Source organism: Pseudomonas sp. GW821-FHT02C04 (assembly GCF_059421845.1).
In genome coordinates, this window is the sequence record NZ_JBWKVT010000009.1 from 1 (window position 1) to 57,546 (window position 57,546).

The following is a 57,546-nucleotide window of genomic DNA, read 5'->3' on the forward strand; positions in this document are numbered from 1 at the left end:
AAGGAGTTTTCCGTTTCGACTGCGCCGGAAGTGGGGCGAATTATAGGCCTCCAGAATCTGCCGTCAACCCCTAATTTGATTTTTCTATCAGTCGACTCAAAAAGCCCGCTTATATATAGACGCAACACCAGCGAATGCGCAGTATATTGCCCATCACTCAGTTAGTGCCTTCTACTGCCTTTACTATCGGACGATGCCGCGCAATGAACGACCAACCCCGCAGTCTTGTATCCATCCTGTTTCCGGTTGGTCTGATATTGATCGCCATGGCATCGATCCAGTCTGGCGCTTCTCTGGCCAAAAGCATGTTCCCCATCGTGGGCGCCCAAGGCACAACGACGCTACGTCTGATGTTCGCCAGCGTGATCATGCTGCTATTGCTGAGACCCTGGAGGGCAAAGCTGACGGCCAAATCGCTGCGCACCGTGATCGTGTACGGGATGGCGTTGGGTGGCATGAATTTCCTCTTCTATATGTCCTTGCGCACCGTGCCGCTCGGCATTGCGGTTGCCCTGGAATTCACCGGGCCGCTGGCCGTTGCCATCTACGCTTCCCGTCGTGCAATCGACTTCCTATGGATTGCCCTCGCTGCCGTCGGATTGCTGCTATTGATACCAACAGGTGCAGCGACAGCGGGTCTCGACCTTACCGGGGTGGCTTATGCGCTTGGCGCTGGTGTTTGCTGGGCGCTTTACATTCTTTTCGGCCAGAAGGCTGGCGCTGACAACGGCGTGACGACCGCAGCTCTGGGAGTGATGATCGCAGCCCTGTTCGTTGCGCCTATCGGGATCGTCCACGCCGGCGCCGCATTGCTGACGCCGTCATTGATCCCGATAGCCATTGGTGTCGCCATTCTTTCCACAGCCCTGCCCTATACCCTGGAAATGGTCGCACTCACCCGCATGCCCGCTCGTACTTTCGGTACGCTGATGAGCATTGAGCCGGCATTTGGTGCACTATCGGGGTTGCTGTTCCTGCAGGAATATCTCTCCTTGTCACAATGGATGGCCATCCTGTGCATTATTTTGGCTTCCGTCGGTGCAACGATGACCATGGGCAGCCATGCCAAGCCCGTGATTGCGGCGGATTGAAAGCTGTTGTAACGAAGGTCTGGCATTTGCCGCTCATTTAGGCCATGTTTAGCTTCGCAACTCAGTGCCAGATATGGATTTTTTCGGATAGGGACATCGAAACGCGTCAAGCGAGAGCGAATGCAGGCAGACCCGAGCGCCAGACTCGAGGCCGCCATAAGGACGGTAATGAAACGAATTTTGATACTGATCGCCGTACTCGCCATTTCGGGATGCGCGGCGACCTCCAAGGCTCAGGTAAAGCACGGCAAAAAAGGGCTGCACATCAACTGCTCAGGACTCTCCTCCTCCTGGGACAAGTGCTACACCAGTGCTGCCAACTCCTGCGCGCCGAAGGGTTATAAAGTCATCGCCAAGTCCGGGGATGCGGTGGAAGAGCCGGGTGATTATCCCTTCGGTCTCAACCCCGCCGGCTATACCAGCCGAAGCATGATCGTCATCTGCAAATAAACCGCCGCCGCTATTGTGCTCGCTGAACGGCGAGCTGGCGGCCGATCTCTTCGTGACTGGATTCCAGCACCCGCTGCTGAATCTGTGGGGACGCCAGCATACGCGCCACCACCAACGCCCCGACACATTGCGACAGGATGGCCCAGGCCAGACTGTCGCTCTCCAGAATCTGCGCCCAACTTTCCTGAAGCCGACAAATCCACAGTTCGGCCTGTTCCCGCACGACGACATCCGACCGAGCAATCTCAGCGCCCAGCGCAGGTAACGCGCACCCCAGCTCAGGTTGCTCGACATGAGCCATGTTCAGATACAGTTTGAGGCATCGCTCCAACCGTTCACGATCCTGCTCACCCCGCCCGCCCAGCCGCTCCAGGCTCTGACACAACTCGCGCTCGACGATAGCGGCGAACAAAGCGTCCTTGGACGAGAAATGACTGTAGAACGCTGCGCCACTCAGACCGATCGTCTTCATCAGGCCATCGACACCCATCGTTGAAAATCCGCTTTTTTTCGCAGACAGCGAGCTGCTTTGCAGCAGCTTTTCTTTGGTTTCAAGCTTGTGACCGGCGGAGTACCGCATGCATTCATCCTCGCAATTGACTGCCTTGACGCTGAGCAAATCCTAGCATAACGTTCGTTCACTTAACGATCGTTTACTAAAGGGATCCACCCATGAATAACAAGAAGGTCGTATTGGTTGTCGGTGCAGGTGATGCCACAGGTGGCGCCATCGCCAGGCGGTTCGCCAAGGAAGGTTTCATCGCTTGCGTCACACGGCGCAGCGCCGACAAATTGCAGCCATTGGTGGAAACCATCCAGGCAGACGGCGGCGAAGCCCATGGTTTTGCCTGCGATGCGCGCAAGGAAGAGGACGTTATTGCGCTGATCGAAGATATCGAAACCCGTCTCGGGCCGATCGAAGCGTTCGTTTTCAACATCGGCGCCAACGTGCCTTGCAGCATTCTCGAAGAAACCGCACGCAAGTACTTCAAGATCTGGGAAATGGCCTGCTTCTCAGGGTTTCTCAATGCCCGGGAAGTCGCCAAGCGCATGGTCACCCGCAAGCGCGGCACCATTCTGTTCACGGGTGCTACCGCCGGACTACGTGGTGCCTCCGGTTTTGCTGCGTTCGCCGGGGCCAAGCACGGCATCCGCGCACTGGCGCAAAGCATGGCCAGGGAACTCGGCCCGATGAACATTCACGTTGCCCATATCGTGGTCGACGGCGCCATCGATACCGACTTCATCCGCAGCAATTTCCCCGACAAATACGCAACCAAGGATCAGGACGGTATTCTCAATCCCGAGCACATCGCCGAGAACTATTGGTACCTGCACAGCCAGCCAAGGGACGCCTGGACCTTCGAGCTTGATCTGCGCCCCTGGAACGAACGCTGGTAATCCCTTCCAATAACAACAACGAGTGCAGCGACCATGAGCAAAACCGTGGAGTTCTACTTCGACCTCGGCAGCCCCGCCACCTATCTGGCGTATACCCAACTGCCAGGAATCTGCGCCAAGACCGGCAGCCAGCTGATCTATATCCCGATGTTGCTGGGCGGCGTGTTCAAAGCCACCGGCAATGCTTCACCGGCGATGATCCCGGCCAAGGGCCGCTACATGTTTCAGGATCTGGACCGCTACGCCCAACGCTACGGCGTGCCCCTTAAATTCAATCCGCACTTCCCGATCAATACCCTGATGTTGATGCGCGCTGTGACCGGCATTCAATTGCGGCACCCGGAGCGTTTCCTGGCGTTCATCGACTGCCTGTTCAAAGCGCTGTGGGTCGAGGGTCGCAGCCTCGATGAACCGGCAACGGTCGCAGCCGTGCTGACCGAACATGGTTTCAATCCTGAGCAGGTACTGGCACTGACCAATGATGAAGCGGTGAAGGGTGCACTCAAGGACAACACCGAGACAGCCGTGAAGCGTGGCGTCTTCGGTGCGCCGAGCATGTTCATCGGCAATCAGTTGTTCTTCGGTCAGGATCGACTCGACTTCGTTGAAGAGGCCCTGCGCTAGATCTCGACCACCAGACGTCCCTGGGCTGCTTTCGATGAAAGCAGTTCATGGGCCTCGCCAGCTGACTCAAGCGTGAACCGACGCGCATCGAGCAGTGGCTTCACCTCTCCAGCTTCGATCAACAAGGCAACCTGGCGCAGGATCTCGCCATGGTGCTCGCCACTCTTTCCAGTCAGCAGCGGCAATAAGGTAAACACGCCAGAGTAGGTCGCCCCCCGAAAGGACAGCGGCGCCAGACTATGCTGCCCCCAACCCAGGCAACTCAAGACATGGCCGTGATAGATCCGCGCAGCCTTGAAGGACGCATCCAGCGTTTCACCACCCACCGTGTCATAAACGATATCGAACCCCTCCCCCGCCGTGTATTGGCTGACATAGTCCTCGACCGACATCTCGCGGTAATCAATGAACGTCGCACCATAACCTTCAATAATTCCGCGCTGCCCCGCAGACCCGGTCGCAAAAACCTCGGCACCGAACGCGCGGGCAATTTGCACCGCCACATGCCCAACGCCACCCGCACCACCGTGTATCAACACCTTTTGCCCAGCCCTCACCCGAGCACGATCCACCAGACCTTCCCAGGCAGTAATCAGCACCAGCGGTAAACCTGCGGCCTCGCGCATGCTCAGGTTGGCCGGTTTACGCGCCAAAAGCCGCGCATCAACCACTGCAAATTCAGCCAGCGAACCCTGCACGCCGCCAATGCCGGTCGCCAACGCATAAACCTCGTCACCCGGCGCCCAGCCCGGCACACCCTCACCCACTGCTTCGACCACGCCCGCCAGATCCAGCCCCAACACCGCCGGCAACGGTTGTCGCGCATGAGCGGCCTGCCCCGCACGGATTTTCAGGTCCAGCGGATTCACACCGCTGGCCTTGATCCGCACCAATACCTGTCCGGCACCCGCCACGGGACGTTCAAGGGAAACCAAGCGTAGCGGATCGTTAGCGGTGTCCACCATCAGCGCGCGCATCTGCAGTGAGTCAGTCATTTCGGTCATTCCTGTGGGAGAAAGTGAAGCCATGTTCTCCCAACCTACTCATGCCGATAAGACGCCGAATGACTATAGTGATCATGCCAAACCGGCATGAATGAGGCGCTCCGTGGACAAGCTCAACGCAATGGCAATCTTCGTCCGGGTAGTCGAGCGCGGCAGCTTTTCCGCCGTGGCCCGGGAGCTGCAAACCAGCCAACCCACCATCAGCAAAGTTCTGCGCGCCCTTGAAACCCAACTGGGCGGGAAGCTGATCGCCCGCAGCACGCGCAAGTTGTCGCTGACCGATGAAGGCCAGCGGTACTACAACGAATGCCGAAATATCCTCGCGGCCGTGGATACTGCCGAGCACAGCTTCCAGTCCGGCAGGGAAACGGTTGCCGGATCGCTGCGAATTGGCTCCTCAGTGAGTTTCGGTCGGCTACAGATCGCCTCGCGTCTGCCCGGCTTTCTTGAGCGCTACCCGCAAGTGCAGATTGACCTGCATCTGAACGATCAGAACCTGGATCTGGTCAGCGAAGGCCTGGACGTCAGCCTGCGCATCGGCGAGTTGAACGACAGCGGCATGATCGCCCGTCGAATCGGCACCACCCATCGCGTCACTGTTGCGACGCCTGCTTACCTGCAACGCCATGAACATCCGCAATCGCCCCAGGATCTTGCACAGCACAACTGCCTGCAATTCAACCTGCTCGAATCGCAGAACCTGTGGACTTACGGAAAGGACGGACAACACTACGACGTACGCATCAAAGGCAATGCACAGAGCAACAACTCCGAGGCAATCCGTGAAATGGTCTTGGGAGGATTGGGGGTTTCGCTGTCACCGGTCTGGCTGTTCAGCGAGGATTTGAAGGCCGGTCGAGTGGTCGCCCTGTTGCAGGACTACCAGACTCGATCACTGCCGATACACGCGGTGTCCCCGGCGAACCGTCGCCAGTCCGCCAGGGTCAACGCGTTTGTCGATTACATGATCCAGGCGCTGGCAGCAGCGCCCGAGCTTCAACCGTTTAAATAGCAGCGGTGCGGGTGTTCAGCCATTCCAGTGCCGCGCCATCGAGCAACGGGCTCAAACGCTCGCGCACTTCAGCGTGATAGGCGTTGAACCACTGCTTCTCTTCCTGCGTCAGCAAGGACGGCTCCAGGCAACGGGTATCGATCGGGCACAGGGTCAGGGTTTCGAACTTGAGGAACTCGCCGAACTCGCTGCTTCCAGCCAATACGTTCATCGCCAGGTTCTCGATCCGCACACCCCAGCGGCCTGGGCGGTAAGTGCCCGGTTCGATGGACGTGATCATGCCCGCTTGCATGGCGGTTTGCGGCGCTGGCGCAGCCTGATAGGCGATCACCTGCGGACCTTCGTGCACATTGAGGAAATAACCCACGCCGTGACCGGTGCCATGACCGTAATCGACGTTTTCAGCCCAGATCGGCGCACGGGCAATCGCATCCAGTAGCGGCGACAGAATGCCTTTCGGGAAGTGCGCACGGGACAACGCAATAACGCCCTTCAACACTCGGGTGCAATCGCGTTTCTGCTCTGCGCTCGGTGTGCCGACGGCCACCATGCGCGTGATGTCAGTGGTTCCGCCCAGGTATTGGCCACCAGAGTCGATCAGCAGCAAGCCATCACCCTCGATCACCGCGTGTTCTTCCGGGGTGGCGTGGTAGTGCGGCATCGCACCGTTGGCGTTGTAGGCGGCAATGGTGTTGAAACTCAGCGATACATAATCCGGACGACGCTCACGGGCCGCCGTGAGTTTCTCGTCAATGGTCAGCTCGGTAATGCGCTCGCGACCCCAGGCCGATTCCAGCCAGGTGAAGAACTCGCACAACGCCGCGCCGTCCTGCTCCATCGCCTGACGGATGTGCTCGGCATCTGCCGGGCTTTTTTGTGATTTGGCCAAAGTGGTCGGATTCAGGCCTTCGACCAGTTTCACGCCACTGTCGAGGTTGCCCAGCAGTCCGCTGGTCACCCGCGCCGGGTCCACCAGCAGGCTCGCGCCGTTCGGGATCGCACGCAAGGCGTCAGCAATTTCACTGTAGTCGCGCAGGGTCACGCCGTCCTTTTCCAGGACTGCGCGCAGATCAGTGTCGACCTTGCTCAAGGCCACAAACAGCGTGGCTTGTTGCTGACCGATCAAGGCGAAAGAAACGAACACCGGGTTGAACGACACATCGCCGCCACGCAGGTTGAACAGCCAGGCGATGTCGTCGAGGGTGGCGATGAAGTGCCAATCGGCGCCGCGTTCCTGCAGGGTTTCACGCAGTTGGGCGAGTTTCTCGCCACGGCTGACGGTCGCCTGCGGCGGCAAGTGTTGATAGATCGGCGCGGTTGGCAGGCCCGGACGGTCGCTCCAGACTTCCTTCAACAGGTCGAGGTCGGTACGCAGGCTGGCGCCACGCGCTTCGAGCTTGCTACCCAGGGTCCGCGCCGACGCCACGGCCATTACCGCGCCATCGACCGCGACCACGCCACCTTCCGGCGTCTGCTCGGCCAGCCAGTCCAGCGGGCTCGGCTGGCCCGGTTGCAACTTGACCAGTTCGATGCCGCTGCCCTTGAGCTCCTTGGTCGCCTGTTCCCAGTAACGACTGTCGGCCCAGACCCCGGCGAAATCAGTGGTGACAATCAATGTCCCCACCGAGCCATGGAAACCCGACAACCACTGCCGCCCCTGCCAGTAGCCAGGCAGGTATTCCGACAGGTGCGGGTCGGCGGACGGCACCAACAGTGCGTGGATGCCTTCGCGACGCATCAGTTCGCGGGTGTGCGCCAGGCGCTGGGGAACCGTTCCTTCGGTCAAAGTCTGGGTACTCATCGTGTCTCCTGCCAATCACTTCATCGTTATTGTTCGGTGCCGTTCGAAGTCGGCTCGTTAAAGCCCTGTCGCCCAGAATGCCGGAGCACTGGCGCAGGCGGTCTTGATCAGATCTACAGCCTTGTCGATGTCCTCGGCGGTGGTGAAACGACCGAGGCTCAGACGAATGGTACGGCCGGCCAGATGCGCATCGTGCCCCAATGCCAGCAGCACGTGGGACGGTGTGTTGCTGGCGGAGTTGCAGGCCGAAGTCGCAGAGAACGCGATCGAATGGCTCAGCGCCGCCGGGTTGAACTCGCCTTCGCTGAAGGTCAGGCTCAGGGTATGCGGGATACGTTGGCTGGCGCTGCCGTTGAGGCGTACGCCGGGCAGGCTCAACAGTTGTTCGAGCAGGCGCTCGCGCAACGCGACGATGGTTTTTTTCTCGTCATCAAAAGCCGCAGCAGCCAGGGCAAAGGCCGAGCCCATGGCGGCGATCTGGTGAGTGGCCAGCGTACCGGAACGCAATCCGCCCTCGTGGCCGCCACCGTGAATCTGCGCCTGCAAGCGCTGTTGCGCACGCGGGCCGACGTACAGCGCGCCAATGCCTTTGGGGCCGTAGAGCTTGTGTGCCGAAAACGACATCAGGTCCACCGGCCATTGCGCCAGATCGATCGCGACCTTGCCGGCGCCCTGGGCCGCATCGACGTGGAACAACGCCCCGCGCCCGCGCACCACATCACCGATGGCCGGGATGTCGTTGACGGTGCCGAGTTCGTTGTTGACCAGCATCAGCGACACCAGAAAGGTGTCATCGCGCATCGCTTCGCTGACCGCTTGCGCAGTAATCAGACCTTCCGCGTCCGGCACCAGATAGGTCACGGCGACACCGGCGTCCTGCAATTGCCGGGCAGTGTCGAGGATGGCCTTGTGTTCGATCTGACTGGTGATGATGTGGCCGCCGGACACGCCACGTGCCTGGGCCACGCCTTTGAGGGCGAGGTTGTTGGATTCGGTCGCACCGGAAGTCCAGACAATCTGTTGCGCCTGGGCGCCGACCAGTTCGGCCACTTGCTGACGGGCATTCTCGACCGTTTTTCGGGCCTGTTGGCCGAAGGCATGGGAACTGGAAGCCGGGTTGCCGAAGTTACCGTTGAAACCCAGACACTCGACCATCACCTGGATGACCCGCTCGTCCACCGGGGTGGTGGCGGCGTAATCGAAATACAGCGGACGTTCATTCATAAAAAGACTCGCAGAGCGTGTTCCGGGATCAGGAAGCTCGTGTCTACAAACGGCACAGCGCAGCCTTGTGAGCTGCGCCCGGGTTCGAGAGCGTCATCAATACCTGATCGGATGCCGTTAAAGAAGTAGGGCTTCATTAAAAGTGCGTAGGAACGCTCCTGAACGCGACTTTAACAGGCATCGGGCCGGCGGTTGTAGCACTGCGTCAGCTAAAGCTTTCAAGGAGTAACGGATACAGCGAAATCACCAGCAGCGCCGCCATGCCCCAGTTGAACACCCGCAACCAGCGGCGATCCTTCAGTACGTTACGCAGCAGAGTCCCGCACGCCGCCCAGACACCGACGCTCGGCAGGTTGATGATGGCAAACACCGCAGCAATCACGATCACATTGGTGAAATAACCCTGCATCGGCGTGTAGGTGCTGATGGCACCGATGGCCATGATCCACGCCTTGGGATTGACCCACTGGAAAGCCGCCGCGCCGAGGTAGCTGATCGGTTTCGCATCACCTGACTCACTTTCGCCGACCGGGCCGGAGTGAGCGATTTTCCACGCAAGGTACAGCAAGTAAGCCGCGCCGACGTAACGCAGAACCGTATAGAGAAGAGGATAAGTCTGGAACACCGCGCCCAAACCAAAACCCACCGCCACCACCAGCACAAAGAAGCCGCAGGTAATGCCGAGCATATGGGGGATGGTGCGGTTAAAGCCGAAATTCACGCCCGATGCCAGCAACATGGTGTTGTTCGGCCCCGGTGTGATCGAGGTGACAAGGGCAAACAGGGCAAAGCCCAGCAACAGGTCGAGCGAGAGGGTCATGGCAGGCAGTCCGTCAGGGTCATTCAGGTGTTGACCCTATCCCACGGCGCCGCGCAAACCCACGGACAGTTGGGTAAAACTTCGAGCAGTACAGTTGCGGATCAGCTAGGACGACCGTGCAGCTGTATGGTCCGCTCCGCGCTCATTTCACCCTTGTTATCAAACCCGAAAGTCTTCTGTGGCTGGCCAAGCAGTTGGGCTTTCTTCGCATGGTATTCCTCGAACGACAAGCCGCTGCGGTTCAGGGTCTCCAGCGCCAGTTCGCGGGTTTCTTCCGCCGTGTAAGGACGCAGTTCCGGGGAAACGTGGCTCGCGCAACCGGCGAGAACAGAAACAGCGAGCATCAGGGAAACAGTCAGTAAACGATTCATGGGAGCGTCCTGGCGAGCAGTGTGGGTCGATGGAGAAAGGCTACGCCCGGGCACGCTCCAGCAGAAATCAACGCTCTCAATAGTGGCTATCAGGATTCGGGCAAGATTCACCCTGCATATTCTCAAAAGACCTATCAATATCAATTAACAGTCTTTTACGGAATAACAATCAGCCTTTATAAAACCTTCAACACGTTCGGCACTGTTGCTCCAGCAACTGTTTCCCAGGCAACAGCGGTTCAACAAACCGGCCTGAAAGTCACACGAGCACAACCACCGACAACGCTCAAAGCCCCGGAATACGGGCCTTACAGGAATTGGTACAGCGCTTGCTCTGCTCCGGTGACTACTCACTGCTCGCCGAGCAACTGTTGAAAAAGGAACTGACCATGTCGCGTCCACTGAAAGTCGTCGCCCTGTCCGGCGGAACCTGGCGTCCGTCCCGCACCCTGGTGCTGACCCAGGCCTTGCTGGCCGAATTGTCCGGGCACCTGCCGGTCGAAAGTCACCTGATCGAACTCGGCGACATCGCCCGTCCATTGGGCGCCGCGCTGTCCCGTCAGGAGTTGCCGGCCGAGATCGAAGCCGAGCTGCAAGCCATCGAACAGGCTGACCTGTTGATCGTCGCCGCGCCGGTGTATCGCGGCTCCTATCCGGGGCTGCTCAAGCACTTGTTCGACCTGATCGATCTCAATGCGCTGATCGACACCCCTGTGCTGCTCGCCGCCACCGGTGGCAGCGAACGTCATGCGCTGGTCCTCGATCATCAGTTGCGCCCGCTGTTCAGTTTCTTCCAGGCCGTGACCCTGCCGATCGGCGTGTACGCCACCGAGGCCGATTTCGCCGATTACCAGATCACCAGCGAGCAACTAAAAGCGCGCATCCGACTTGCCGCCGAACGCGCCGCGCCGCTGTTTGGTGCTCACCTCAAACCGTTGCTGAAAATCGCTTAAGGAGCTGTTCATGGATGTTTTCTGGTTCCTGCCGACTCACGGCGACGGTCACTATCTGGGCACCACTCAAGGCGCGCGCCCGGTGACCCTCAATTACCTGAAACAAGTGGCGCAAGCCGCCGACAGCCTCGGTTACCACGGCGTGCTGATTCCTACCGGGCGTTCCTGCGAAGATTCGTGGGTGATCGCCTCGGCGCTGGTGCCGCTGACCGAACGCCTGCGTTATCTGGTGGCGATCCGTCCGGGGATCATTTCACCGACGGTCTCGGCGCGCATGGCCGCGACGCTGGATCGACTGTCCAACGGTCGCTTGCTGATCAACGTCGTGACCGGCGGTGACCCCGACGAAAACCGTGGCGACGGCAGTTTCCTCAGCCACAGCGAACGCTACGAAGTCACCGACGAATTCCTCAAGATCTGGCGTCGCGTGTTGCAAGGCGAGGCGGTGGATTTCGAAGGCAAGCATCTGAAAGTGCAGAACGCCAAAGCCTTGTATCCGCCGGTACAGAAGCCCTATCCGCCACTGTACTTCGGCGGCTCCTCCGACGCGGCCCATGATCTGGCCGCCGAGCAAGTCGACGTGTACCTGACCTGGGGCGAACCGCCGGCCGCCGTCGCCGAAAAACTCGCCGACGTGCGTGAACGCGCCGCCCGTCACGGACGCAAGGTGAAGTTCGGCATCCGCCTGCACGTGATCGTGCGCGAGACCGCCGAAGAAGCCTGGAACGCCGCCGACAAACTGATCGAGCACATCAGCGACGAAACCATCGAGGCCGCGCAGAAATCCTTTTCGCGCTTCGACTCCGAAGGCCAGCGGCGCATGGCTGCTTTGCACGACGGGCGCCGCGACAACCTGGAAATCGCCCCCAACCTGTGGGCCGGCGTCGGCCTGGTGCGCGGCGGTGCCGGCACCGCACTGGTCGGCGATCCGCAACAAGTGGCGGCGCGAATCAAGGAATACGCGGACCTGGGCATCGAGAGCTTCATCTTCTCCGGCTACCCGCATCTCGAAGAGGCCTACCGTTTTGCCGAGCTGGTGTTCCCGCTGTTGCCCGAGCCGTATGCGAGCCTCGCCGGACGCGGTGTCACCAACCTCACCGGGCCGTTTGGCGAAATGATCGCCAACGATGTACTGCCCGCCAAAGCCAACGCCTGAGGAAGACCGAGTGACTGCCAAACCGCAAAGCACCCTGCTCTCCCCGTTGCAGACCGCCCGACAACTGGCCGCCGAATTCGCCCTGACCGCTGTCGAGCGCGACGAACGCGGCGGCACACCAAAAGCCGAACGCGATGCCCTGCGCGACAGCGGGCTGCTGGCCCTGAGCATTCCCACCCGTTACGGCGGCCTCGGCGCGCGCTGGAGCGAAACCCTGGAGGTCGTGCGCGAATTCGCCAAGGTCGACAGCTCGATCGCCCACGTCTTCGGTTTTCATCATTTGATGCTCGCCACCGTGCGCCTGTTTTCCCGACCCGAACAATGGCAGCCATGGTTCGAACAGACCGCGCGGCAGAACTGGTTCTGGGGCAACGCGCTCAATCCGCTGGACACCCGCACCGTGGTCAAGGACCTCGGTGGCTGGCGCGAGTTTTCCGGCAAGAAGAGCTTCTGCTCCGGCGCCAGCGATTCACAAATGCTGATCGCCTCGGCGGTGGACGAAAGCAACGGCGGCAAACTGCTGATCGCGGCAATTCCCAGCGGGCGCAGCGGCATCACCTTGCACAACGACTGGAACAACATCGGCCAGCGCCAGACCGACAGCGGCAGCGCCACGTTCGAACGGGTGCGGGTCGAAGAGTCGGAACTGCTGCTGGATCCGGGCCCGTTGAGTACCCCGTTCGCCTGTTTGCGCCCATTGATCGCACAACTGACGTTCACGCATATGTTTCTCGGTATCGCCGAAGGGGCCTTTGAAGAAGCGCGGCAATACACCCTCAGCGAAACCCGCGTCTGGCACAAATCCTCGGTGCGCGAGGTGCGCGAAGATCCTTATGTACTGGCCCATTACGGCGAGTTCTGGGTCGCCCTCGAAGGCATCCGTCTGCTGGTGGAGCGCGCGGCCACGTTGCTCGACGAGGCGTGGGCCAAAGGCCCGAACCTGAGCGCCGAAGAGCGTGGTCACCTGGCCACGGCCATTGCCACGGCCAAGGTCGCCGCCAGTCGTCAGGGCCTGGAGATTTGCAGCCGACTGTTCGAAGTCACCGGTGCCCGTTCGACCCACGCATCGCTGCGCCTCGACCGACACTGGCGCAACCTGCGCACGCAAACCCTGCACGACCCGCTGGATTACAAACTCCACGAGCTGGGCGACTGGGCGCTGAACCAGTCCCTGCCGGTGCCGACGTTCTATTCCTGATTTCCTTTCGTGGAGCGAGACCCATGCAACTGCTGACCCTACCGCCCTCACCCGCGCTGGCCACGTCGATCCGCGCCACCGCCCAGGTCTTCGAAGACCCGAAATCCCAGGCCCTGCTCGCGCATCTGCAACAAGTCGCACCGAGCGAAGCCAGCGTGCTGATCATCGGCGAAACCGGCACCGGCAAGGAGTTGGTGGCGCGGCACATCCACAACCTGAGCAACCGGCGCAACCGGCCGTTCATTGCGGTGAACTGCGGGGCGTTTTCCGAATCGCTGGTGGAAGCCGAACTGTTCGGCCATGAAAAAGGCGCCTTCACCGGCGCTCTCAGCGCCAAGGCCGGGTGGTTCGAAGAGGCGGATGGCGGCACCTTGTTCCTCGATGAGATTGGCGATTTGCCGATGGCGATCCAGGTCAAATTGCTGCGGGTGTTGCAGGAACGTGAAGTGGTGCGACTGGGTTCGCGCAAGAGCATTCCCATCGATGTACGGGTGCTGGCGGCGACCAACGTGCAACTGGAGAAAGCCATCAACGCCGGGCATTTCCGCGAGGATCTGTATTATCGGTTGAACGTGGTCAATCTGGAGCTGAGCCCGTTGCGCGACCGACCCGGCGACATCCTGCCGCTGACCCGGCATTTCATCGAGGCTTACAGTCAGCGTCTGGGTTACGGACGCATCACCATCAGCCCCGGCGCCGAGCACAAGCTGCGCGGCTACAGTTGGCCGGGCAACATCCGCGAACTGGAAAACGTCATCCACCACACGCTGCTGATCTGCCGCAACGGCGTGATCGAGCGCGACGATCTGCGCCTGTCGAACCTGCGCATAGATCGCCCGGACGACCAGCATGCGAACGTCGACGATTCACCGGAAGCGCTACTGGAACGCGCCTTCCAGAAGCTCTTCGAACAACAGGCCGGCGCGCTGCATGAGAAGGTCGAGGACGCGTTGCTGCGTTCGGCCTATCGCTTCTGCCACTACAACCAGGTGCACACCGCCGCGCTGCTCGGCCTGAGCCGCAACGTGACCCGCACGCGGCTGATCAAGATCGGCGAACTGGCAGTCAACAAGCGACGACCCACGGAAAACCTGCAAGGCGAACGCTTGATCCAGCTGTCGATCTAGCCCACCAACTGGCAGTGCAAACCATCGTCGTGACTGCGGGCGATGCTGCTCAGCACCTGGAATGAACCGAAGGTCACGGTTCGCGCCTGATGGGTGCGGATCAACTGCCAGAAGTCCTGCTCACCGGTTTCGAAACTCTGGAACGCCGCCTCCCCCGCCTCGCGGGATTGCCATTGCAGGAAACCCAGCACCCGCCGGCCATCGTCACTGGCCTGGACGCTGGCGCTGACGAAGCCGGCGTAACGCTGGGCCAGACGTTCGGTCTGCACGGTCAGCGCCGAGACCAGCGCCGGTTGCTGGCCGGGCTCGATTTCAAATTCGATCAATTGGGTAAAGCTGCGGTTTTTCGCTGGTGCTTGCATGACATCCCCACTCTGTCAGACGAATCTTGCGATTCGAAGGTGTGCAGGGTAAAACCTCGACTTAACTAGAGGTCAAGGGGCAATTTGCAAATGATCACTGCGGAAAATGTGCACAAGCAACTGACCGTCGGCGAAGTCGCGGCCCGCAGCGGCGTGGCGGTCACCGCCCTGCACTTTTATGAATCCAAGGGTTTGATCAAGAGCCAGCGCAATGCCGGCAACCAGCGGCGTTACCCACGGGAAGTGTTGCGGCGGGTGGCGTTGATCAAGGTGGCGCAACGGCTGGGCATTCCGCTGGCGGAAATCGGCGAGGCGTTGAAACAGTTACCGGACAACCGCGCGCCAACGGCGGCGGACTGGAAAGTGTTGTCGGAGCAATGGCGACGGGAGCTGGATGAACGGATCAATCAGTTGATGCTGCTGCGTGACCGACTGACAGGTTGCATCGGTTGCGGATGCCTGTCGATGGAGGCCTGCCCGCTGCGCAATCAGGGCGACGTGCTGGGCGAACAGGGACCGGGAGCGCACTTTCTCGACGTTCCCAATTGAGGGCTCCCATACCATGGGAACCCTCGGTTCGATCAATCAGAAACCCGGCGCAATCTGCCCTTTGTAGCGAGTCAGAATGAACTGACGCACTTCATCGGAATTCAGCGCCTTGGCCAGTTTCTGCAAGCCCGGGTCGTTGATGTTGTCGGGACGCGCCACGAGAAACTCGATGTACAGACTCTTGCCCTTCTCGACGATCAGCGCACTGTTGGTGTCGATCCCGGCTTCCAGCGCGTAGTTGGCGAACACGAATGCCAGATCCACCTGACTCACCGAACGAGCGAGCAACGCGCCCTCCAGCTCGCGGATTTTCAGGTGTTTGGGGTTCTCGACGATGTCGCGCTGGGTCGCCAGGGTGTTGCTCGGATCCTTGAGTTTGATCAGCCCCGCTTCGTGTAACAGCACCAATGCGCGACCAGTGTTCACCGGGTCGTTGGGGATCGACACGCTCGCGCCGTCCTTCAGCTCCGAGATGTTTTTGATCTTGGTCGAGTAGGCGCCGAACGGTTCGATGTGCACGCCGACTACCGGCACCAGATCGGTGTGGCGAGTCTTGTTGAAATCATCGAGAAACGGCCGGTACTGGTAATAGTTGGCGTCGAGGTTTTTCAGCACCAGTTGCTGGTTGGGCTGGATGAAGTCGGTGAAGACCTTGATGTCCAGATCCACGCCTTCCTTGGCCAGGGTCGGTTTGACGAATTCGAGGATTTCCGCGTGCGGCACCGGGGTGGCACCGACGATCAGTTTTTCGTTGGCGTGAGCGCCGAACGACAGCACGGCAGCCAGAACGGCCAGGGTCTTTTTCATGTTGTGCTCCAAGGCAGATTTGAATGGCCGTCGTGGGGTGAACGTGGGGCCTTTATGGGTTGAAATTGTTGTGTCAGCGTCGGCTGTAGTGCGCCACCAGTCGGTCGCCGGTCATTTGCAGGGCCTGCACCAGAATCAGCAGCAACACCACGGTGACCACCATCACGTCGGTCTGAAAGCGCTGATAGCCGTAACGGATCGCCAGATCACCGAGCCCGCCGCCACCGATCACACCGGCCATCGCCGTGTAATCCACCAGCACGATGGCGGTGACGGTTACCGCCGCCAGCAACCCGCCGCGGGCCTCCGGCAACAGCGTGTGGCGGATGATCTGCCAGGTGTTGGCGCCCATGGCCTGGGTCGCCTCGACCACGCCGCGATCGACTTCGCGCAACGCGGTTTCCACCAGTCGCGCAAAGAACGGCGTGCAGCCGACCACCAATGGCGGAATGGTGCCCGGCACGCCCAGCGAAGTGCCCACCAGCAGTGTGGTCAGCGGAATCAGCACGATCAGCAAAATGATGAACGGCAGCGAACGCAGCATGTTCACGATCACCGACAGCACCCGATACACGCCGACCGTTTCATGCAACTGGCGCTTGCCGGTGAGAAACAGCAGCAGCCCCAGCGGCAAACCCAGCAACACCGTGAACAGCAGCGCCGCGCCGAGCATGCTCAGGGTGTCGAGACAGGCCTGGGCAATGTCGGCCCAGTAAATGTGTTTGAACCACTCGGCCATGATCAGGACCAATCGTGGCGCGGTGGCTTGACGCCGTTGAGCAGCCAGTTGCCGACCACGTGGTACTTCCAGCGCACCGGGTCATGCAGGGTATGAACCCGAGCGTTTCGCCAGTGGCGGTCGAAGTTGTGCTTCTTCAGGGTCGAACGGGTGCCACCGAGTTCGAACAGCTTGTTGCTGGCCTCGATGGCGATTTCCGTGGTCAGCACTTTGGCCTTGGCCACGGCCAGCGACGCCAGCGCGACGTTGTCTTCATCGGGCGCCGGGCGCGCGGCGTCGAGCGCCCAACCGGCCCGTTCGAGCAGGGCTTCGGCGGCTTCCAGGCGGATTTCCAACGCGCCGATCTGAATGATCGTCAGCGGATCTTCGCTGGCCTTTTCCACACCCGCATCAATCCATGGCCGGGCAAACTGACGGACGAATTCCACAGTATCGCGCAACGCTGCCCGGGGAATGCCGGCGTCGATGGCAGCGGTGGTCAACTGGGCGAACGGCCCGGCCAGGGTCGGGCTTTCGTAGGAGCGATAAGTCGGGAACAGATTGAACGGCGCCACCTGCAGATCTTCTGCCAGCACCGTGCCGCTGGACGTGGTGCGCTGGCCGATGCTGTCCCAGTCATCGACGATCACCAGCCCTTTCGTGCCGCGCTCGACAAAGGCCAATTGGCCCTTCTGTTCTTCATCCAGCGCCAGCACCGCCAGCCAGTGGGCGTAGAGCGAACCGGTGCAGTAACCCTTGCGGCCGTTGATCACATAACCGTCGCCATAACGACGGATGGTTGCCTGAATGTCCTGCACGTTCTTGCCGCCGGTTTCCGACAGCGCGTTGGCGAAACGGTGACCTTGCAGCGCCAGCTCAAAGAAATGCGCTTGTTGCGCCGGGGTGCCTTGCAGGCGGATGTCTTCGAGCAGGCAGTAATGGTTTTGCGGGATCTGTCCGAGGGACGGATCGGCAGCGGAAATGATCGCGATCACTTGGGCCAGCACCGCGTAGGACACCTGGGCGCCGCCGTATTCCTTCGGAACGGTGATGCCCCACAGGCCACTGTTGGAATACAGGTCGACGATTTCAGCGGGCACTTCACGGCTGCGGTCGCGCTCGGCGGCGTGTTCCTGCAGGACGGCGGCGACCTGTGCGGCCACGCGCAAGGCTTCGGTGTCATCGGCGATACGGTGGGCAGCCGGCGGGTTGATCGGATAAACGGCAGATTCAGACATGGATGACTCTCGGTATCGGTGTTGTACCGGGTCATTGCAGCTTCTGTGCCTGACTGACAGGCCTTGTTTTTCGCGGCTTTCAGCGGACTTTCGCAAAATAGAACGATGAAAACCCGCGCATTCTGTTGCTTCACTGTCGATGGCTGAACACTGCTCGTCGGGTACTCGGTCGGGCCGGCGACACACGCCTATAGTTGAGCGACCGGTCACTCCGGCGAAGGCACACCTTCACCCCCCCCATAAAAACAGGGCGACAAAAACAAGGAGTACGCCATGAGCGTTCAACCTATTCCCGAGGGGTATCACAGCATTACCCCGTATCTCGGCATCCATAAGGCCGCCGAGGCCATCGATTTCTATAAAAAGGCGTTCGGTGCCACCGAAGTCATGCGCCTGGCCATGCCCGACGGCGGTATCGGCCACGCTGAACTGCGCATCGGTGACAGCGCGATCATGCTCGGCTCGCCGTGCGATCAAGGTCCGTTGAGCAATCCGGACAAAGCCGTATCCGTCGGTTTGCATCTGTACGTGACCGATGTCGACAAGTCGTTCCAGCGCGCACTGGATGCCGGGGCGACCGCCGTGTCCGAGGTCAAGGATCAGTTCTACGGCGACCGCAGCGGTACATTGAAAGATCCGTACGGGCATCTGTGGTTTCTGGCCACGCGCAAGGAGGACCTGACTCAGGAGCAGATCGAGCAGCGGGCGAAAGAGCTGTTCCAGCAGGGTTAGCAACAACAAGTGCCCATTCCCGCGCAACGCGCGGGGATGGGCGAACACGATTCATGAACCGTCGAACCACGCTTCACGCCTTGTCATGAACGCCCGGCGATTTCAGGATGCAGGCCAACCGCCTGAATAAAGGATCACCCCGATGTTTGCCGGATTCGTCAAAGACCAGCGCCATGTCAACGGCGTGGACATCACCTACCGCATCAAAGGCAGCGGACCGGGCCTGCTGTTGTTGCACGGGCACCCGCAGACCCACGTCATCTGGCACAAAGTCGCCGAGCAACTGGCGGAACACTTCACTGTAATTGCCGCCGACCTGCGCGGTTACGGCGACAGCAGCCGACCGCCAGCCGATGAGCGGCACGCCAACTATTCCAAACGCGAAATGGCCCGCGACGGCGTGGAACTGATGCAAGCGCTGGGCTTTACGCAGTTTTCGATCCTCGCCCACGACCGTGGAGCCCGGGTCGCCCATCGCCTGGCCCTCGATCATCCCGACGCCGTGCAACGCATGGTGTTGCTGGACATAGCGCCGACCCTGGCGATGTACAGCCAGACCAACGAGGCCTTCGCCCGGGCCTACTGGCACTGGTTTTTCCTGATTCGCCCGGCACCGCTGCCGGAAACCCTGATCGAGGCCGATCCCGAAGGCTATCTGCGCAGCGTCATGGGCAGCCGCAGCGCCGGGCTCAGGCCGTTCACTGACGAGGCGTTTGCTGAATACCTGCGTTGCCTGAGCCTGCCCGGCAGCGCCCGTGGGATCTGCGAGGACTACCGGGCCAGTGCCGACATCGATCTGGAACATGACCGCAACGATCTCGAGGCCGGCCATCATCTGAGCTTGCCGCTGCTGGTGCTGTGGGGCGCCGAAGGTACGGTCGGTCGTTGCTTCGACCCGCTCAGGGAATGGCAACAAGTGGCCACCGATGTGCGCGGCAAGCCCCTGCCCGCTGGCCACTACCTCGCCGAAGAAGTCCCAGAACTGTTGCTCGCCGAAGCACTGACGTTCCTGCGCTGAGCCATCCCTTCCTCCCGCTCACCACAACGTCGACCGGCGTCGTGGTGAGATTGCGGTCGCGAAACATTTACTTTCACATCCTTCATCGGGATTTGCTTCGGTCATCCGTCTTATAAAGATGCGGGCCAGTCGCGTAGGCAAAAGCCACGACCGGCCCATCAGGGACTCCCGCGCTGCGAAGCCCGTAGTGGCCGAGTCCTCTCACCGAATCAAGATCCGTCATCATGTCAAAGAAATCCCGCTCGAAACTGTGGTTCCTGGTACACAGCTGGCTGGCGTTGCCGATCTGGTTTTTTGTTCTGATTGTCTGCGTCACCGGCACCCTGGCAGTGGTCAGCCAGGAAATCGTCTGGCTGGTGAACCCGCAAATGCGCGCCACCCAACCCTCTGACGATGCCCCGCTGCTGGGCTACGACCAGGTCATCGCCGCGATCAAGACTGCCGAACCGCAGTTGCTGGTCGAACGCATCAGTCGCCCCGACGAAGCGCATTTCGCGCTTGAGGTGAACGTCAGTCAGCCTGACGGGCGTTCGGTGACGGTCTACGTCAATCCGTACACCGGTGTGATTCAGGGCACCGCGCCAGACTTCAATTTCCGAGCCTTCACCCGAGCCTTGCACGGCTGGTGGCTGGTGCCGTTCACCAACGGTTACAGCTGGGGCTGGTATCTGGTGTCGTTTCTGGCACTGCCGATGCTGGCTTCACTGGTGACCGGGCTGGTGGTCTACAAGCGCTTCTGGAAGGGCTTTTTCAGCCCGACCCTGCGCCTGCGTCACGGTGCGCGGATTTTCTGGGGCGATTTCCACCGCCTCAGTGGCATCTGGTCGATCTGGTTCATCGCGGTGATCTCCGTCACCGCCGTGTGGTTCCTGATCGAAGCCATTCTTTCCGACAATCATATTTCCATCTCCAGCGAGCCGATCATCGCGGCCATGTCCCGTGAAGGCGTGCCGTTGTCCGCTGATGGTTCGCCTCCGCCACGGGTCAGCCTGGACCACGCCATCGAAATCGCCCAGCAACGGATTCCCGGGTTCGAAGCCAGCACCATCAATCTGCCCGGCAACGCTTACAGCCACCTCGATATCCGGGGTCGCGGCTGGTATCCGTTGATGTTCCAGTCCGCCACGCTCAACCCCTACAGCGGTGAAGTGGCCGCCTCGCGCCTGCTCTCCGACCGGACCTCCCTGGAGTTCGTCACCGAGTCCATGCGTCCGCTGCACACCGGCGACTTCGGTGGGCTGTGGATCAAGCTGATCTGGTTCTTCTTCGGGCTGGTGCTGAGCATGATGGTCCTCAGCGGGCTGTTGATCTGGACCAAGCGCACCGCGCTGGCGACCGCCAACGCCCTCAAGCGCGAGAACAAGAAACAGCGCGTTCAGGCACAACCGGCCCTGCACCGTGAACCGTCGGAGGCCAACCTGTGAGCAAGTCCACTCCCATGGCTCAGCCCTCACGGCTGAGCGTGATCTGGCATAAATGGCGCTTCCACATCAACGTGCTGCTGTTGCTGATTCCGCTGGGATTCATGCCCAGGTACTTCGCCGATCAGGCGTTGTTTCGCGGTGACAGCGGGCTGGGTGAGCGCGAGATCGGCGAAGTCCAGGTGGGTCCGTGGAGCCTGCGTCTGGCCGAGTTTCGCAACGAAGCGCCGCTTCCCGATGGCGCAGCCGGCTATCTGAAGGGTTTTAGCGCCGCGCTGTGCGAGGCCTGTGTCGAACAGGTCAAGGCCACCTACCTGCGCATCGGCAAGCCACGCAGCCTGCGCGCCGCCGGTTCGATCTTCTTCGGCACGCCTTACAGCATGGGCACGCAAATGCCCGTCCCGGACAAAACCAGAGCCGACGCCGAACTGTGGATCACCATGGAAGGCTGGGACGGCAGCATGCACCAAGCCTCGATTCCGCTGAGCCAGGCCTCCCCCGCCACTATTGCCTGGCTGAACAAACAAGGAGCCAAACCATGAGCCGCCCTTCCCGTCTGAGCATGAGCACCGCATTGCTGGTGCTGTGTGCCGGTTTCAGCGCCAGCGCCCTGGCCCACAACCCGATGTGCGAGTGCAAGGCCATCGATGCCGAGCAGATCAAATGCACCGGCGGTTTCTCCGACGGCAGCGGCGCACCGGGGGTGACCCTCGATGTGATCGGCTACGACGAAACCATCCTGGTGCCGGGCAAGCTCGGCGCCGATTCAACCCTGACCTTCAAGAAACCCGGCGCCGAGTTCTACGTGCTGTTCGACGCCGGCCCCGGCCATGTCGTCGAAATCGACCAAGCGGATATCGAAGCCCCATGACCACGCCGACCACCCAGGTTGTACGCCCGGCCGGTGCCGGCCATGAAACCCTCAATGTGCTGCTGATGTGCCTGCTGATCCTCGCGGTCGCCGGTTCCGTGGTGGCGTGGCGCGGGGTGTCCCACGAGCCGGAGCCGGTTTCCAGCCATCAGCTCGATGCCCGTCGCGACCTCGGCGCCAGCGAGCAAGGCATCTACGCCGACCTGCGAGTAACCCTCGACGAGATCCATCTGTTGCGTGAAGAACAGCAAGCGCTGCCGACCCCGCAGAACCTGGCGGATGAAGGTTTCGCACCGTTCGCCCAAGACGCCAGCTCCGTGAGCCGTGGCGGCCATGCCTGGCAATTGCTGGCCGACACCGCCTACTTCGGCCACAGCCAGGCACCCGCCGTGGCCGGCTCGTTTCTGATGCGCCTGAACGCTGCAGATGACGCCACGCCGGACATCTGGCTCAACCGCGCCACCGATCTGCAAGCGCCGACAGACCTGTCCGACGCGGCACTGACCGCTGCCGGATGGAAACAGATCGTCGCGCAATTCGATGCCGGGGTGACCCGCGAACATCGTCATTGAACCCTCGCCTTCATTCGAGAGAAGACCGCTTGCCCATGCCTAGTTCATCTCAACGCCGCCCCTTCCTGCGCCTGCTGCTGATCGGCCTGTGCGCCTGCCTGCTGAGCCCGCTGGCCAGCGCCGATCCGGCCAAGCGCCTGCGCATCGGCATCACCCTGCACCCTTATTACAGCTACGTGGCGAACATCGTCGGCGACAAGGCCGATGTCGTGCCGCTGATTCCCGCCGGCTTCAACCCGCACGCCTACGAGCCCCGCGCCGAAGACATCAAGCGCATCAGCGGACTGGACGTGATCGTGCTCAACGGTGTCGGCCATGACGACTTCGCCGACCGCATGATCGCCGCCAGTGAGACGCCGAACATCAAGACCATCGAAGCCAACGAAAACGTGCCGCTGCTGGCCGCGACCGGGGTCGCGGCGCGCGGTGCCGGCAAAGTGGTGAACCCGCACACGTTCCTGTCGATCAGCGCCTCGATCGCCCAGGTCAACAACATCGCCCGGGAACTCGGCAAACTCGACCCGGACAACGCCAAGACCTACACCCAGAACGCCCGTGCCTACGGCAAACGCCTGCGGCAGATGCGCGCCGACGCCCTGGCCAAACTGACCCAGGCACCGAACGCCGAACTGCGGGTCGCCACAGTGCACGCGGCTTACGACTACCTGCTGCGCGAGTTTGGCCTGGAAGTGACGGCGGTGGTCGAGCCGGCCCACGGCATCGAACCAAGCCCGAGTCAGTTGAAGAAAACCATCGACCAACTGCGTGAACTGGACGTGAAAGTGATCTTCTCGGAGATGGATTTCCCGTCCACTTACGTCGAAACCATTCAACGCGAATCCGGTGTGAAGCTGTACCCGCTGTCGCACATTTCCTACGGCGAATACACCGCCGACAAGTACGAAAAGGAAATGACCGGCAACCTCAACACCGTGGTTCGGGCGATTCAGGAGTCCGGCGCATGACGGCTCAGGAAAACCTCTCAATCACCCGCAGTGGCCCGACGCTGGATTTCGCCGAGGTCAGCCTGACCCTCGGTCGCACGACGATTCTGGATAAGGTGACCTTCCAGGTACAGCCCGGCAGCGTGCACGCACTGGTGGGCCCCAACGGCGGCGGCAAGAGTTCGCTGATCAAGACCCTGCTCGGGCAGATGCCCCATCAGGGCCGGCTCAGCCTGCAATGGCCCGGCGAGCCCGGCACCATCGGCTATGTGCCGCAGGCGCTGGAGTTCGATCGGGGCCTGCCAATGACCGTCGATGATTTCATGGCTGCCATGTGCCAGCGCCGCCCGGCGTTTCTTGGCCTGAGCAAACGCTACGCCGGCGCCATCGGTGAGGCGCTGGAGCGGGTCGGCATGCAGGACAAACGCAAACGCCGGATGGGCGCGCTATCCGGCGGTGAGCGCCAGCGGGTACTGCTTGCTCAAGGACTGATCCCGGCCCCGCAATTGTTGGTGTTGGATGAACCGATGTCGGCCCTCGACGAAGCCGGGATCCAGGTGTTCGAACGCCTGCTCGGCGACTGGCGCGCGGCGGGCATCACCGTGCTGTGGATCGAACACGATCTGGAAGCCGTCGGGCGTCTGGCCAATCGCGTCACCGGCCTCAACCGCCGGGTGCTGTTCGACGCCACGCCGCAACAGGCCCTGACCCCGGAACGTCTGCTGACCCTGTTCTCGACCCATCCACGGAGCGCTGCCTGATGAGTTACGAAGCCTTTCGTTTGATGGTGCAGGGCTGGGCCACCTCCGGTTATCTGCCGGAAGCCCTGGCCTACGGTTTTGTGGTCAACGCGCTGCTCGCCGGCCTGTTGATCGGCCCGGTGCTCGGCGGCCTCGGCACACTGGTGGTGGTCAAGCGCTTCGCGTTTTTCTCCGAAGCGGTCGGCCACGCGGCACTGACCGGCGTGGCCATCGGCATTCTGCTCGGCGAACCCTACACCGGGCCGTACGGCAGCCTGTTCGGCTACTGCCTGCTGTTCGGCATTCTGCTCAATTACCTGCGCAACCGCACCGGCCTGGCCCCGGACACACTGATCGGCGTGTTCCTGTCGGTGTCCCTGGCGCTGGGTGCCAGCCTGCTGCTGATCCTGGCGGGCAAGATCAACGTACACATTCTGGAAAACGTGCTGTTCGGCTCGGTGCTGACGGTCAACGGCAATGATCTGGCGGTGCTGGCGATCGTCGGTTCGCTGGTGATGGCCCTGGCCTTGCCGCTGTACAACCGCATCATGCTCGCCAGTTTCAACCCGCAACTGGCGGCAGTGCGTGGTGTTGCCGTGAAGACCCTGGATTACCTGTTCGTGATTCTGGTGACGCTGATCACCGTCGCAGCGGTAAAAGTCATCGGCGCGATTCTGGTCGGCGCGCTGCTGGTGATTCCGGCAGCGGCGGCTCGTTTGCTCAGCCAGTCGCTCAAGGGCTTTTTCTGGTGTTCGGTGCTGATCGCCACGGTCAGCACGCTGTGCGGGATTCTCGCGCCCATCGTGTTCGACCTGCCGATTCCGTCCGGCGCCGCGATCATCCTTGTCGCCGGCATCGGTTTCGCCCTCGCCGCCATTGCCCGGGGTGTCGTCCCCAGCCTGAAAGGGAACCTTGGATAAATGTCTTTCTCACTGCGACAACTGACCCTGGCCATCGCCCTGTGCAGCGTGACCACGACCACCGTATTCGCCGCCGAAAGCGCCAAACCGCTGCGGGTGCTGGCCTCGTTGCCAATCACCTACGGTCTGGGCGAAGTGTTGCTCAAGGGCACCGACATCAGCCTCGAACGCGCAGCACCGGCAAATCTGCCGGGCAGCCGCCAGACCGCGTACTTCACCGGGCGCGGGGCTCCGGAGCTGAGCAAACTGGCCACCGGCGCCGATGCGGTGATCGGCGTGCGCTCGCTGTGGGCCGATGATCCGCTGTACCCGATCGCCCGACGCAGCAACATCCGCATCGTCGAAGTCGACGCCGCCCGCCCGGTGGACGGCGCCCTGCCCGGCATCGCCGTGCAGCCGGGGCTGAACGTCGATGGTTTGAACAGCCAGCCGTGGCTGGCCAGCAACAACATGGGGCGCATGGCCGACGTGATGGCGGCGGATCTGGTGCGCCTGGCGCCGAAGGACAAACCGAAGATCGAGGCCAATCTGGCGGCACTGAAACAGCGCCTGCTGAAGCTCAGCGCCGACAGCGAAGCGCGTCTGGCCAGTGCCGACAATCTGAGCGTGATGAGCCTGAGCGATCACTTCGGTTATCTGATCGGCAGCCTGAATCTGGAGTTGATCGGGCAGGATCCGCGACCGGATGCCGAATGGACACCGGAAGACCTGAAGAAATTGACTGCAACGCTCAAGGACAACGACGTGGCGGTGGTGCTGCACCATCGCCAGCCATCGGACGCGGTGAAAGCGGCGATTTCCGAGTCGGGCAGTCATCTGCTGGTGCTGAGCACCGATGCGGCGGATCCGGTGGCGGAACTGGAAGGGAATGTGGATGCACTGCTCAAGGGCTTGAGCGGCGCCTGAGGAGAGGTGATCGTTCCCACGCTATGCGTGGGCACGATCAAACGACAATCCTCCGGACATGAAAAAACCCGCTGACTGTTTCCAGTCCAGCGGGTTTCTTTTTGGCCGGTGACTTACTGTGCAGCCGCTTGCGCGTCCATCTTCTGGCGCAGGCTCAGCGGACGCATGTCAGTCCAGGTTTCTTCGATGTAGGCCAGGCATTCCTTCTTCAGGCCGCTCTTGCCCACGGTGCGCCAGCCTTCCGGGATGGCCTTGTAATCCGGCCAGATCGAGTACTGCTCTTCGTGGTTGACCACGACCTGAAAGAGGATGTCCTCGCGGTCGAATACTGACGTCATGCTGTGTCTCCATCGTTGTAGGGGTGGGCTGCACGGCGGGTGCAGCCGGGTATGTAGAAGGAACGTTCGGCGCGGCGAAAAATTTACAGGGCAGCGGTCGCAGCGCTCAACGCACGGCCGAAGATCTCGGCGACGCGGTCGATTTCAGCGGCGGTGATCACCAGCGGCGGCAGGAACCGCACCACCGCGCCATGGCGCCCGCCCAACTCCAGAATCAGGCCACGCTTAAGGCATTCGCGCTGTACCAGCGGCGCCAGACGTGCGAAGGCCGGTGGATGGCCCAGCGCGTCCGGCGCGCCGTTCGGATCGACCAGTTCGACGCCGAGCATCAGGCCACGACCACGAATGTCGCCCAGTTGCGGGAAGTCACGCTGCAGGATGTGCAGGTGCTCGCTCAGGCGTTCGCCCATGGCGGCGGCGTGTTCGCAGACCTTGTGCTCGACCAGGTAACGCATCACCGCGGAACCGGCGGCCATCGCCATCTGGTTGCCACGGAAGGTGCCGGCATGAGCGCCCGGCTGCCAGGTGTCGAGCCAGTCGCGGTAAACCACCACCGCCAGCGGCAGGCTGCCGCCGATGGCTTTGGATAGCACGACCACGTCCGGGGTGATGCCGGCGTGCTCGAAGGCAAACATCTTGCCGGTGCGGGCGAAACCGCTCTGGATCTCGTCGACGATCAGTGCAACACCCGCCTTTTCGGTGATGCGACGCAGACCGCGCAGCCACTCGATGTCCGCCGGAATCACACCGCCCTCGCCCTGCACCGCCTCGACGATCACCGCCGCCGGCAATTGCACACCGGCCTCCGGGTCGTTGAGCAGGTTTTCCAGGTAACTCAGGTTGGCCTTCACGCCCGCCGCACCACCGATGCCGAACGGGCAACGGTAGTTATACGGGAACGGCATGAATTGCACGCCATTGCTGAGCAGCGCACCCAGCGGCTTTTTCGGCCCCAGGCTGCCCATCAGGCTCAACGCGCCCTGGCTCATGCCGTGGTAACCGCCGGAGAACGACAGCACAGTGCTGCGCCCGGTGGCGGTGCGCACCAGTTTCAGCGCGGCTTCCACCGCGTCGGTGCCGGTCGGGCCGCAGAACTGAATTTTCGCTTCCTTGGCCAACCCAGGCGGCAGCAACCCGAACAGATCCTGAACGAATTGATCCTTCACCGGTGTGGTCAGGTCGAGGGTGTGCAGCGGCAACTCATCGGCCAGCACCTGCTGGATCGCCTCGATCACCACCGGGTGGTTGTGCCCCAGCGCCAGGGTGCCGGCACCGGCCAGGCAATCGATGAAGGTGCGGCCTTCAACGTCTTCGACATACAGCCCCTTGGCACGCTTCAGCGCCAGGGGAATGCGCCGCGGGTAGCTGCGGGCATTGGATTCCTGCTGGCTCTGGCGGGCCAGCAGCGGCGATTCATTGAACTGATACAGCGTTTCCGCCGGCGCGGAGGCGATCCGGGCCGACGACTCTTCGATAAGGCTGGTGGCGACTGACATCTCTCGACCCCTCAATTCGCTATGGATAGTGACCAAAACTGCACACCGCACAGGTGCGCGTTCCGGTCGCGGGGCGCACATGCAGGTTTTCCTGTTCTGGAAACGCACCAGACCCTCAAGGATTTACACCCTTGAGCGAGTTGTCATGCCGACAGCGGCAGCGACTTGTGCATCGGCAGGCTGCGCATGCCGTGGCGAATGAGCGGCGGCGCCGATTCGCGATACCCCAGACGCCGATAAAAGGCTTCACCGGTGCGGGTGCTGGTAAGCACGGAACGGGCGCTGCCGCGAGTCAGCAGCCAGCCTTCAAGGTCAGTCATCAGCGCCCGGCCAACGCCCCGGCGAAACCATTCCGGCTGCACATGACAAAGGGTGACGTCGCCGTCGGCCAGCGCCATGCCGACGCCCACCGGTCGGCCTTGCATCAGGGCGATGTTCAGATAGCGCTGCGGATCAGCGAGCCAGGTGCTGATGTGTTCCGGCGATTGCTGGCGGATCCAGACATCGACAAGGTGGGGGTCGTTACGATGGTCAAGTGCGCAACCGACGCGAATCGAACGCTCGATGATGCGGCTGATGATGCCGGCATCGGCCGGGGTGGCCGGGCAAATGTAGATGGATGCATCCATGGCGCTGTTTCCCTCAATCCATTGAGTCAAAGGCTGGGGCGACAATAGCGTCGTGGCCGGCCGATGACCAATGGAGAGAGGTTACATTTGATGTGCCGGGCTCAGGCCGGTTGCAGCGGCATGGTCAACTCGACCCGCAAGCCATCCGGGCGACTGTCGAAATGCAGGGTGCAGGCACAGCGCTGAACAATCGCCTGGACAATCGCCAACCCCAGCCCGCAGCCGGTGCTCTGGCCGTTGCGCCAGAAGCGTTGGGTCAGGTGTTGCAGATCGTCCGGCGCAATCCCCGGCCCATGGTCGCGCACGACGAAGCGCACACGGTTGCCGGTGGTTTCCAGGGTCAGCTCCACGGCGCCTTCCGTCGGGGTATGGCGCAGGGCGTTATCGAGCAGGTTGCGCAAGGCCGCAATCGACAACACCGCCGGCATTTGCAGGGGCGCCTTGGACAGCTGCTCAGGCAGATGCAGTTTGATCCGCTGCCGCTCATCGCTGGCAGAGTCCTGAATCGCCAGTTTCGCCACTTGCTCGGCGCTGCACTGCACGCCGTCGTCGAACGACAGACTGCCCTCGACCCGGGCCAGCAACAGCAATTGCTCCAGGGTGCGATGCAAACGGTCGGCGCCCTCCTCGGCCCGGGCCAGGGACTGATCGCGGGCACTGCCTTCGGTCATGCGCGCCACTTGCAGGTGGGTCTTGATCGCCGTCAGCGGGCTGCGCAGTTCATGGGCGGCGTCACCGGTCAGGCGACGCTCGCGCTCGATGGTCTTGCCGATGCGCTGGAACAGCTGATTCTGGGTCTCGAGCAAGGGTTTCAGTTCGCTGGGGAATGATTGCAACTGCAACGGTTCGAGCGAGTCGGCATTGCGGCGCATCAAAGCTTCGCGCAAGCGATTGAGCGGCGCCAGCCCCTGACCGATCCCCAGCCACAGCAGGCACAGGCAGCCAAGCAACGCCACACCCACCGGTACCGAGGCTGCCAGCAGGATCGACATGTTCAGGGCTTCACGTTCGATCACCCGGTCGGCGGTGGTGATACGCACATCGCCCCGGGCCAGGGTGAACGTGCGCCACGGTGCGCCGTCGATCATCTGGTCATGGAAGCCCATTTTCCGGGCTTCCAGTGCCTGTTCCGGATTGTTGTGGCTGCGGGCGAGGATTTCGCCGCGCAACGAGCTGACCTGACAGGCCATCCCGCCAGGAATGTTCAGTTGTTCGGCGCTGAAGTGAGTGCCCTCGCCCTTGCTCGGAATCGCCGGCAATTGCTCCAGCAACCCGGCGACCATCCGCGCCGAAGCCACCAGCCGCTGGTCGAGGGAAAACATCATCTGGTTGCGCAGGTCGCTGAGCATCCAGGCCGCCGCCAGGGCCCAGATCAGCGCGAATGCGGCGCCGAGGGTCAGGCTCAGGCGCAGGCGCAAACTCATCACTTGTCGGTTTCTCCACCATCGGCCGGGCCCAGGCGATAACCCAGTCCTCGCACGGTTTCAACGATGCCCTTGCCGAGTTTGCTGCGCAGGTGGTGGATGTGCACGTTGAGCGCGTTGCTTTCCAGTTCATCGTTGAACCCGTAGACGCTGTCCTTCAATTGCTCAGTGGACAGCACCCGGCCACGGTTGTGCAGCAAGGCTTGCAGCAGGGATTGTTCGCGACGGGACAGGTCCACCGAACGGCCCGCCAGGGTGGTTTCGCGGCTGCTCGGGTCGTAGGTCAGCGCGCCGTGCTCGATCAGGTTGACACTGCGTCCGGCCACCCGACGCAGCAGGGTTTGCAGACGAGCGAACAGTTCGCGCAAATCGAAAGGCTTGAGCAGGTAGTCGTCGGCGCCGGACTGCAAACCGTCGACCCGGTCGGTGACCGAATCCCGCGCAGTGAGGATCAGCACCGGAATTTCCAGGCCTTGCTGACGCAGTTGCTGCAGCAGCTTGAGACCATCTTCGTCCGGCAAACCGAGGTCGAGCACCATCACGTCGAATTCGGCGACCTTGAGGATCGCCCGCGCCTTGGAGGCGGTGTTGACGTGTTCGACCGTCAAGCCCTGGGCCGTCAGCCCGGCGACGATGCCACTGGCGATCAACTCATCGTCTTCGCAAACCAGTACGTGCATGGGAGCTCCATGAGAAAAAACGTGATTCAAGCAGCAGAGGATTAAGCGGCAATTATGGGCATTGCCCGCTCCAAGGAAAAGCACGATCCCGATGTACACGATTACGGTCGATGTCTTTCTCAACGCAGACCACCGCACCGGCAACTAAAAACCAACAAACGACAACTTAACAACTTCCAACCGAAACAAACAGCAATCACAAAAACAGTGCATGACCGTTATTTATCGCGATAGCCTTCAACCGCAGAACATATAAACACCACACCAACTAACTAACCACCAATCATCAAAGGAAACATCACATGTCCAAACTTAACAACTTTGTCGCCATCGACTGGCGCTCCGGTCCTGACCGGATTTATTTCTTCTTTAAAAATACCGATACTTTTTCCTGCTACAACAATGGCGACGAGAAAGTACCAGACGATTATCCGAAACCGATCAAGGGCCATTGGGAAGGGTTCGATGCCTACGCCAAGAACCTGCGCTTCGGATTCACCCAGACACAGGCAGGCGACAAGGATATAGTCTGGTTGTTCTTCTACAACGGTGATCGCCCATTGGTTTGTGCTTATAACCAGGATACTGGAAAGGCTGATGCGTTTTACAATCTCTCCAACTCTCTATGGACGCCAATCCTGCCCTACTTCGACAAAATTGTTGCCGGCACCTGGCTGGAAGCCATCGGGCACAAGTATCTATTCCGTTTCCTGTTGAATGACGGAACTCACCTTACGCTGGATACTTCAAAGCGACAAATAAGTCACCATCCAACAGCTGTACTGCCCGGACTTGAACCTTACAAGCATCGCCTTATCACTGCAGCTCAAATTGATCCCACCTTTAGCGATAACCTCTGGTACATTTTCCTGACTGATGACCAGTTCGTGGTTTACAACATGCAAAAAGGCCGGGTAGAGGGCGGTGCGCGCAACGTTGGCGGTACTTTCCCCGGGTTAACGCGGGGTCTCTAATAGCCTCATCCGCTTGCAATGCTGCGGAGTCTCGCAGGTTCGGTGCATGGATACGCCTGGTTAATCATCGGTTAATCGCTGCTCACTACTGTGGCCCAACTTGCACAGGGACAAGGCTCCTCCATGCGTCATATTTTTTTATTGTTTGCACTGTTGATTTCGGGTCTGGCCCAGGCAGGGAACGATCCCTTTGCGACAAAACCGGAATTTCTCCCGGTCGACAAGGCCTTCGTCCTGACGTCCGAACGTCTGGATTCCGGCGAAACCCAACTGTTCTGGCAGATCGCCGACGGTTACTACCTGTATCAGAAACGCCTGAAATTCGATGGGCTGGCGGCGGAAAACGCGCCTTCGCTGCCCGAGGGCGAATCCCACAGTGACGAGTATTTCGGTGAGCAACCGGTCTACCGACAGGGCCTCGAACTGAAGATCCCGGCGGCAGCCAAAGGCCAGATCAAGGTCAGTTATCAGGGCTGCGCCGATGCCGGCCTGTGCTATCCACCGCAGACTCGTGTGATCGACCTGGGTGGCAAAGCGGCCGCTGCAGCGACGGATGAGGCGCAGGATCAAGCACTGGCCAGCGGCCTGCAACAGCACTCGCTGGGCTGGAGTTTGCTGGTGTTCTTCGGTCTTGGCCTGCTGCTGGCCTTTGCGCCGTGCTCGTTGCCGATGTTGCCGATTCTGGCGGGCATGGTAGTTGGCAGCGGGGCGACGCCACGGCGCGGTTTCGCGCTGGCCAGCAGTTATGTGATTTGCATGGCGCTGGTGTATGCGGCAATGGGCGTCATCGCGGCCATGCTGGGCGCGAACCTTCAGGCGTGGTTGCAAAACCCGTGGCTGCTAGGCACTTTCGCAGTCGTATTTGTGATCCTCGCGCTGCCGATGTTCGGCTTCTTTGAACTGCAATTGCCGGTCGCACTGCGCGATCGACTGGAGCACGCCTCGCGCAGTCGCAGCGGCGGCAGCCTGGTTGGCGCCGGTGTGTTGGGCGCGTTGTCCGGCCTGTTGGTCGGGCCGTGCATGACCGCACCGCTGGCCGGTGCTCTGCTCTACATCGCGCAAAGCGGCAATGCGCTGCACGGTGGCTTGATCCTGTTTGCCCTCGGTATCGGCATCGGCATCCCGCTGTTGGTGCTGGTGACGGTCGGTAATCGTTTCCTGCCGAAACCCGGCGCGTGGATGAACCTGCTCAAAGGCATATTCGGTTTCCTGTTCCTCGGCACGGCGGTGCTGATGCTGCGTCCGGTGCTGGACTCGTCGCTGTGGCTTGCGCTGTGCGGCGCGCTGCTGCTGATCGCGGCCTACAGCGCCTGGAAACAGTCCGAAGGCTTCGGCCGTGTCGCCCAGTTGTTCGGTGCCAGCTCGCTTTTGCTGGGTCTGTGGGGCAGTTTGCTGGTCGTGGGTGCAGCGGGCGGCAGCGATGATCCGTTCCAGCCGTTGCAGGTCTACAGCGCCGGACGCACCGGCACAGTTGCACCCAACGGTCACGAAGCATTCATTACGATCAAGGACCCAGCCGCCCTGCAGCGCGAACTCGACACCGCCAAGGCTCAGGGCCAATGGGTGCTGCTCGATTACTACGCCGACTGGTGCACGTCGTGCAAAGTCATGGAGAAAAAGGTATTTGGCCAGGCGCGGGTAATGCAGGCCCTGAGCGAAGTGCGTTTGCTGCGCCTCGACGTCACTGATGACAATGCCGCCAGCCGCGAACTGCTCGGCCGCTACAAAGTGCCAGGGCCACCGAGTTTTGTGTGGATCGGTACCGACGGTGAAGAGCGCCGCAGCCAGCGCATCACCGGCGAGGTCGATGCCGACACCTTCCTGCAACACTGGACCACCACCCGAGACGCCCGTTAATGCTGACCTTCACCCTCGGCACCTTTGCCATTGCGCTTAACCACCTGTTGCTGATCAGCGCCCTGGCGCTGGCGACCTTCGTCGGCTGGCGGGTGGCCAAGCGCGGTGGCGATAACCCCGAGTCGGCGCTGTTCAGCCTGTTCCTGGTCGGGATGCTCGCGGCGCGCGTCGCGTTTGTTGCCGTGTACTGGGGACATTACCGCAACGATCCGTGGCAGATCATCGACCTGCGCGACGGTGGTTTTCTCGCCTGGCCTGGGGTGATCGTATTGCTGCTGGCAGCGCTGTATCGCGGCTGGCGGCGGCCGGGTTTGCGTCGACCGTTGGGGTTCGGTGTTGTCAGTGGCGTGGCATTCTGGTTGCTGGCCACCCTGTCGCTGAGCCTCTACGAACAAGGCACACGTCTGCCGGACATCACCCTGCGCAACGCCGCCGGGGAAACCGTGAAACTCGCCGACTATCAGGGCGGCCCGCTGGTGATCAACCTGTGGGCCACCTGGTGCCCGCCATGCCGCCGGGAAATGCCGGTGCTGGAAAACGCCCAGCAGCAACGCCCGGACCTGACGTTCCTGTTCGTCAATCAGGCCGAAAGCATGCAAAGCGTCGCGACCTTCCTCGAGACCCAGGGCCTGAGCCTGAACAACGTGCTGTTCGACCGTAGCGGTCATCTGGGCCAGGCCGTGGGTTCCATGGCATTGCCGACTACGCTGTTCTACAGCCCCGACGGTCAATTGCTGGCCAGTCATCTGGGCGAGTTGTCGAACGCCAGTCTGGCTCGTGCCCTGGAAAACTTCGACATCCCCAATCCGAATACGAACGCCGCACCGGCCACCTCTGCAAGGAAACTGCCATGCCCCGCCTCCGCCACCTGCTGACGCTGACTCTGGGCGCTGCCCTGCTGCACTTGCCGTCGGTGCAGGCCGCTGAAGAATTGCCTGACGCGATCAAGAAGATCGAAGCCAAGGGCGCAAAAATCGTCGGCCAGTTCGACGCGCCCGACGGCCTGCGTGGCTACGCCGCGCAATACCAGAACCGGGGCATGGCGCTGTACCTGACGCCGGACGGCAAGCACGTGTTGTTGGGCAACCTGTACGACGCCGACGGCAACGACCTGAGCAGCGCACCGCTGCAAAAACTGGTCTACGCGCCGATGGCCAAGGAAGTCTGGGCCAAGTTCGAAGCCAGCAACTGGATTCAGGACGGCAACAAGGATGCACCGCGTACGGTGTACCTGTTCAGCGACCCGAACTGCCCGTACTGCAACATGTTCTGGGAACAGGCCCGCCCATGGGTCAAGGCCGGCAAGGTGCAGTTGCGCCACATCATGGTCGGCATCATCCGCGAAGACAGCCCGGCCAAATCCGCCGCGCTGCTGGCCGCCAAAGACCCGGCCAAGGCCCTGGAAGAACACGAAAAGGCCGGCACAGCCAGCACGCTCAAGGCCTTGAAGAACATTCCGGCCGCCGTGCAGACCAAACTCGCAGCGAACATGCAGTTGATGGAGGACCTGGAATTACAGGCCACCCCGGCGATCTTCTATATGGACGACAAGGGTGAGCTGCAACAACAGCAAGGCGCGCCGACGCCGGACAAGCTGGCGAAGATTCTCGGGCCGAAGTAACGATTGGCGGCTCCGGCACATACAGCCGGAGCCGTCACCACTCACTCGGCTGACACCGGTCAAGGATGTCGTCCAGTTCGTCTGTCGCTTCGCGCTCGAGCAAAAACTGCGTCACCTCTTGCGACCACTCCGTGTCCGATACGGTGCCGGCCCAGGCATGGGTTTTTGCCGAATGGCAGGGCCGATCATCGAAGTTGTTGATCAAGGCCTGGTTCAAGGTTCGCACATCAAATCCCGGATTCCTTTCGCTTTGCAGCATCAGGGAATTGAACACCCGCTGTTGAGTGTCGGGATTTGGTCTGAGGGGGTAGGTTTTAGTTGAACTCAAAACGATAAACGTCGGTTTGACGTTTTCAGCCAGTGCGGCCTGCAATCGATAGTGACCGTCGATAATCACGTAAGAACACAACGCGCCGACATACCACAGCAAGACAGGGGGCAGGCTGTCCTCTCTCGCCTTCTTGCGCCACCACTTCATACGCCCGGCATACGGATCGACCGTGTGCAGACCGATCAGATTGCCCAGATCCCAGTCGAGCCACTCCACCGGTCGTGGCTGAATATTGTCGAGAATGCCGTCGCCACGAGCTGACCATATCGGTAAATGACTGGTCATCTCTTGCTCTGTCGAGAAATACCAGTTGCTCACACCATCGCCGCGTTGTCTTCGCACCGCCACAGGCATCATGGGCCGTGCCACCCAGTGCCCGGGATAAAGAAAGTCCGCCTGATGTTCCATCAATTGGTTGATGAAGTACCGGCTCCAGACTTTCATTCGCTGCCCGACGGGTAAATGACGGTGGTGTTCGACCTGCGCCGAGTCAATGGCCGGAACGAGTGGCGACTCCCATTGCATCGGCAACGGATTGCGCACCAGCCAGGCACCGTAATACGAACTCGCCATCGTCCCCCAAAGCAAAGGGGTCTCGTTGAACATCAGTTTCAGGCGAGCATTGTTGCCCGTCCGCAGATGCAGTTGCGGTTTGCCCTGAGGCGGGCCACTGATCTCGATGCTCAGCCCACCCCATTGTCCTTGCAGATCTTCAAGATCGCGCCAGAAGAATTGCTTCACGCCAGTCCCTTAAATGAAATTCCGTGCGCAATTACAGCGTATTTCGATTGCGCTCACTCAAAAAACTGAACAACACCTCCGTCACAAACTCCGGATTCTCCAGATTGGAGATATGCCCAGCCTCGGGTACCAGCACACACGGGCAGCCGATCAGCTCGGCCATTTCCTGTGCTTCCGACGGTGGACGGGGTTTGTCCTGATCGCCGCAGACCACCAGTGTGGTCGCCGCATTCAACTCGCCCAGTCGCGGCAACAGATCATCACGGCCAAACGTGATGCGCCCCATCGGCACGATGCTTTGACGCAGGCGATCAGCGGAATAACCCGAGAGTTTTGCGCGGAAATCCTGATACAGCGCAGACTGCGGATCGATGCCCGGACGGAAGAAGATCGGCACCACGATATCGAGCAACTGCTCGGAGATCTCGCCGCTTTCTTCGATCTGCTTGAACAGGGAAAAGTAATACTGACGGGTCGGCTCCGGCTCGACGCCGACGTAGGTGTCCATCAGTACCAGACCGTTGAGCCGCTGCGGTACCGACAGAGCGAGACGCACGCCCCACATGCCGCCGACCGACAACCCGACCAGTGTCACCCGGTCAATCTCCAGATGATCGAGCAAGGCCAGCGTCTGACGTGCGATGTCATCCAGAGACGTGGTGCCTTCAGGCAAACGCCCCGATTCACCATGGCCCCAGAGGTCCAGCGCAATCACCCGATAGTGAGGCGACAACGCGGCGATCTGCGGTGCCCACATGGCCTGATCCCACAGGTAACTGCCGGCCAGCAACACCGCCGGACCTGTGCCTTGATCAATGTAATGAAGCGCTTGTCCGTCCACCGTGAAGAAAGGCATCGACTACCTCCGCGACAAAAAAAAGAGAACCGGCAGCCTGAGCTGCCGGTTCTCGATCGTCAACCTTGGAAATGTACGTGAATGTACCGGTTGAATTGTGTTGAACGCACAGGCGCCGAAGACTACAAACCTTCCAGCGCCGCCATCAGATCATTCAACCGATCCACCTTCTCCTCGGTAATGTCGCTGGCCGCCAGCCCTTCGATGTACTCGGCCAGTTCCTCCACCGTGCTGCACTCGAACATCGCTCGCAGCGGCACATCCCGTTGCAGGGTTTTCTGTACCCGCGAGGCGATTTGTGTGGCGAGCAGCGAATGGCCGCCGAGTTCGAAGAAGTTGTCGCGCACACCGACCTTCTCGACCTTCAGCACCTCGGCCCAGATATCGGAAAGGGTCTGCTCAAGATCGCTGCGCGGCGCCAGGTAATCCTGGCTCTGCAACTGGCCGATCTCCAGCGCCGGCAAGGCCTTGCGGTCGAGTTTGCCGTTGGCATTGAGCGGCAACCGGTCGAGCCACAACCAGTGCAGCGGCACCATGTATTCCGGCAGTTCGGCGCGCAGGCGCTGCTTGATCCGCTCCAGCCGTTCGCTCGGGTTCAGCGCCGTATCGGCAGCGACAAGGTAGCCGACCAGATGCTTGCCGTTGACGCCTTCCTGCACACCCACCGCGCCATCGCGAACTTCCGGTTGTTCATGCAGACGCGCTTCGATTTCACCCAGCTCGATCCGGTAACCGCGAATCTTCACCTGATGGTCGACCCGACCGACATACTCCAGCACGCCGTCGCTGCGACGGCGTGCCAGGTCACCCGTGCGATACAGACGCTCGCCCGGCGCACCGAACGGATTCGGCACGAACACCGGCGCAGTGCGCAGCGGATCGCTGACATAACCACGACCGACACCGGTGCCCGCCACGCACAACTCACCCACCGCTCCCAGCGGCACCAGATCCAGCGCGCCATCGAGCAGGTACAACAAGTTGTTGTCGGTCGGCGTACCGATCGGCAGGTAACTGCCGCGAGTCGATGCCAGGTCGACGCGGAAGAACGCCACGTCGTCCGAGCACTCCGCCGGGCCATAGGCGTTGACCAGACCGATCTCCGGATAACGCAGCAGCCACTGGTGCGCCAGTTCGGGCGGCATCGCTTCACCGGTCGGCAGCATCCAGCGCAGACCGTCGAGGCTCAGGCGATCCGAAGCGAGCATGCCCTGGATCAGCGACGGCACGCTTTCCAGCACGGTGATGCCTTGCTGTTGCACATGCACCAGCAAGCCTTGCGGATCATGGGCGATGGTGTTCGGCACGATGTCCACCCGCGCACCGAACAACGGCGCGGCGAGGAACTGCCAGACCGAAATGTCGAAGCTTTGCGAAGCGGTCTGGGCAATCACATCGGCGTCGCTCAGGTTCAGGTACGGCACCTTGCTCAACTGGTTGTTGAGCATGCCGCGCTGCTCGACCATCACACCTTTCGGCAACCCGGTAGAGCCCGAGGTGTAAATCACGTAGGCCAGGTTGTCCGGGCCGCTGAAGATGCCCGGATTCGCCGACGACACCGCGCCCGCCTGAACCTCTTCCCACACCAGCAAGCGTGGACGGTTGGCACAGCTGAACTCGTCCAGCAAAGTCTTCGCCTGTTCACGGCAAGCCTCGGTGCACACCAGCACCGGCGTGCGGCTGAGCTCAATGATCCGTTGCAGACGCTGGCTCGGCAGGCCTGGGTCCAGCGGCAGGTAACCGGCACCGGCTTTGAAGCTGCCGATGATCATGCCCAGCAGATCCAGATTACGTTCACCGAGCAGCGCCACCGGTTGATCCATCTGCACCCCGGCCGCAACCAGTGCATGGCCGAGACGGTTGGCGTTGTGGTTCAGTTGCTCGTAGCTCAACTGCTGATCGAGGCAACTGGCGGCGATGCGTTGCGGATGTTGCGCGACCTGGGCTTCGAACAGCTCGACGTAGCTCTGCTCCAGCGGATAGTCGTGTTCGCTCTGGTTGCAGCCGTGGAGCAGGAAGTCCTGTTCATCAACGCCCAGCAGCGGCAGGTCAGCCATGTCGCCATGGAAGCCGTCGACCAGTGCCAGCAACAGACGCTTGAACTCGCCGAGCATGCGCTCGATGGTCGACTCGTCGAAGTAGCGCTGGTCGTAAGACAGATGCAGACCGAGGTCGTCGCCCGGGTAGCACACCGCCGTCAACGGGAAGTTGGTGTGGGTACGGCCCGAGTCCGACGTCGCGTTGAGGCTCTGCGCACGGTCCAGCACCGAGACTTCCACCGGGGCATTTTCGAACACGAACAGGCTGTCGAACAGCGGCTGGCCTTTCGGCAATTCGCTCTGTTCCTGGATGTTCACCAGCGGCAGGTATTCGTACTCGCGCAGTTGCATGTTGCTGTCGAGCAGACCGCTCAACCACTGTCGCACGCTGGCGCGCTGATCGTCCGCCGGGATCTGCACCCGCAGCGCGATGCTGTTGATGAACAGGCCGACGGTGCGCTGCATCTCCGGCATTTCCACTGGACGCCCGGCCACGGTCACGCCGAACAGCACGTCGCGGTCACCGCTCATGCGTCGCAGCACCAGTGCCCACGCCGCTTGGGCGAAGGTGTTGATGGTCAGTTGATGGGCCTGGGCCAGCTCACGCAGACGGGCGCCGTCCTCGACATTCAGTCGCGTGTAGCGGTCGCCGACGATCATACCGCCGCTTTCGCCCGCGTGTTCACGCAGGAACGGACGGTCGCTCGGGATCGGCGTGGTGCGCTCGAACCCTTGCAGATTCTGCTGCCACCACTGACGCGCCTCGGCCAGGCTCTGGCGTTGCAGCCAGCCGATGTAATCGCGGTAGCGCGGCGGCACCGACAATTGCGCTTCGCGGCCTTCGCCCAGAGCGGTGTAGATCTCGAAGAAATCATTCATCAGCAACGAACGGCACCAGGCATCGATCAGGATGTGGTGGTTGCTCATCATGAACCAGTAACGCGCCGCGCCGACCTTGATCAGTCGCAGGTGGAACGGTGCCTGATTGAGCAGATCGAACCCGGCTTCGCGCTCGGCCTTGAGCAGCGCTTGCAGCTTCGGCTCCTGCTCGGCATCGGCGATGGCGCTCCAGTCCAGGTACTCGATCGGCGTGCGGCCCGGCGTATGAATCACTTGCAGCATGTCTTCGCCGACGTTCCAGCAGAACGACGCACGCAGCGCTTCATGACGGGCGATCACCGCTTGCCACGCCTGGGCGAAACGCTCGGGGTCGAGTTCGCTGTTGATGCGATAGCGATCCTGCATGTAGTACAGACCGGTGCCCGGCTCCAGCAAGGTGTGCAGCAGCATGCCTTCCTGCATCGGCGTCAGCGGGTACACATCTTCGATGTGCGCCGCCGGCACCGGCAGTGCGTCGAGTTGCGCCTGGGTCAGTTTCGCCAGCGGGAAGTCCGATGGCGTCAGGCCGCCGGCCTCGTCTTGCAGGCAATGTTCGATCAGGCTCTGCAACTCGCCGACGTAGGCATCGGCCAGGTCGTTGATGGTCTGGGCGTCGTAACGTTCGGCGCTGAAGGTCCAGCGCAGCAGCAGTTCCCCGCCGTACACCTGACTGTCGACGCTCAACTCGTTCGGCAGTGGTGCGTGCGGATCGTGGGCGGCACCGACCGATTCATCCAGCGGACGGAACAGCGCATCGCTGCCGAAACTCTGGTCGAACTGGCCGAGGTAGTTGAAGGTGATCGGTGCGTTCGGCAACGCTGCCATGCTCTGACGGCTGACGTCATCGGCCAGATAATGCAGCACACCATAACCGAGGCCTTTGTGCGGAACAGCGCGCAGTTGTTCCTTGATCGCCTTGATCGAAGCGCCCTGCCCGACGGCTTCTTCGATGTTGTGCGGGGTCAGGCGCAACGGATAAGCACTGGTGAACCAGCCGACGGTGCGGGTCAGGTCGATCTCGTCGAACAGGGTTTCACGGCCGTGGCCTTCCAGTTGAATCAGTGCCGATGGCTGACCGTTCCAGCGGCACAGCACGCGGGCCAGCGCGGTCAGCAACAGGTCGTTGACCTGCGTGCGATAGGCGCTCGGTGCCTGCTGCAGCAGTTGTTTGGTTTTTTCTGCATCCAGACGCACGCTGACCGTTTGCGAATGGCGATTCTCGCGACCGCCCTCAGGACGTTCGCACGGCAAATCGGCATTCGGGCCGGCCAGTTGCGCTTGCCACCAGCTCAGTTCTTCACGCAGGGATTCACTGCCGGCGTAGGCCTGCAAGCGTGCCGCCCAGTCCTTGAAGGCGCTGGTTTTCGCCGGCAGTTTCACTGACTGATCGGCGTCGAGCTGGCGATACACGGTTTGCAGATCGTCGAGCAGCACCCGCCACGACACACCGTCGACCACCAGGTGATGAATCGCGATGAACAGTCGTTGTTGATCGTCCGGCCCATCGACCAGCACTGCACGCAGCAGCGGGCCTTGGGCAAGGTCGAGACTGCGCTGGGCGTCGGCGAACAGTGCGGCGCACTTGTCCATCGATGGCACGCGAACCTGCCACAGCACGGCGGCATCGGTCACCGGTTGATGGGTTGCTTGCCATGCGTCGTTAACCTCGCTGAAGCGCAGACGCAAGGCGTCATGTTGCTCGATCACCGCCAGAAAAGCCTGTTCCAGACGATGCGGTTCCAGCGTCGCAATCGGCTCAAGCAGCAACGCCTGGTTCCAGTGTTGACGCTCGGGAATCTCGGTGTCGAAGAACCAGTGCTGGATCGGTGTCAGACGCGATTCGCCGGTCACCAGCCCTTGCTCGGCAGTAACGGTTTCACTGCGACTGGCAACAGCGGCCAGCGTCTGTACAGTCTGGTGCTGGAACAGATCGCGAGGGCTGAAGTGAATGCCCTGCTGACGCGCGCGGCTGACCACTTGAATCGACAGGATCGAGTCGCCGCCCAGTTCGAAGAAGTTGTCGTTGAGGCCGACCTGCTCGACGTTGAGCACTTCGCACCAGATCTGCGCCAGGGTCTGCTCCAGCTCGTTGCTTGGCGCCACGTAATCCTGACGATTGAGCTCCGGGTCCGGCGCCGGCAAGGCGCGGCGGTCGAGCTTGCCGTTGGCGGTCAGCGGCATGCTGGCCAACAGAATCAAATGCGTCGGCACCATGTAGTCCGGCAATTGCGTCTTCAGGTGCGCCTTGAGGGCTTCGCGCAGTTCGGCTTGCTCGGCTTCGCTTCGCGAAGCGACCTCGGTTACGAGATAGCCAACCAGTTGCTTGCCGCTCGGCGCATCCAGCGCCAGCACCACGGCTTCGCGGATCGAAGCGTGATCGAGCAGGCGAGTTTCGATCTCGCCCAGTTCGATCCGGAAACCACGGATCTTCACCTGATGGTCGATCCGCCCCAGGTACTCCACCAAGCCATCGGCGCGCTGGCGCACCAGGTCGCCGGTGCGGTACATGCGCCCGCCATCGGCGGCAAACGGGTCGGCGACGAAACGTTCGGCAGTGATGCCTGCACGCTCGTGATACCCCACCGCCAGACCGACGCCGCCGACGAACAATTCGCCGGTCGCACCTTGCGGCACCAGTGCCAGATCGGCGTCGAGAATGTAGGCCACGCGATCACCGATCACGCTGCCGATCGGCACACTGCCGGCGCCCTCTTCCAGCACTTCTGGCGCGAGACTGGCCAGCGGCATGACCACGGTTTCGGTCGGGCCATAGGCGTTGAAGAACAGGCTCGGTTTGAACGCTGCACGAATCCGCTGCAGGTGTTCGCCGGTCAGCGCTTCGCCGCCGGTGATGATCATGCGCACCGGCAGGATGTCGTTTTGCGTCGCGAGGAACTGCGCCAACTGGCTGCCGTAGCTCGGGGTGAAGCCGAGAATATTGATCCGATGTTCACGGATCAGGCCGCAGATTTCTTCCGCATCCCACTGACCCTGAGCACGCAGCACCACCTGCGCACCGCTGAGCAGCGGCACCAGCAGACGCTCGGTGGCGGCGTCGAAGTTGATCGAATAGAAATGCAGCTCGCAGTCGTCCGGACGCATGCCGAAGCGCTCGATCACCGCCTGGCAGTGCATGGCGATTTCACCGTGGGACACCACCACGCCTTTCGGCTTGCCGGTGGAACCCGAGGTGTAGATCAGGTACGCCTGATGCTGCGGCAGGCTGATAAACGGCAGCTCGGTAGCCGGGTAATCGGCCAGCGCGGCGCTGTCGTCTTCCAGGCACCAGCGCGCCACGTTCGGCGGCAGTTCGCCGAGGGCTTTGAACATCGCGCGGTCGCTGAGCAGCAGGCCGACGCGGCTGTCTTCGATCATGTAATGCAGACGGTCGAGCGGGTACTCCGGGTCCAGCGGCACATACGCACCGCCAGCCTTGAGGATCGCCAGCAGGCCGACGACCATTTCCAGCGAACGCTCCAGCGCCAGACCGACCCGCACTTGCGGGCCAACACCGCGCTCGCGCAGGGCCCAGGCCAGACGATTGGCACGGGCGTCGAGTTCGGCGTAGCTCAGGGTCTGCCCGGCAAAGGTCAGGGCCGGTGCGTCTTTGCGCGCCAGTGCCTGCTCGGCGAACAGGTGATGGATGCATTGATCGAGATGACGCTCGCCCGGTTCGACGCCAAGGCTGTCGAGCAATTGCTGTTGCTCAGGCGCATCGAGCAGCGGCAATTCGCTGAGGCGTTGCTGCGGGTTGGCGATCAACGCTTCCAGCAGATTGCGCCAATGTTTGGCCATGCGAGCGATGGTCGGCTCGTCGAACAAATCAGTGCTGTACGTCAGGCAGCAACCAAGGCGATGGTCGAGGTCGGTGACTTCCAGATTGAGGTCGAACTTGGTCGCCCGCGCATCGTTGGCCAGGTACTCGACGGTCATGCCGGCGAGCATGCGGCTTTGCTGGAATTCCCAGCGCTGCACGTTGCACATCACCTGGAACAGCGGGTTGTAGGCGGCGCTGCGCGGTGGCTGCAACGCCTCCACCAGATGGTCGAACGGCAGATCCTGATGGGACTGACCTTCGATCACCGTGTGGCGCACTTGCTCGAACAATTCGCCGACCGACATCTGGCCGTCGAGCTGGCAACGCAGCACCTGAGTGTTGAGGAACGCACCGATCAGGCCTTCGCTTTCCGGGCGGATACGGTTGGCCACTGGCGCACCAATGCGCAGATCGGTCTGGCCGCTGTAGCGATAGAGCAACGTTGCAAGTGCGGCGGTCATGGTCATGAACAGGGTCAGACCGTTCTGCGCGTTGAATGCCCGAACGCGCGCGGCGAGATCGTCGCTCAGGTCGAAGCGGAACAATTCACCCTGGTGGCTTTGCACTGGCGGACGCGGACGGTCGCCCGGCAATTCCAGCAGTGGGTGTTCGCGGCCAAGTTGTGCGGTCCAGTAGTCGAGCTGACGCTGACGCTCGCCGGACTCCAGCCAGTTGCGCTGCCAAACGCTGTAGTCGAGGTACTGCACCGGCAGCGGCTCCAGCGGCGAGTCGCGGTCATCGACGAACGCTTCGTACAGTGCGCTGAGTTCCCGGGCGAAGATGTCCATCGCCCAGCCTTCGGTGACGATGTGGTGCAGGGTCAGGACGAAGTAATGCTCGTGCTCGGCGGTCTTGACCAGGCAGGCGCGCAGCAGCGGGCCGGTCTCCAGATCGAACGGCAAATGCGCTTCATCGTCGGCCAGTTGCTGGACTTTCTGCTCGCGCACGTCGGCGGCGAGTTTCGAGAAATCCTTCCAGTCCATGCGCACGCCGGTCTCGGCATGCACTTGCTGACGGGCCACGCCATCGATACTCGGGAACGTGGTGCGCAGGGTTTCGTGACGCAGGATCAGCGCTTGCAACGCTGCCTCGAAACGCCCGACATCCAGCACGCCACGCAGACGCGCCATGCCGCCGACGTTGTACGCCGGGCTGTCCGGTTCCATCTGCCAGAGGAACCACATGCGCTGCTGGGAATAGGACAGCGGCACCGGTTTGCTGCGATCAACCTTGTCGATCGGCGGCTGTTTGTTGGTGCGGCCACTGGCCTGGATCTGGCGGATCTGCTCGGCGAAATCACCCAGTTCGCTGTGTTCGAACAAGGCACGCAGCGGCAGCTCGACGTCGCAGGCCTGACGGGTGCGAGAAATGATTTGCGTGGCCAGCAGCGAGTGACCGCCGAGGGCGAAGAAGTCATCGCGCAGACCGACTTGCTTCAGGCCCAGCACTTCACGCCAGATCGCAGCGATCTGTTGTTCCAGCTCGGTGACCGGCTCGACATGTTCGCGCACTTGCCATTGCGGTTCGGGCAAAGCGCGGCGGTCGAGTTTGCCGCTCGGGCTCAGGGGCATTGCGTCCAGACGCATCAGTTGCGCCGGGACCATGTATTCCGGCAGCTCGGCAGCCAGTGCGGTTTTCAGGCGAGCGATCTGCGCGTCCTGATCTTCATTGGCATCGGTGGCGGTGAAGTAGCCGATCAATTGCGGGCCGGCGACGGTTTCACGCACCAGCACGGCGGCCTGGGCCACGCCTTCCTGAGCGAGCAGACGGGCTTCGATTTCTTCCGGCTCGACGCGGAAGCCGCGTAGTTTGACCTGCTGATCGAGGCGGCCTAGGTATTCGATCACGCCATCGTTGGTCCAGCATGCGCGGTCACCGGTGCGGTACAGACGCGCGCCCTGCTCGCCCAGCGGATCGACCACGAAACGTTCGGCGGTCAGCGCCGGGCGGCCGAGGTAACCACGGGCCAGGCCGATACCGCTGATGCACAGTTCGCCCGGCACACCGGCCGGCACTGGATTGAGATCGTTGTCGAGCACGCGGCAGACCACGTTGCCCAGCGGACGGCCAATCGGCGAACGCTCGCCGTCGGCCACGCTGCAATGCCAGTGGGTGACGTTGATCGCGGTTTCAGTCGGGCCGTAGCGGTTGTGCAGTTGCACCGCCGGCAGTTGCGCCAGCACGCGGTTGCGCAGTTCCGCCGGCAGCGCTTCACCGCCGGAGAACACGCGACGCAGGCTGGTGCATTCGGCGCTCAACGGTTCATCGATGAACAGCGAAAGCAGCGGCGGCACGAAGTGCAGCGTGGTCACGCCGTACTGCTGAACCAGCTGCGCGATGCGATGCGGATCGCGGTGTTCACCGGGGCCGGCGATCAGCAGGCGCGCGCCGGTGATCAACGGCCAGAAGCATTCCCACACCGACACGTCGAAACTGATCGGCGCCTTTTGCATCAGCACGTCGGTGTCGTTCAGGCGATAGGTGTTCTGCATCCATTGCAGGCGTTCGGCCAACGCCGCGTGGGTGTTGCCCACGCCTTTCGGCTGGCCGGTGGAGCCGGAGGTGTAAATCACGTAGGCGAGGTTGTCACCGTGCAGGTGCAGGCCTGGCGCCTGGCTCGGCCAGTTTTCCAGGTGCAGGGTGTCCATGGCGATCACGCTGACGCCTTCGCTGGCCGGCAAGCGGTCGAGCAATGCAGTCTGGGTCAACAGCAGTTCGACGCCGCTGTCGCTGAGCATGTAGGCCAAGCGTTCAGCCGGGTAATCCGGGTCCAGCGGCACGTAGGCGCCGCCGGCCTTGATGATCGCCAGCAGACCGATGAGCAGTTGCGGCGAACGCTCGGCGGCGATGGCCACACAGACATCCGGGCCGACGCCTTTGTCGCGCAGGTAATGGGCAAGACGGTTGGCCTGGGCGTGCAGTTCGGCGAAGTCGAGGCTGCCGCCGTCCCACACCAGCGCGGTGCGATCAGGGGTCTGACGGGCCTGTTCATTCAGCAGCTCCGGCAGCCATTGCTGAGCCGGCGTGCATGGGGCGACGCTCCATTCGTTTTGCTGAGTGTGTTCGGCGGCGGTCAGCAGTTGCAGGTCGCCGATGGTTTGCTCCGGGCACTCGCAGACAGCGCGCAGCAAGTTGCTGAAATGCTCGGCGAGACGCTCGATGGTCGCGGCGTCGAACAGTTCATCGGCGTAGTCAAAGGACAGCGTCAGACGACCATTTCGATCTTCTTCACTGTGCAGTTGCAGGTCGAACTTGGCCTCGCGGCTGTGCCACGGCAGTTCCTCGGCGAGCACGCCCGGCAGACGCTTGAGCGCACTCAGGTCGCGTTGCTGGTGGTTGAACATGACCTGGAACAGACCTTGTTCGCGAGCCTGCGGGAAGGCTTCGAGCAGTTGTTCGAACGGCAGGTCCTGATTCGCCTGAGCACCGAGCGCAGCCTGACGGGTTTGCGCCAGCAGTTCGGTGAACGGCAGACGCGAATCGACGTCGGCGCGCAGTACCTGAGTGTTGATGAAGAAGCCGATCAGGCCTTGGGTTTCCAGGCGCGGACGGTTGGCGTTGGGCACGCCGATGCGAATGTCGCGTTGACCGCTGTAGCGATGCAACAGGCTTTGGAAAGCCGAGAGCAGCAACATGAACGGCGTGGATTGATAGGCCTGGGCAGTCTGGCGAATGGCGTCGCTGAGGCTGATTCCCAGACGAACGCTGTGGCGTGCGGCGCTGTGAACTTGCTTGGCAGAACGTGGATGATCGGTCGCCAGCTCCAGCGTCGGATGCTCATCACCCAACTGCGATTTCCAGTACGCCAGTTGTCGCTCGCCCTCGCCTTGCGCCAGCCACTGGCGCTGCCAACTGCCATAGTCGGCGTATTGGGTGGGCAGCGGCGCGAGTTCGGCGCGCTGGCCTTGGGAAGCGGCGGCGTACAGGCGCGAGAACTCGTCAATCAACACGTTCAGCGACCAGCCGTCAGCGATGATGTGGTGCATCGTCACCAGCAGTTGGTGATCTTCGTCGTCGAGGCGGACCAGCGTCACCCACAGCAGCGGGCCTTTCTCCAGGTCGAACTGGGTGCGGGCTTCGTCCTCGCGAATCTGTTGTGCGCGTTCCTCACGCTCGGCGGCCGGCAGATCGCTGATGTCGATCAGTTGCAGGTTGAACTCGCCCGCCGCTTCGACCTGTTGCAGGGCCACGCCGTCGCGCTCGAAGAAACGCGTGCGCAAGGATTCGTGGCGCTCGATCAGTTGCTGGAAACTGGCGCGCAGTGCGTCTTCGTCCAGCTCGCCGCGCAGGCGCAAGGCGCCGGGAATGTTGTAGGCGCTGCTTTGCGGGTCGAGTTGCCAGGTGATCCACAGACGGTTTTGCGCCAGCGATTGCGGCAATGCTTCGGTACGCGACAGCGCAGTGATTTCGCCCTGGGCGCTACCGCCGTCCTGTTGCTGTTGCGCCACGGCAGCGGCGAACGCGGACAGGGTCGGCGCTTCGAACAGCAGGCGCAGGTTCAGCTCCAGGCCCAGCTCTTCACGGACCTTGGCGATCACCTGAGTTGCGGCGATCGAGTTGCCGCCGAGCAGGAAGAAGTGATCGTCGGCGTGGACTTGCTTGACGTTGAGTTGCTCGGCCCAGACCTTGCCGATCAGGGCTTCCAGCTCGGAGGCGGACGCGGTCGATTCGCTGATTTCAGCGGTGGCCGACGGGAACACCGCGTAGCTGTCGAGGCTGCCGTCAGCCAGACGATTGCGGCAGGCCGAACGTTGCAGCTTGCCGCTGGAGGTCTTCGGCAGCGCACCCGGGTTGAGCAGCACCACCACGCTCGGCGCTTCCTGATAGGCCTCGGCCACCGCCTGACGGATGGCTTTGATCAGCGCTTCGGGCGGCAGAATCTTCTGCACGCTGCGGCTGATTTCCGCCGCGATACCGATGCCTTCTTCACCATTTTGATTGACCGCGAACGCCGCGACGCGGCCCTTGCGCACCACCTCCACTTCGCTCTCGACAGTCTTCTCGATGTCCTGCGGATAGAGGTTGTGGCCGCGCACGATCAGCATGTCTTTCAGGCGACCGGTGATGAACAGTTCACCGTCGCGGACAAAACCCAGGTCTCCGGTCCGCAGCCAGGTCTGGCCGGTGTGCTGGACGAAGGTCTTGGCGCTGGCCTCGGGGTTGCGCCAGTAGCCGTGGGCAATGCTCGGGCCGGTGGCCCAGACTTCACCGACGGCGTTGTCGGCCAGTTCTTCGAGGCTGCTCGGCTCGACGATCAGCACCGCATGATCGGGCTGGCTGATGCCGCAACTCATGATCGGGCTGCCCTCGCCCGGCTCGGCACGGTTCTGGGCCAGGGCTTGATCGTCGACGCGCAGGGCCGGAATGCCCGTGCCACGAGGAGTGCCGGCGACGAACAGGGTCGCTTCCGCCAGACCGTAGGACGCCATGAAACTGTTTTCGCTGAAACCGCACGGAGTGAACTTCTCGGCGAAGCGTTCGAGGGTGTCGAGACGGATCGGCTCGGAGCCGGAATAGGCCACGCGCCAGCGGCTCAGATCGAGACGTTCCAGTGCCGATTCGCTGACCCGCTCGCTGCACAGTCGGTAGGCAAAGTCAGGGCCGCCGCTGATGGTGCCGCCGTATTGGCTGATCGCTTCGAGCCAGCGCAACGGTCGGCCGAGGAAGTACGCCGGCGACATCAGGATGCACGGCACGCCGCTGAAGATCGGTTGCAGCAGACCGCCGATCAGGCCCATGTCGTGGTACAGCGGCAGCCAGCTGACGATTACATCGTCCGGGTTCACGTCGATGCCGAAGCCGTGACGGATCAACAGTTCGTTGGCCACCAGGTTGCCGTGGCTGACCTGCACACCTTTGGGCAACGCGGTGGAGCCGGAGGTGTATTGCAGGAAGGCGATGTGATCCTGCGGCAAGCTCGGCTCGACCCAACGCTCGGCCAGTGCACTGTCGAGGGTATCGACGCACAACAGCGGCGGTGCGCCTTCGATTTGCTGCAAGGCGTCGCGCAGGTCGGCGCTGGTCAGCAGCAGACGCGGCTCGGCGTCGGCAATGATCGACAGCAAGCGTTCCTGATGGTGACGCTTGGCCGATTCCGGCGGATAAGCCGGTACCGCGATCACGCCCGCGTACAGGCAACCGAAAAACGCCGCGACGTAATCCGGGCCGCTCGGAAACAGCAGCACCGCGCGATCACCGAATCCGGCCTCGGCCTGCAACGCCGCCGCGATGGTCCGCGCGCGCTGATCGAGTTCGCGATAACTGAGCACCACAGCCTGCTCCTCGGTTTCAGCGAGAAAGCGCAAGGCCAGCCGGTCCGGCGTCAGGGCCGCGCGGCGCTGGAGGGCTTGGACCAGGGTGCTGGGGAGTTCGAACGCGTCGGTCATGAGGTTTCCTGCCTGAATTCGGCTTGCTGGTGGAATCGGGTTTGCTGCGTCACGCCCATCGAGGGCGTGCAGGGCGCGGTCTTTGCCGACCACGCAAGGCATTGGAATGCTGTATGGCCGGGGCTGTGTACCCGGAACCATTCACCAATGAGAACGGATGACGTCTTGAAATAATTAGTCGGCAGGCTGGATCGCCAATGGGGCTGGGCGCTTGGACGAGTGCGGCGGCGTGTCGCAGTTCACGGATCGCACCGTTATGGATCATTAGTTCTCTTTCTCAATTGACAATCATTATCATTCAACATAATTTGTCGCTCGATGTGTAGGACGGCCCCGTCCCCCAGGCGTCCCACTAACCTATTGGCAGCAAGGTGATTTCCATGACGGAACAAGTATCCACAAGCAGGTGCGATTCACCGCTACTTCAGGCATTCGTCGACAATCGACTGATTCTGGTCAAGATTGCAGCCCGCATTACCGGCTGCCGTTCACGCGCCGAAGATGTGGTGCAGGATGCGTTCTTCCGACTGCAATCGGCGCCGCCGATCACGTCGTCGATCAAGGCCCAGCTGAGTTATCTGTTCCAGATCGTGCGCAATCTGGCCATCGATCACTACCGCAAACAGGCGCTGGAGCAGAAGTACGCCGGCCCCGAGGAGGAAGGGTTGAACGTGGTCATTCAGGGCGCCTCGCCGGAAACCTCACACATCAACTTCTCGACCCTGGAACACATCGCCGATGCGCTGACCGAGCTGCCGGTCCGCACCCGCTACGCCTTCGAGATGTACCGTCTGCATGGCGTGCCGCAAAAGGACATCGCCAAGGAACTCGGCGTTTCGCCGACCCTGGTCAACTTCATGATTCGTGATGCGCTGGTGCACTGCCGCAAGGTGTCGGGCAGTCGTGCAGATGCCGTGACTGCGAACCGTCGCTGACAGCACACCGCCAAAAAAAAGATCGCAGCCTTCGTTGAAGGGCTGCGATCTTTTTTTGTTTCAGCAAGGTGTCACGCCAGTTTGCAGCGATCAAAAAACCGCTCGCGCCCCAGGATCATCAACGCCGCGCGCTTGTGCGGGAAGTCGAATTCCTTTTCGCAGTGGAAGCACTGGTTGTGCATGTGGCCGATCATCTTCGCATTGTCGGCACGCGGCTCGGCGACGACGCTCTGGGTACGCGGATCATCCAGAAACAGGTAGTGCACCAGCGCCGACAGCCAGCTCGCCACCTTGTGCGGGCCGCGATGGTTTTCTTCCCCGACCAGCATGTGAATCCCGCGATCGTAGTTATCGGCATCGTAGAACGGCGCGATGCGATCTTCCTTGGCCCAGTAGGCTTCAAAATAGGCAAACGGCTGATCGTCGAAACAACCGATCAGGGTCAGGGTGTGCGGATCGGCGTCGAGTTTGCCCAGGTACTCGCGATGCTGTTCGAGGCTGCCCTCTTCCTGCCAGAAACTGGCGACTCGCGGGCTGTTCTGCCAACGGTTGAAACGCGCAAGATCCTGCTCGATCTCTACCGTTCGCAGGGAAATCCACGCACCGAGACGTGCATCGAAACGCCGATAAACCTCACCCCTCGGTTTCACCGGCCGCAGCGGATGGCGCTTGCCGTTGCTGATGACCATCTGCTGCGGATAACTGCCGGTCAGCGAAGCCCCCAGCCACGGTTGCGGCAGTTGCCAGAACAGCGTGCGCTCGCAGCGATATTCGCCCGCCACTTCAGTGCTCACCAGCAAACCGCTGAGCAAGGCTTCGGTCGGCGGCTGATCCAGTTGCCAGATCAATTGCTGACGCGCCGGATCCCGGGCAAACAGCCAATAGCAGGCGGCCCACAGCGCCTGGCCTGGCGGCAGCGCATAGCGTTCATCGATCTGGATCGGCCCCTGACCTTCACGATCGAGGCGCAGGCGAATCAGCGGTTGCCCGTCCAGGCTGAGGCTCAGACGGCTTTCGGTGGCATCGGCTATCAGTTGACTGCCCGAAGGCAAGGCCAGGGCAGTCAGGTCATTCAGATTGGACATGGGTCGGGCTCACGATAATCGTCGACAGTTCAACGATGGGACGTGAGCCGGGGCGGGAAATTTAGGCCGGACGCGAAAAACCGCCCGTCATGGGTGAGGCACCGGCACCACGGCAATCTTGTACGGATCGAAGATCTTCAGCATCTGCCCGTTGTCGCGCAGTCCTTGCAGCAACTTGCCGAACGCCTCGCCGGTAATCGGCGCTTTCGGGCTGAGAATGGCGTAATGGTGATAGATCTGGTCGATACGTTGCGACACCAGCAATTCGTCACGCACCTTGTCGTTGCGCAGCAGGTAATCGAACAGATACGAGCGAGTGACCAGCGCAATGTCCGCCCGACCGCGCAGCACCATCAACAGGTTGCTGTCGTGGGAATAGGTCAGCGTGGCGTTGTAGGTTTCCGCGAGGTATTTGGGGTCGGCATTGAAGTTGGCGAACTCGTAGTGATAGCCGCTGTACAACGCGAGGCGCTTGCCCTTGAGATCAGCGAAGTAATTCTGCTGGCGACCGGGTTCGTTTTCCGCGACGAAAATCTCTGCGTCCTCCAGTCCCATGTCGACCGTGGTATGGGGAATGTCTTTCCAGCCCCAGTCCGGGTTCTCGAAGATCGCCATGTCCGTGCGGCCCTCCTTGAAATCGCCGAACCGTCGCGGAATCGAGGTGGGGACAAGCTCGAAACGGTAGTCGCTCTGCGAGCTGTTCAATGCAGCGACCAGCTCCGGCAGCAGCCCGGTGTCGGCACCGTTTTCCGGGCGAATGGTGTAAGGCGGGAAATGCGCCGCCCCCACCCGAACCACTTGCACCGCCTCAGCAGGCAAAACCCAGGATGCAGCCAGCGCTGCGAGCATCAGCCCGGCGGCCGTCCGATTTGACGAAGACTTCAAAACACCCCACTCCCCGAAAAAGTACCGTTCCATGCATTCAAGCTAGGCGGTTTCGCCCAGTTAGCCAGTTTCCCGGGCCGATAGAAAGTGATCAGCGTTCTTCGAGCACCAGGATCAGCGCTTCTTCGGCCAGTTGATCGAGGCTCAAACTGCCGCCGGCGCGGAACCAGGTGGTGGTCCAGGACAATGCGCCCGTGAGAAAACGTCGGGTAATGAACACATCGCCGCGGATGAACCCTGCCTCCTTGGCCTCGCCCAGCACTTGCAGCCAGAGGTCCTCGTAGATGTCACGCAGCGCCAGCACCTTGGCCTGACCGTCTTCGGACAGCGAGCGCCATTCATACACCAGCACCGCCATCGCTTCGCCGCTGCCGCCCATGATCGACTGCAATTCGCAGCGGATCAGCGCCAGCACCCGCTCGCGCACATCGGCCGCTTCGGCCAGAGCTGCACGCATCAGCGCCGTGTTGTAGCGGATGGTTTCTTCCATCACCGCCCGCAGGATTTCATCCTTGCTCTTGAAGTGATGAAAAATGCTGCCCGACTGAATCCCCACTGCGCCGGCCAGGTCGCGCACGGTGGTGCGTTCGTAGCCTTTGTTGCGAAACAGGTGGGCCGCTACTTGCAGCAGTTTGCCGCGAGCGCTGTCCGGGTCGGTCAACCGGCCTTCATCGACCAGTTCGCGCATGACCTTCAGGGCTTTTTGCTCGTCCACCCGTTCTCTCCTACAGTCGTTCAGTCGTCTGCCGCCCTGAAACCGCAGGGTTGCGCGGGCAATTTAAGCCGCCGGCCGCGACCAAGCAAGCGCTTGGGCAGAAGATAATCTAGCCTGTTTACAAACCAAGCGCTTGCTTGGTAGCCTCGATGCACTTCTGTCACAGGTTGCTGAGTCGGAGATGAAAATGCCCACCACCGTCCGCATCGGATGCGCCAGCGCATTCTGGGGAGATACCTCGACCGCCGCCGCGCAGCTCATGGCCGCAGGACAGCTGGATTATCTGGTGTTCGACTACCTGGCCGAAATCACCATGTCGATCATGGCCGGCGCCCGTATGAAGGACCCGCAGGCAGGGTTTGCCGGCGATTTCATCGAAGTCCTGGCGCCCCTGCTGCCGCAACTGGCCGAACAGAAGATTCGCGTCATCAGCAATGCCGGTGGGGTCAATCCCCAGGCCTGTGCCGCTGCCCTGCAAGCGGCCTGCGACAAGGCCGGCGTATCGCTGAAAATCGCCGTGCTGTCGGGTGATGACCTGCAACCGCACTTCAAACAGCTTGCCATCCAAGGCATCACGGAAATGTTCAGCGGCGCCCCGCTGCCGCCGATGTGTGTCTCGACCAACGCCTACCTCGGCGCACCGGGCATAGTCGAAGCGTTGCGTCTGGGCGCCGACATCGTCATCACCGGCCGGGTGGTCGACAGCGCAGTGGTCAGCGCCGCACTGGTGCATGAGTTCGGCTGGTCGTGGCACGACTACGACAAACTCGCGCAAGCAGCGCTGGCCGGGCACATCATCGAATGCGGCGCGCAGTGCACCGGCGGCAACTTCACCGACTGGCGCGACGTGCCGGATTACGAACACATTGGTTTCCCGATCGTCGAAGTCAGCGCCGACGGCCAGTTCATCGTCAGCAAACCCGAAGGCTCAGGCGGGCTGGTCACACCGCTGACTGTCGGCGAACAGATGCTTTACGAAATCGGCGATCCACAGGCCTATCTGTTGCCCGATGTGGTCTGCGACTTCAGTCAGGTCAAACTTCAGCAACAAGGCAAAAACGCCGTCCGGGTCCACGGCGCCAAAGGCTTGCCGCCCAGCGATCAATACAAGGTCAGCGCAACGTATCCGGACGGTTTCCGTTGCACCGCCAGTTGCCTGATCGCCGGTATCGATGCGGTGGAAAAAGCCCGGCGCGTCAGTCAGGCGATCATCGACAAGACTTCTGAAATGCTCGAGCAACGCGGCTGGGGTCCCTACAGCGAAACCCATATCGAGCTGCTCGGCAGCGAAGCCACCTACGGCCCTCACGGCCAGCGCCGGGACAGCCGCGAAGTGGTGATCAAACTCGCCGTGCGCCACCCGAACAAACAGGCCTTGATCCTGTTCTCCCGGGAAATCGCCCAGGCCACCACCGGCATGGCGCCGGGGCTGACCGGCATCGTGGGAGGGCGGCCGACGGTGTATCCGCTGATCCGGCTGTTCTCCTTCCTGATCGACAAAAGCGCCTGCAGCTTGCAGATCGACATCGCCGGGGAGCGCCACCCGTTTGCCCTGCCCGCCACGGCCACCCTCGACAGCGAGGATTTGCCCCTGCCCCACGAAACGCCCAAACCCCATGGCCGCGCCGACGCCAGCGTAGCGCTGGTGAAACTGGCGGTGGCGCGCTCCGGCGACAAGGGCAATCACAGCAACATCGGCGTCATGCCACGCCGCCCGGAATACCTGCCGTGGATCGCCGAAGCGCTGACCCCGGCCGTGGTCGTCGACTGGATGAGCCATGTCCTCGACCCGATTCACGGCCGGGTCGAGCGCTGGTATCTGCCGGGCACCCACAGCCTGAATTTCCTGCTGGAAAACGCCCTCGGCGGCGGTGGCGTGGCGAGCCTGCGCATCGACCCGCAGGGCAAAGCCTTCGCCCAACAATTGCTGGAAATCCAGATCCCGGTGCCGCAGAGCATCGCCGAGCAGTTCGACTAGAGGATTGTCCATGGCATACGAATCGATTTTCCGGGCTGACCTGTTCAGCGGCCAGACCGTGATCGTCACCGGTGGCGGCAGCGGCATCGGGCGATGCACCGCCCATGAACTGGCCGCGCTCGGAGCCACCGTGGTGTTGGTCGGACGCAAACCGGAAAAGCTGCAAGCCGTTGCTGCCGAAATCGCCGAGGACGGTGGCCGGGCGCACTGGAAGGCCTGCGACATTCGTGACGAAGAAGCCGTGAAGGCGCTGCTCAGCGAATTGATCCGCGAACACGGACCGATCCACGGACTGGTCAACAATGCCGGCGGTCAGTACCCGTCGCCCTTGGCCTCGATCAATCAGAAAGGCTTCGAAACCGTGCTGCGCACCAATCTGGTCGGCGGTTTCCTGATGGCCCGGGAAGTGTTCAATCAGTCGATGAGCAAACACGGCGGCAGCATCGTCAACATGCTCGCCGACATGTGGGGCGGCATGCCCGGCATGGGCCACTCCGGCGCTGCCCGTTCGGGTATGGACAACTTCACCAAGACCGCGGCATTCGAATGGGGTTATGCCGGCGTTCGGGTTAACGCAGTGGCGCCGGGCTGGATCGCCTCCAGCGGCATGGACACTTACGAAGGCGCGTTCAAGGCGGTGATCCCGACCTTGCGCGAACACGTGCCGCTCAAGCGTATCGGCACCGAATCGGAGGTCAGCGCCGCGATTGTATTTCTGCTGAGCCCGGCGGCGTCGTTCATCAGCGGTAGCACCTTGCGCATCGATGGCGCGGCCAGCCTGGGCAGTCGCGCATGGCCGTTGCACAAGGCGGCCCACAGCGAATCCTTCAACGGCTTCCACCGGGCCTACATGCCGGACGTCTTGAAGGACAAGGAGTAAGCCATGCCGCAGATCCAGTCCCAGCTTGACCCGCACAGCGAAGCCTTTGCGCGCAACCGCACCGCCATGCTCGCGGCCATCGAGCAAGTCCAGCAGCTCGAACAGAACCTGCTGAACAAGGCCGCCGAAGCCAAACCGAAATTCGACAAGCGCGGGCAACTGCTGCCCCGCGAACGCCTGAACCTGCTGCTAGACCCTGGCGCACCATTCCTCGAACTGGCGAGCCTGGCCGGCTACAAACTGCACGACGACAAGGACGGCAGCTCGGCCGGTGGCGGTTTGATTGCGGGCATTGGCTACGTTTCCGGCGTGCGGGCGCTGGTGGTGGCGAACAACAGCGCGATCAAGGGCGGGACGATTTCCCCGTCGGGTCTGAAAAAATCCCTGCGCCTGCAACAGATCGCCCAGGAAAACAAACTGCCGGTGATCACCCTCGCCGAAAGCGGTGGCGCCAACCTCAACTACGCGGCGGAAATTTTTGTCGAAGGTGCACGCAGCTTTGCCAATCAGGCGCGCATGTCGGCGATGGGGCTGCCGCAGATCACCGTGGTGCATGGCTCGGCTACGGCCGGCGGTGCATATCAGCCAGGGCTGTCGGATTACGTGGTGGTGGTGCGCGGCAAGGCCAAGCTGTTTCTCGCAGGCCCACCCTTGCTCAAGGCAGCGACAGGTGAAGTGGCCACCGACGAAGAACTGGGCGGCGCCGAGATGCACGCGCAAGTCGCCGGAACCGCCGAATATTTGGCCGAGAACGATGCCGACGGCGTGCGTCAGGTGCGGGAAATCATCAGCCTGTTGAACTGGAACGAGCAGCTTCCGTGGCTGCCCGAACCGCAATTCAAAGAGCCGCTGTATCCCATCGACGAACTGCTGGGCCTGATCCCGGACGACCCGAAAAAACCCTACGACGTGCGTGAAATCATTGCGCGGATCGCCGATGAGTCGCGTTTCATGGAGTTCAAGGGCGAGT

Annotated in this window: 49 protein-coding genes (1 of these 49 only partly in view); 28 read left to right on the forward strand and 21 right to left on the reverse strand. The window is 61.7% G+C overall.

What is annotated here, in order from left to right; all coding sequences use genetic code 11:
* The first annotated feature begins 203 nt into the window (after positions 1–203).
* Both rhtA and AC07VV_RS25785 read left to right on the forward strand, forming a co-directional pair.
* Positions 204–1,091, forward strand: a complete 888-nt coding sequence (gene rhtA / locus AC07VV_RS25780) for a threonine/homoserine exporter RhtA (protein ID WP_102620395.1) — start codon at positions 204–206, stop codon at positions 1,089–1,091.
* Between the two features lie 168 nt (positions 1,092–1,259).
* Complete coding sequence (locus AC07VV_RS25785) at positions 1,260–1,541, forward strand: hypothetical protein (RefSeq protein ID WP_096821152.1); 282 nt, start codon at positions 1,260–1,262, stop codon at positions 1,539–1,541.
* Positions 1,542–1,551: 10 nt separating this feature from the next.
* Here the strand turns inward: AC07VV_RS25785 and AC07VV_RS25790 are convergent, their stop codons facing one another.
* Positions 1,552–2,121, reverse strand: coding sequence for a TetR/AcrR family transcriptional regulator (locus AC07VV_RS25790; protein WP_096821145.1), 570 nt, complete (start codon positions 2,119–2,121; stop codon positions 1,552–1,554).
* Between the two features lie 92 nt (positions 2,122–2,213).
* Between AC07VV_RS25790 and AC07VV_RS25795 the strand changes: the two genes are divergently transcribed.
* The gene (locus AC07VV_RS25795) at positions 2,214–2,942 is read left to right on the forward strand and encodes an SDR family oxidoreductase (protein ID WP_495037854.1); all 729 of its coding nucleotides are present in this window, start codon (positions 2,214–2,216) and stop codon (positions 2,940–2,942) included.
* Between the two features lie 33 nt (positions 2,943–2,975).
* On the forward strand, positions 2,976–3,566 hold the full coding sequence (locus AC07VV_RS25800; protein WP_495037855.1) for a 2-hydroxychromene-2-carboxylate isomerase: 591 nt from the start codon (positions 2,976–2,978) through the stop codon (positions 3,564–3,566).
* Here AC07VV_RS25800 and AC07VV_RS25805 read toward each other — a convergent pair.
* Positions 3,563–4,561, reverse strand: a complete 999-nt coding sequence (locus AC07VV_RS25805) for a zinc-dependent alcohol dehydrogenase family protein (protein WP_495037856.1) — start codon at positions 4,559–4,561, stop codon at positions 3,563–3,565. The two genes, AC07VV_RS25800 and AC07VV_RS25805, sit on opposite strands and share 4 nt — an antisense overlap.
* Positions 4,562–4,673: 112 nt before the next feature.
* On the opposite strand from AC07VV_RS25805, the gene AC07VV_RS25810 reads away from it, so the two are divergent.
* The gene (locus tag AC07VV_RS25810) at positions 4,674–5,582 is read left to right on the forward strand and encodes a LysR family transcriptional regulator (protein ID WP_495037857.1); all 909 of its coding nucleotides are present in this window, start codon (positions 4,674–4,676) and stop codon (positions 5,580–5,582) included.
* Here AC07VV_RS25810 and AC07VV_RS25815 read toward each other — a convergent pair.
* From AC07VV_RS25815 to AC07VV_RS25830, 4 genes are all read right to left on the reverse strand, one after another.
* Positions 5,575–7,383 carry an aminopeptidase P family protein gene (locus AC07VV_RS25815; protein ID WP_495037858.1) on the reverse strand — a complete coding sequence of 603 codons (1,809 nt, stop codon included), beginning with the start codon at positions 7,381–7,383 and terminating at the stop codon, positions 5,575–5,577. The two genes, AC07VV_RS25810 and AC07VV_RS25815, sit on opposite strands and share 8 nt — an antisense overlap.
* 57 nt (positions 7,384–7,440) lie before the next feature.
* A complete protein-coding gene (locus AC07VV_RS25820) occupies positions 7,441–8,607 on the reverse strand; it encodes an aminotransferase class V-fold PLP-dependent enzyme (protein ID WP_495037859.1) in 1,167 nt (388 codons plus the stop codon).
* A 205-nt stretch (positions 8,608–8,812) separates the two neighbouring features.
* Complete coding sequence (locus AC07VV_RS25825) at positions 8,813–9,427, reverse strand: LysE family translocator (RefSeq protein ID WP_495037860.1); 615 nt, start codon at positions 9,425–9,427, stop codon at positions 8,813–8,815.
* A gap of 101 nt (positions 9,428–9,528) precedes the next feature.
* Entirely contained in the window at positions 9,529–9,798 is a 270-nt protein-coding gene (locus AC07VV_RS25830; RefSeq protein WP_495037861.1) for a hypothetical protein, read from the reverse strand.
* Positions 9,799–10,187: 389 nt separating this feature from the next.
* Between AC07VV_RS25830 and msuE the strand changes: the two genes are divergently transcribed.
* Genes msuE through AC07VV_RS25850 form a run of 4 tightly spaced genes read left to right on the forward strand, consistent with a single transcriptional unit; the run spans position 10,188 to position 14,232 of the window.
* On the forward strand, positions 10,188–10,751 hold the full coding sequence (gene msuE / locus AC07VV_RS25835) for an FMN reductase (RefSeq protein ID WP_102620519.1): 564 nt from the start codon (positions 10,188–10,190) through the stop codon (positions 10,749–10,751).
* 10 nt (positions 10,752–10,761) lie between these two features.
* Positions 10,762–11,907: an FMNH2-dependent alkanesulfonate monooxygenase gene (gene ssuD / locus AC07VV_RS25840; protein ID WP_495037862.1), complete on the forward strand. Its 1,146-nt coding sequence runs from the start codon at positions 10,762–10,764 to the stop codon at positions 11,905–11,907.
* A 10-nt stretch (positions 11,908–11,917) separates the two neighbouring features.
* A complete protein-coding gene (locus AC07VV_RS25845; protein WP_115078693.1) occupies positions 11,918–13,105 on the forward strand; it encodes an acyl-CoA dehydrogenase family protein in 1,188 nt (395 codons plus the stop codon).
* 23 nt (positions 13,106–13,128) lie between these two features.
* The gene (locus AC07VV_RS25850) at positions 13,129–14,232 is read left to right on the forward strand and encodes a sigma-54 interaction domain-containing protein (protein ID WP_495037863.1); all 1,104 of its coding nucleotides are present in this window, start codon (positions 13,129–13,131) and stop codon (positions 14,230–14,232) included.
* Here AC07VV_RS25850 and AC07VV_RS25855 read toward each other — a convergent pair.
* The gene (locus tag AC07VV_RS25855) at positions 14,229–14,594 is read right to left on the reverse strand and encodes an antibiotic biosynthesis monooxygenase (protein WP_096821135.1); all 366 of its coding nucleotides are present in this window, start codon (positions 14,592–14,594) and stop codon (positions 14,229–14,231) included. The genes AC07VV_RS25850 and AC07VV_RS25855 overlap by 4 nt on opposite strands.
* 90 nt (positions 14,595–14,684) lie before the next feature.
* Between AC07VV_RS25855 and soxR the strand changes: the two genes are divergently transcribed.
* Entirely contained in the window at positions 14,685–15,143 is a 459-nt protein-coding gene (gene soxR, locus AC07VV_RS25860) for a redox-sensitive transcriptional activator SoxR (protein WP_495037864.1), read from the forward strand.
* A gap of 36 nt (positions 15,144–15,179) precedes the next feature.
* Here soxR and AC07VV_RS25865 read toward each other — a convergent pair whose 3' ends face one another.
* The 3 genes from AC07VV_RS25865 to AC07VV_RS25875 all read right to left on the reverse strand — a co-directional run bounded on the left by AC07VV_RS25865 (position 15,180) and on the right by AC07VV_RS25875 (position 17,906).
* Positions 15,180–15,950 (reverse strand): MetQ/NlpA family ABC transporter substrate-binding protein, encoded by a 771-nt coding sequence (locus AC07VV_RS25865; RefSeq protein WP_495037865.1) that lies wholly within the window; start codon positions 15,948–15,950, stop codon positions 15,180–15,182.
* Between the two features lie 73 nt (positions 15,951–16,023).
* Entirely contained in the window at positions 16,024–16,689 is a 666-nt protein-coding gene (locus tag AC07VV_RS25870; RefSeq protein WP_064598205.1) for a methionine ABC transporter permease, read from the reverse strand.
* 2 nt (positions 16,690–16,691) lie between these two features.
* Positions 16,692–17,906 (reverse strand): SfnB family sulfur acquisition oxidoreductase, encoded by a 1,215-nt coding sequence (locus AC07VV_RS25875; protein WP_495037866.1) that lies wholly within the window; start codon positions 17,904–17,906, stop codon positions 16,692–16,694.
* 273 nt (positions 17,907–18,179) lie between these two features.
* Here AC07VV_RS25875 and AC07VV_RS25880 point away from each other — a divergent pair, with 273 nt between their 5' ends.
* The 10 genes from AC07VV_RS25880 (at position 18,180) to AC07VV_RS25925 (ending at position 26,030) form a co-directional block, all read left to right on the forward strand.
* The gene (locus AC07VV_RS25880; protein WP_096821131.1) at positions 18,180–18,638 is read left to right on the forward strand and encodes a VOC family protein; all 459 of its coding nucleotides are present in this window, start codon (positions 18,180–18,182) and stop codon (positions 18,636–18,638) included.
* A 142-nt stretch (positions 18,639–18,780) separates the two neighbouring features.
* The gene (locus AC07VV_RS25885) at positions 18,781–19,656 is read left to right on the forward strand and encodes an alpha/beta fold hydrolase (protein WP_495037867.1); all 876 of its coding nucleotides are present in this window, start codon (positions 18,781–18,783) and stop codon (positions 19,654–19,656) included.
* Positions 19,657–19,880: 224 nt separating this feature from the next.
* Positions 19,881–21,080, forward strand: a complete 1,200-nt coding sequence (locus AC07VV_RS25890; RefSeq protein WP_495037868.1) for a PepSY-associated TM helix domain-containing protein — start codon at positions 19,881–19,883, stop codon at positions 21,078–21,080.
* 14 nt (positions 21,081–21,094) lie between these two features.
* A complete protein-coding gene (locus tag AC07VV_RS25895; protein WP_493158718.1) occupies positions 21,095–21,619 on the forward strand; it encodes a PA2404 family protein in 525 nt (174 codons plus the stop codon).
* Positions 21,616–21,948: a hypothetical protein gene (locus AC07VV_RS25900; RefSeq protein ID WP_096821127.1), complete on the forward strand. Its 333-nt coding sequence runs from the start codon at positions 21,616–21,618 to the stop codon at positions 21,946–21,948. Before AC07VV_RS25895 ends, AC07VV_RS25900 begins: the two co-directional genes overlap by 4 nt.
* Positions 21,945–22,520, forward strand: coding sequence for a DUF6162 family protein (locus tag AC07VV_RS25905; RefSeq protein ID WP_495037869.1), 576 nt, complete (start codon positions 21,945–21,947; stop codon positions 22,518–22,520). The genes AC07VV_RS25900 and AC07VV_RS25905 overlap by 4 nt, the downstream gene beginning before the upstream one ends.
* Before the next feature lie 35 nt (positions 22,521–22,555).
* Positions 22,556–23,485: a metal ABC transporter substrate-binding protein gene (locus tag AC07VV_RS25910; protein WP_102620413.1), complete on the forward strand. Its 930-nt coding sequence runs from the start codon at positions 22,556–22,558 to the stop codon at positions 23,483–23,485.
* Positions 23,482–24,225, forward strand: coding sequence for a metal ABC transporter ATP-binding protein (locus AC07VV_RS25915; RefSeq protein WP_495037870.1), 744 nt, complete (start codon positions 23,482–23,484; stop codon positions 24,223–24,225). Before AC07VV_RS25910 ends, AC07VV_RS25915 begins: the two co-directional genes overlap by 4 nt.
* The gene (locus AC07VV_RS25920; protein WP_096821123.1) at positions 24,225–25,124 is read left to right on the forward strand and encodes a metal ABC transporter permease; all 900 of its coding nucleotides are present in this window, start codon (positions 24,225–24,227) and stop codon (positions 25,122–25,124) included. Before AC07VV_RS25915 ends, AC07VV_RS25920 begins: the two co-directional genes overlap by 1 nt.
* Entirely contained in the window at positions 25,125–26,030 is a 906-nt protein-coding gene (locus AC07VV_RS25925) for a metal ABC transporter substrate-binding protein (RefSeq protein ID WP_495037871.1), read from the forward strand. It abuts the gene before it with no gap.
* A 113-nt stretch (positions 26,031–26,143) separates the two neighbouring features.
* Here the strand turns inward: AC07VV_RS25925 and AC07VV_RS25930 are convergent, their stop codons facing one another.
* From AC07VV_RS25930 to AC07VV_RS25950, 5 genes are all read right to left on the reverse strand, one after another.
* On the reverse strand, positions 26,144–26,368 hold the full coding sequence (locus tag AC07VV_RS25930) for an MbtH family protein (RefSeq protein ID WP_096821121.1): 225 nt from the start codon (positions 26,366–26,368) through the stop codon (positions 26,144–26,146).
* Between the two features lie 83 nt (positions 26,369–26,451).
* Positions 26,452–27,864: an aspartate aminotransferase family protein gene (locus AC07VV_RS25935; protein ID WP_495037872.1), complete on the reverse strand. Its 1,413-nt coding sequence runs from the start codon at positions 27,862–27,864 to the stop codon at positions 26,452–26,454.
* Positions 27,865–28,007: 143 nt separating this feature from the next.
* Positions 28,008–28,493, reverse strand: coding sequence for a GNAT family N-acetyltransferase (locus AC07VV_RS25940; protein ID WP_495037873.1), 486 nt, complete (start codon positions 28,491–28,493; stop codon positions 28,008–28,010).
* Positions 28,494–28,594: 101 nt separating this feature from the next.
* A complete protein-coding gene (locus AC07VV_RS25945; RefSeq protein ID WP_495037874.1) occupies positions 28,595–29,917 on the reverse strand; it encodes an ATP-binding protein in 1,323 nt (440 codons plus the stop codon).
* Positions 29,917–30,597, reverse strand: a complete 681-nt coding sequence (locus AC07VV_RS25950; protein WP_495037875.1) for a response regulator — start codon at positions 30,595–30,597, stop codon at positions 29,917–29,919. Before AC07VV_RS25950 ends, AC07VV_RS25945 begins: the two co-directional genes overlap by 1 nt.
* A gap of 302 nt (positions 30,598–30,899) precedes the next feature.
* On the opposite strand from AC07VV_RS25950, the gene AC07VV_RS25955 reads away from it, so the two are divergent.
* The 4 genes from AC07VV_RS25955 to dsbG all read left to right on the forward strand — a co-directional run bounded on the left by AC07VV_RS25955 (position 30,900) and on the right by dsbG (position 35,049).
* The gene (locus tag AC07VV_RS25955; protein ID WP_495037876.1) at positions 30,900–31,571 is read left to right on the forward strand and encodes a hypothetical protein; all 672 of its coding nucleotides are present in this window, start codon (positions 30,900–30,902) and stop codon (positions 31,569–31,571) included.
* Between the two features lie 123 nt (positions 31,572–31,694).
* Positions 31,695–33,428 (forward strand): protein-disulfide reductase DsbD, encoded by a 1,734-nt coding sequence (gene dsbD / locus AC07VV_RS25960; protein ID WP_495037877.1) that lies wholly within the window; start codon positions 31,695–31,697, stop codon positions 33,426–33,428.
* Positions 33,428–34,303, forward strand: a complete 876-nt coding sequence (locus tag AC07VV_RS25965; protein ID WP_495037878.1) for a TlpA family protein disulfide reductase — start codon at positions 33,428–33,430, stop codon at positions 34,301–34,303. The genes dsbD and AC07VV_RS25965 overlap by 1 nt, the downstream gene beginning before the upstream one ends.
* A complete protein-coding gene (gene dsbG, locus AC07VV_RS25970) occupies positions 34,279–35,049 on the forward strand; it encodes a thiol:disulfide interchange protein DsbG (RefSeq protein ID WP_096821115.1) in 771 nt (256 codons plus the stop codon). The genes AC07VV_RS25965 and dsbG overlap by 25 nt, the downstream gene beginning before the upstream one ends.
* Before the next feature lie 34 nt (positions 35,050–35,083).
* On the opposite strand, the gene AC07VV_RS25975 is transcribed toward dsbG, so the two are convergent.
* From AC07VV_RS25975 to AC07VV_RS25985, 3 genes are all read right to left on the reverse strand, one after another.
* Positions 35,084–36,121: a hypothetical protein gene (locus AC07VV_RS25975; protein WP_495037879.1), complete on the reverse strand. Its 1,038-nt coding sequence runs from the start codon at positions 36,119–36,121 to the stop codon at positions 35,084–35,086.
* Positions 36,122–36,152: 31 nt separating this feature from the next.
* On the reverse strand, positions 36,153–36,977 hold the full coding sequence (locus AC07VV_RS25980; RefSeq protein WP_495037880.1) for an alpha/beta fold hydrolase: 825 nt from the start codon (positions 36,975–36,977) through the stop codon (positions 36,153–36,155).
* Positions 36,978–37,099: 122 nt separating this feature from the next.
* On the reverse strand, positions 37,100–50,098 hold the full coding sequence (locus AC07VV_RS25985) for a non-ribosomal peptide synthetase (protein ID WP_495037881.1): 12,999 nt from the start codon (positions 50,096–50,098) through the stop codon (positions 37,100–37,102).
* 380 nt (positions 50,099–50,478) lie between these two features.
* Here AC07VV_RS25985 and AC07VV_RS25990 point away from each other — a divergent pair, with 380 nt between their 5' ends.
* Positions 50,479–51,033, forward strand: a complete 555-nt coding sequence (locus tag AC07VV_RS25990; protein ID WP_096821112.1) for an RNA polymerase factor sigma-70 — start codon at positions 50,479–50,481, stop codon at positions 51,031–51,033.
* Positions 51,034–51,104: 71 nt separating this feature from the next.
* Here AC07VV_RS25990 and AC07VV_RS25995 read toward each other — a convergent pair whose 3' ends face one another.
* The 3 genes from AC07VV_RS25995 to AC07VV_RS26005 all read right to left on the reverse strand — a co-directional run bounded on the left by AC07VV_RS25995 (position 51,105) and on the right by AC07VV_RS26005 (position 53,718).
* Positions 51,105–52,118, reverse strand: a complete 1,014-nt coding sequence (locus tag AC07VV_RS25995) for a GNAT family N-acetyltransferase (protein WP_495037882.1) — start codon at positions 52,116–52,118, stop codon at positions 51,105–51,107.
* 87 nt (positions 52,119–52,205) lie between these two features.
* Entirely contained in the window at positions 52,206–53,003 is a 798-nt protein-coding gene (locus AC07VV_RS26000; RefSeq protein ID WP_495037883.1) for a substrate-binding periplasmic protein, read from the reverse strand.
* 91 nt (positions 53,004–53,094) lie between these two features.
* On the reverse strand, positions 53,095–53,718 hold the full coding sequence (locus tag AC07VV_RS26005) for a TetR/AcrR family transcriptional regulator (protein WP_495037884.1): 624 nt from the start codon (positions 53,716–53,718) through the stop codon (positions 53,095–53,097).
* A gap of 187 nt (positions 53,719–53,905) precedes the next feature.
* Here AC07VV_RS26005 and AC07VV_RS26010 point away from each other — a divergent pair, with 187 nt between their 5' ends.
* The 3 genes in view from AC07VV_RS26010 to atuC are tightly spaced (at most 10 nt apart) and all read left to right on the forward strand, a layout consistent with a single transcriptional unit that may run on beyond the window.
* Complete coding sequence (locus tag AC07VV_RS26010) at positions 53,906–55,696, forward strand: acyclic terpene utilization AtuA family protein (RefSeq protein WP_495037885.1); 1,791 nt, start codon at positions 53,906–53,908, stop codon at positions 55,694–55,696.
* Positions 55,697–55,706: 10 nt separating this feature from the next.
* The gene (locus tag AC07VV_RS26015) at positions 55,707–56,576 is read left to right on the forward strand and encodes an SDR family oxidoreductase (RefSeq protein ID WP_495037886.1); all 870 of its coding nucleotides are present in this window, start codon (positions 55,707–55,709) and stop codon (positions 56,574–56,576) included.
* A gap of 3 nt (positions 56,577–56,579) precedes the next feature.
* Positions 56,580–57,546, forward strand: partial view of a geranyl-CoA carboxylase subunit beta gene (gene atuC, locus AC07VV_RS26020; RefSeq protein WP_495037887.1) — the 5' portion only. 650 nt of this gene lie beyond the right edge of the window; only the first 967 of its 1,617 coding nucleotides appear in the window; the start codon lies at positions 56,580–56,582; the stop codon falls past the right edge of the window.

Excerpts from the sequence above, each read along its gene's own strand:
- rhtA (WP_102620395.1), top strand. The coding sequence starts at position 204 with ATGAACGACCAACCCCGCAGTCTTGTATCCATCCTGTTTCCGGTTGGT.
- AC07VV_RS25785 (WP_096821152.1), top strand. The coding sequence starts at position 1,260 with ATGAAACGAATTTTGATACTGATCGCCGTACTCGCCATTTCGGGATGC.
- AC07VV_RS25790 (WP_096821145.1), bottom strand. The coding sequence starts at position 2,121 with ATGCGGTACTCCGCCGGTCACAAGCTTGAAACCAAAGAAAAGCTGCTG.
- AC07VV_RS25795 (WP_495037854.1), top strand. The coding sequence starts at position 2,214 with ATGAATAACAAGAAGGTCGTATTGGTTGTCGGTGCAGGTGATGCCACA.
- AC07VV_RS25800 (WP_495037855.1), top strand. The coding sequence starts at position 2,976 with ATGAGCAAAACCGTGGAGTTCTACTTCGACCTCGGCAGCCCCGCCACC.
- AC07VV_RS25805 (WP_495037856.1), bottom strand. The coding sequence starts at position 4,561 with ATGACTGACTCACTGCAGATGCGCGCGCTGATGGTGGACACCGCTAAC.
- AC07VV_RS25815 (WP_495037858.1), bottom strand. The coding sequence starts at position 7,383 with ATGAGTACCCAGACTTTGACCGAAGGAACGGTTCCCCAGCGCCTGGCG.
- AC07VV_RS25820 (WP_495037859.1), bottom strand. The coding sequence starts at position 8,607 with ATGAATGAACGTCCGCTGTATTTCGATTACGCCGCCACCACCCCGGTG.
- AC07VV_RS25825 (WP_495037860.1), bottom strand. The coding sequence starts at position 9,427 with ATGACCCTCTCGCTCGACCTGTTGCTGGGCTTTGCCCTGTTTGCCCTT.
- AC07VV_RS25830 (WP_495037861.1), bottom strand. The coding sequence starts at position 9,798 with ATGAATCGTTTACTGACTGTTTCCCTGATGCTCGCTGTTTCTGTTCTC.
- msuE (WP_102620519.1), top strand. The coding sequence starts at position 10,188 with ATGTCGCGTCCACTGAAAGTCGTCGCCCTGTCCGGCGGAACCTGGCGT.
- ssuD (WP_495037862.1), top strand. The coding sequence starts at position 10,762 with ATGGATGTTTTCTGGTTCCTGCCGACTCACGGCGACGGTCACTATCTG.
- AC07VV_RS25850 (WP_495037863.1), top strand. The coding sequence starts at position 13,129 with ATGCAACTGCTGACCCTACCGCCCTCACCCGCGCTGGCCACGTCGATC.
- AC07VV_RS25855 (WP_096821135.1), bottom strand. The coding sequence starts at position 14,594 with ATGCAAGCACCAGCGAAAAACCGCAGCTTTACCCAATTGATCGAATTT.
- soxR (WP_495037864.1), top strand. The coding sequence starts at position 14,685 with ATGATCACTGCGGAAAATGTGCACAAGCAACTGACCGTCGGCGAAGTC.
- AC07VV_RS25865 (WP_495037865.1), bottom strand. The coding sequence starts at position 15,950 with ATGAAAAAGACCCTGGCCGTTCTGGCTGCCGTGCTGTCGTTCGGCGCT.
- AC07VV_RS25870 (WP_064598205.1), bottom strand. The coding sequence starts at position 16,689 with ATGGCCGAGTGGTTCAAACACATTTACTGGGCCGACATTGCCCAGGCC.
- AC07VV_RS25875 (WP_495037866.1), bottom strand. The coding sequence starts at position 17,906 with ATGTCTGAATCTGCCGTTTATCCGATCAACCCGCCGGCTGCCCACCGT.
- AC07VV_RS25880 (WP_096821131.1), top strand. The coding sequence starts at position 18,180 with ATGAGCGTTCAACCTATTCCCGAGGGGTATCACAGCATTACCCCGTAT.
- AC07VV_RS25885 (WP_495037867.1), top strand. The coding sequence starts at position 18,781 with ATGTTTGCCGGATTCGTCAAAGACCAGCGCCATGTCAACGGCGTGGAC.
- AC07VV_RS25890 (WP_495037868.1), top strand. The coding sequence starts at position 19,881 with ATGTCAAAGAAATCCCGCTCGAAACTGTGGTTCCTGGTACACAGCTGG.
- AC07VV_RS25895 (WP_493158718.1), top strand. The coding sequence starts at position 21,095 with ATGGCTCAGCCCTCACGGCTGAGCGTGATCTGGCATAAATGGCGCTTC.
- AC07VV_RS25900 (WP_096821127.1), top strand. The coding sequence starts at position 21,616 with ATGAGCCGCCCTTCCCGTCTGAGCATGAGCACCGCATTGCTGGTGCTG.
- AC07VV_RS25905 (WP_495037869.1), top strand. The coding sequence starts at position 21,945 with ATGACCACGCCGACCACCCAGGTTGTACGCCCGGCCGGTGCCGGCCAT.
- AC07VV_RS25910 (WP_102620413.1), top strand. The coding sequence starts at position 22,556 with ATGCCTAGTTCATCTCAACGCCGCCCCTTCCTGCGCCTGCTGCTGATC.
- AC07VV_RS25915 (WP_495037870.1), top strand. The coding sequence starts at position 23,482 with ATGACGGCTCAGGAAAACCTCTCAATCACCCGCAGTGGCCCGACGCTG.
- AC07VV_RS25920 (WP_096821123.1), top strand. The coding sequence starts at position 24,225 with ATGAGTTACGAAGCCTTTCGTTTGATGGTGCAGGGCTGGGCCACCTCC.
- AC07VV_RS25925 (WP_495037871.1), top strand. The coding sequence starts at position 25,125 with ATGTCTTTCTCACTGCGACAACTGACCCTGGCCATCGCCCTGTGCAGC.
- AC07VV_RS25930 (WP_096821121.1), bottom strand. The coding sequence starts at position 26,368 with ATGACGTCAGTATTCGACCGCGAGGACATCCTCTTTCAGGTCGTGGTC.
- AC07VV_RS25935 (WP_495037872.1), bottom strand. The coding sequence starts at position 27,864 with ATGTCAGTCGCCACCAGCCTTATCGAAGAGTCGTCGGCCCGGATCGCC.
- AC07VV_RS25940 (WP_495037873.1), bottom strand. The coding sequence starts at position 28,493 with ATGGATGCATCCATCTACATTTGCCCGGCCACCCCGGCCGATGCCGGC.
- AC07VV_RS25945 (WP_495037874.1), bottom strand. The coding sequence starts at position 29,917 with ATGAGTTTGCGCCTGCGCCTGAGCCTGACCCTCGGCGCCGCATTCGCG.
- AC07VV_RS25950 (WP_495037875.1), bottom strand. The coding sequence starts at position 30,597 with ATGCACGTACTGGTTTGCGAAGACGATGAGTTGATCGCCAGTGGCATC.
- AC07VV_RS25955 (WP_495037876.1), top strand. The coding sequence starts at position 30,900 with ATGTCCAAACTTAACAACTTTGTCGCCATCGACTGGCGCTCCGGTCCT.
- dsbD (WP_495037877.1), top strand. The coding sequence starts at position 31,695 with ATGCGTCATATTTTTTTATTGTTTGCACTGTTGATTTCGGGTCTGGCC.
- AC07VV_RS25965 (WP_495037878.1), top strand. The coding sequence starts at position 33,428 with ATGCTGACCTTCACCCTCGGCACCTTTGCCATTGCGCTTAACCACCTG.
- dsbG (WP_096821115.1), top strand. The coding sequence starts at position 34,279 with ATGCCCCGCCTCCGCCACCTGCTGACGCTGACTCTGGGCGCTGCCCTG.
- AC07VV_RS25980 (WP_495037880.1), bottom strand. The coding sequence starts at position 36,977 with ATGCCTTTCTTCACGGTGGACGGACAAGCGCTTCATTACATTGATCAA.
- AC07VV_RS25985 (WP_495037881.1), bottom strand. The coding sequence starts at position 50,098 with ATGACCGACGCGTTCGAACTCCCCAGCACCCTGGTCCAAGCCCTCCAG.
- AC07VV_RS25990 (WP_096821112.1), top strand. The coding sequence starts at position 50,479 with ATGACGGAACAAGTATCCACAAGCAGGTGCGATTCACCGCTACTTCAG.
- AC07VV_RS25995 (WP_495037882.1), bottom strand. The coding sequence starts at position 52,118 with ATGTCCAATCTGAATGACCTGACTGCCCTGGCCTTGCCTTCGGGCAGT.
- AC07VV_RS26010 (WP_495037885.1), top strand. The coding sequence starts at position 53,906 with ATGCCCACCACCGTCCGCATCGGATGCGCCAGCGCATTCTGGGGAGAT.
- AC07VV_RS26015 (WP_495037886.1), top strand. The coding sequence starts at position 55,707 with ATGGCATACGAATCGATTTTCCGGGCTGACCTGTTCAGCGGCCAGACC.